Below are 47,504 nucleotides of genomic sequence, written 5' to 3' on the forward strand. Positions count from 1 at the left end.
CAGTTTTATGCAAATTGCCTCGTTTCTACCTCATTACCAATTAGTTTGCATATCTTTCGATATTTCTTCATTTTCCTTGATTAGTTACTATGTAAAACATTGTCCCTTATACAGCAAAAGGTGATATTTTAATCACTAAAACATCACCTTTTAAGGTGTAAAACATCACCTTTTACTCTATAAAAGGTCATCTTTCTTATCCACCTTCTGTGTTATCAAGATATTCAAAACAAACTTTTACCCCTTACACAAACATATACATACAAACATCTCTCCTCTCTAAAAGAGAACACCATAAAGCACTGACACTTTAAAAGACCTGAACATCATTTGCGAGATAACCTAAGCGATGCTTTATGGTAGATGCCAAAGTTAAGAAAAAACTTTTATATAAACAAGAAAAAACTTTCTTTTTTATTATTTTTCTTCTTTTCCTTTATAGACAACAAGAAAAACAGTACCTTTGCACACAAAGTAATTAAATAATAAGCATTTAGATAATAAAAAATGATTACATTATCAAATATCGCAATCCAATTTGGTAAAAGAGTATTATACAAAGACGTAAACATAAAGTTTACCCGTGGTAACATCTATGGAGTAATAGGAGCCAACGGAGCAGGAAAATCGACACTACTAAAAGCTATCTCTGGAGAATTAGAACCTAACAAAGGAACTATAGAGTTAGGAACAGGAGAAAGATTGTCGGTATTGGAACAAGACCACTTTAAATACGACAGCTTTAACGTTATGGACACCGTACTCATGGGACACAGCAAGCTCTGGGATAACATGAAAGAAAGAGAAGCACTATACGCTAAAGAAGAAATGAGCGAGGAAGACGGTAACAGAGCTGCCGACTTAGAACTCAAATTCGCAGAGATGAACGGCTGGGAAGCTGAAAGCGAAGCGGCACAGCTATTACAACACTTAGGCATAAACGAAGATTTGCACACCAAAGAAATGGCACAGCTTTCTAACAACGAAAAGGTTAGAGTAATGTTAGCTAAAGCACTCTTTGGCAAACCTGAAAACCTTTTACTCGATGAGCCTACAAACGACCTCGACTTAGATACCGTGGAATGGCTCGAAGATTATCTCGCTGATATTGACGATAACCAAACAGTACTCGTAGTTTCACACGACAGACATTTCCTTGACACTGTAAGCACACAGACCATAGACATCGACTTTGGGAAAGTAACCGTCTTCGCAGGAAACTACTCCTTCTGGTACGAAAGCTCACAACTCGCACTAAGACAAGCACAAAACCAAAAACTAAAAGCTGAAGAAAAAAAGAAACAGCTCGAAGAGTTTATAAGAAGATTCTCTGCCAATGTGGCTAAAAGCAAACAAACCACATCAAGAAAGAAAATGCTCGAAAGACTTAACGTAGAAGAAATAAGACCGTCAAGCAGAAAATACCCCGGAATAATATTCCAGATGGAAAGAGAACCAGGTAACCAAATTCTACAGGTAAACGACCTTAAAGCCGTAGAACCTGACGGGACTGTACTCTTCGACCACGTAGACCTCAACATAGAAAAAGGACAAAAAGTAGTCTTCATATCACACAACCCTAAAGCCATGACGGCTTTCTTCGAAATAATAAACGGTAACAGAACACCTGATGCTGGACAATATAACTGGGGAGTAACCATAACTACCGCATATCTACCTTTAGATAACACCGAATTCTTTTCTTCAGAACTTAACCTGGTAGACTGGCTTTCACAATACGGACCAGGCAACGAAGTGGTTATGAAAGGGTATCTTGGAAGAATGCTTTTCAGACAGGAAGAAGTGGAAAAACAAGTGAAAATACTCTCCGGAGGAGAAAAAATGAGGTGCATGATAGCAAGAATGCAGCTACAAAACGCTAACTGCCTTATCTTAGACACACCCACTAACCACCTCGACTTGGAAAGCATACAAGCCTTTAACAACAACCTCATCAGCTTTAAAGGAAATATCCTCTTTAGCTCACACGACCATGCTTTCATCGATTCTATTGCTAACAGAGTCATTGAGCTTACGCCTAAAGGGACCATTGACAAACTTATGCCATACGATGAATACATACACGATGACAAACTAAAAGAAAAAAGAAACGCAATGTACCAATAAGAAATGAGCTTTTATATATAAAACTATTCTTTTGGCACATAATTTGCTTTACTTACAAAAAAACAATTATATAAAATGAAAGCAAAAAAAAATAACAAAAACATAAACAACAATACTCAAGAGCAAGAAAAAAATGCTCAAAGTACTCTGGAAAATGAAGCTCAAGAAGATGTTAAGCAGCAGGATAATGAGCAGCAACATAGTCAAGAAGAAAGTAGTGAGCAAGAAGAAAAGGTAGACCCTACTGCTAAAGCACAGCAAGAGGCTGAACAGTGGAAAGATAAGTACATACGATTAGTAGCTGAATTTGATAACTACAAAAAACGTACTCTCAAAGAAAAAAGCGAACTTATCATAAATGGTAGCGAAAAGACTATCAATGCCGTACTGCCTATCTTAGACGATTTTGAACGAGCATTATCTGACAATACCGAGGACCCTAACTCGATAAAAGAAGGATTTAACCTTATATATAAGAAGTTTGTCGAAACTCTAAAGAAAATAGGTGTACAGAAAATAGATACCGATAATGCCGATTTTAACGTCGATTACCACGAAGCAATAGCTATGGTGCCAGGAATGGGAGACAAGAAAAAAGGTAAAATAATAGATTGTGTACAAACAGGATATACGCTTAACGATAAAGTTATACGCCACGCTAAAGTGGCTGTAGGGCAATAAAAAAAAGCTCGAAAGAGAAATAAAAGAAAATGGCAAAAAGAGATTACTACGAAGTACTTGGGGTAAGCAAAGACGCCTCAGAAGATGAAATAAAAAAGGCTTATAGAAAGTTAGCTATTAAATATCACCCTGATCGTAACCCTGATGATACTCAGGCTGAAGAAAAATTTAAAGAAGCTGCCGAAGCATACGATGTTTTACACGATCCACAAAAAAGGCAACAGTACGATCAGTTTGGGTTTAACTCACCTGGAGGATTCTCACCAGGTGGATTCTCATCAGGTGGATTCTCTGTAGACGACATCTTTTCTGCCTTTGGAGATATTTTTGGTGGGCATCAAGGCTTTAGCGGATTCTCCTCAGGTGGAGCTCAAAGGCGACAACATGGCACAGATATGCGCCTTAAGGTAAGGCTTACACTACAAGAAATAGCCACTGGCGTTAAAAAGAAGTTTAAAGTGCGCAAAGACGTAGTGTGCCAACACTGTCATGGTACAGGAGCAGAGGGAAATAGCAAGCCAATAACTTGCCCTAACTGCCATGGCTCGGGCATGGAAGTACGTACACAACAGTCTATGTTTGGCATAATACAGACACAAGGTCCTTGCCATGTTTGTGGAGGAGAAGGCACTATAATAAAAGACAAATGTAAATGTTGCAATGGAGAAGGCATCGTAAAAGGCGAAGAAGTGGTAGAAATTAACATACCAGCAGGAGTAGCTGAAGGCATGGTGCTCAACGTTGCAGGAAAAGGTAATGCCGGAAAACGAAATGGAGTAAATGGAGATATTCATGTATATATAGAAGAAGAGGAAAACGATACCTTCCTTAGAGATGGACAAAACATCATTTACAACCTTCTCTTAGATATTCCTACAGCTACCTTAGGAGGACAAGTAGAGATACCTACCATAGAGGGGAAAAACGTAAGGATAACCATAGAACCCGGAACACAACCCGGAAAAACTCTTCGCCTACGAGGAAAAGGGTTACCCGCAGTGCAAGGATACGGCTCTGGAATAGGAGACCTTATCGTACACACAAGCGTATATATACCAAAAGAACTAAGCAAGTCGGAGAAAAAAGCAATGGAAGAATTTGCTAAAAGCGACAATTTTAAAGGAGATAAAGCCACAAAACACTCTATCTTCGAAAGCTTTAAAAAATTATTTAGCTAAATAAGAGCTAGTTGTACTAGTTGTACTAGTTTTACTAGTTCTACTAGTTCTACTAGTTCCACTAGTTCCACTAGTTCTACTAGTTCTACTAGTTTTACTAGTTCTACTAGTTCTGCTAGTTCTACTAGTTCCACTAGTCCCACTAGCTCCACTAGCCCTACTACCCCCACCACTTATCATGAACTACCAAGAAACTATACAATATCTTTTTAACAGCACACCTGTCTTTGAGCATGTTGGTGCACAAGCATACAAAGAAGGACTATCTAACACACACCTGTTAGATAAACACTTTAACCACCCACACACCCGCTTTAAAACCATTCACATAGCAGGAACAAACGGGAAAGGCTCATGCTCACACACTCTTGCGGCTATACTGCAGGAAGAAGGATACAAGGTAGGGCTATATACAAGTCCGCATCTTATAGACTTTCGTGAACGCATACGCATAAACGGCAAAATGATACCAAAAGAATATGTTATAAATTTTGTTGCTAACGAACGCCATTTCTTCGAACCTCTACACCCTTCATTCTTCGAACTCACCACTGCACTTGCCTTTAAATACTTCGCCGAAGAACAAGTAGACATCGCTGTTATAGAAGTGGGATTAGGTGGAAGGCTCGATTGCACTAATATTATCACACCTATACTATCCATTATCACAAACATATCCTTAGATCACACACAGTTTCTTGGAAACACTTTAGAAAAAATAGCATTCGAAAAAGCTGGTATCATAAAGCATAACATACCTGTTATAATAGGTGAAACAGTAAAAGAAACTAAAGACGTCTTTCTACAAACTGCTGAAAAAATGGAAGCACCCATAACTTTTGCCCAATACAAAATACTCTTCCAACCCACACCTAAACACGATGAAAAAGGAATACATTACCACGACACACCTTTCGGAGATATTATAGGAGAACTAACAGGACTATATCAACAAAAAAACACCAACACACTGCTTTATGCATGCCTAAAACTACAACAATTAGGCATTCACCTTAACAAAGAAAACATCATCAAAGGTTTTGCTAACGTTACCACTAACACCTCACTCATGGGACGATGGCAAACAATATGCCTATCTCCACTAACCATCTGCGACACCGGACACAACATAGGGGGCTGGAAATATCTTGCAGAACAGATAAAAAACACACATGCAAAAGAAAAACACATCGTCTTTGGTATGGTAGATGATAAAGACCTGCACACTGTTTTAACATTATTACCTAAAGACGCACACTACTACTGGACACAACCTTCCACACACAGAGCATTCCCAGTAGAAAAAGTAGCATCAGAAGCACTGACCTTACGACTTAAAGGCACTGCCTTTCACGATGTCTTCACAGCATATAAAGCAGCTAAAAAAGCTGCACAGAACACCGATTTTATCTTTATAGGAGGCTCAAGCTACGTTGTTGCCGACCTCTTAAAACACCTACAACCACTCCCCCACCCTAAAAACACCTAACCAAAAACCTATATCTAAAACAAACTCTTTTCTAAACAAGACTTTTTATATCGTAAAAAATGTATATTCTACATACCAAAAGAACATTTTTTCTTACCTTTGCACCACAACTTTGAATGCTTTATAGCACATACAAAGGCAAAAACATATTATTTTTTATTATTTTTATACATTAATATTTTAGTTTTTATGAATAACAAGATTAAAAGATTTTCTGTGTTTTTATCTCTACTTATAGTAGTTTTGTGTAGCATCACCCTGCTTACTTCGTGTGATAAAGATATCGAGAAGACGATGAATGCTAAAGTAACCCTTAGAGAAAGTGAGGATAGATTTTTTGTAAAGTTTTATCCTGATAATACAAAATCTGAATTTATAGAGATTGATATACCTAAAAGGTTAAACGCACAGAATATAGATCTTACCCAGCAAGGCGATTGGAAAGTAATAGGTTTAGGATTCTATGGAGAAGATGGGCACGTTCCTTTCGAAAAAGGTAGCTACATATATATTAATAAAATAAGCGACAAACAGATAAAAGTAGCGTTCTCTATCAAGCAATATAATGATGGCAAACTCATAGAAAGATCACAGACTTACGAGGGACCTATCTCGTCTGACTAAAACAAAAAGCAGCAAGCAATAAAACAAAAAGCAGCAAGCAATAAAACAAAAATCAGCAAGCAATAAAACAAAAAGCAGCAAATAATAAAACAAAAAGCAACAAGCTCTCGCCCAGAAAGAAATGGGTGAGAGCTTTTTTTTTAGAAAAGCATCTTCGATAATGTAAGATGTAGTTAGCATTTTATAGCAAGTAGTGGTTAATTTAATATTGTTTAATACTTAAATGGATTGCAAATCTAAGAATAATTCTGTAACTTTGCATTGTTTCAGGAAAAGAAATACTCTTTTAGAGCGTAAAAGAAGATTTATAATATTCACTTTAATAAATAAAAGTTAAAAGACAATGATTAAAATTGGTATTAACGGTTTCGGTCGTATCGGTCGTTTCGTGTTCCGTGCTACTTGCGAAGCAGCAAATGCAAAAGAAGTTCAGGTTGTAGGTATTAACGACCTTTGCCCAGTAGACTACCTTGCTTATATGTTGAAATATGACACTATGCATGGTAAGTTTGAAGGTTCTATTGAAGCAGATGTAGAAAAGTCTGAGCTTATAGTAAATGGTCAGCACATCCGCGTAACAGCAGAGCGTAACCCAGCAGACTTGAAGTGGGACGCTGTAGGTGCTGAATACGTTGTAGAATCTACAGGTCTTTTCTTAACAAAGGAGAAGTCTCAGGGTCATATCGATGCTGGTGCCAAATATGTAGTAATGTCAGCTCCTTCTAAAGACGATACCCCTATGTTCGTTTGCGGTGTAAACTTTGACAAGTATGTAAAGGGTACACAGTTTGTTTCTAACGCATCTTGTACTACAAACTGTCTTGCTCCTATCGCTAAGGTGTTGAACGATAAGTTTGGTATTACAGATGGTTTGATGACTACTGTTCACTCTACTACTGCTACACAGAAGACTGTAGATGGTCCTTCTCTAAAGGATTGGCGTGGTGGTCGTGCTGCTTCTGGCAACATTATCCCTTCTTCTACTGGTGCTGCTAAGGCTGTAGGTAAGGTTATCCCTGAGCTAAACGGTAAGCTAACAGGTATGTCTATGCGTGTTCCTACATTAGATGTTTCTGTTGTTGACCTTACTGTAAACCTCGCAAAGGCTGCTACATACGCTGAAATATGCGACGCTATGAAGGCTGCTTCTGAAGGTGAGCTAAAGGGTGTATTAGGTTACACTGAAGACGCTGTAGTTTCTTCTGACTTCCTTGGCGACCCTCGCACATCTATCTTCGATGCTAAGGCTGGTATAGCTTTGACAGATACTTTTGTTAAGGTTGTTTCTTGGTACGACAACGAGATTGGTTACTCACACAAGGTAGTAGAGCTAATCAAGCACATGGCAAAGGTTAACGCTTAAAAATATATTTTATAAGCATTAAAAAAATATCCTTTTAGCTCATAAGAGCTATAAGATACTTTAGATAAGAAAGCCGCCACAGCAGCATAGCTGGGCGGCTCTTTTATTATAATAACATAATAACAAAAACAATACGAAAATCTCTTTTTAAGCATTGCTTAAACCGTGTTTTTTTAATATCTATCTATATGATAACTATAATAGGACCTACAGCATCAGGAAAGACTGCTCTTGCCACAACACTGGCATATACCTTAGGAAGCGAAATAATATCTGCCGACTCACGACAGGTATACCGAGGCATGACTATAGGCACTGGTAAAGACCTTAAAGAATATACCGTAAACGAAAAAAAAATACCATACCACCTCATAGATATATGTGATGCGGGAGAAAAATATAACCTCTTTGAATATCAAAGAGATTTCATTAAAACATACAACCTCATAACAAAACGACACATAGAACCTATTCTATGCGGAGGAACAGGACTATACATAGAAGCTGTACTGAAAGGCTACCAGCTCGCTGATGTACCACAAAACCCCACTTTAAGGAAAGAACTCGAAGGAAAATCGCTCAAAGAACTTACACTAATACTTACACAGCTGAAAGAAAAAAACCTATCTAACATGCACAATAATACCGATGTAGACTCCTGTAAACGCGCCATCAGAGCCATAGAAATAGAAACCTATAACCTTGAACACACCATAGAAAAACGCAAGCCAGCACCCATAAAATCGCTCATCATAGGTGTAGACATTGACAGAGAAGAAAGAAGAAAGAAAATAACCCTACGACTTAAACAACGCTTACAACAAGGAATGATAGAAGAAGTAGAAGGACTTCTACATAAAGGTATCAACCCTGAAGACCTTATATACTACGGTCTGGAATACAAATACATCACAGAATATATCATAGGAAAACGAAACTACGATGATATGTTTAAACACTTGGAAATAGCTATACACCAATTCGCTAAAAGACAAATGACTTGGTTCAGAGGAATGGAACGAAGAGGATTTGAAATACACTGGATAAAAGCATCATGGCAACGCAAAAAACAAATAGAAACAATACTGAAACTTAAAGAATCATCTATATAAACACCATATAAAAAACGCTAACCTTAAACACAAAAAATATTTCTCCGTGAGCATAAACACACGGAGAAAACTTTTTTTTCTACACTAAAAAACTAAAAACTAAAGAACTATAAACCCCCTACCCTATACTTTTCTTACAACAGACTCTCACCAAAAATGGCATTCTTTATGTCCTGCTCGTGGTCGAAAACAAAACGAGCAACAATAGCACTCAACAGAGCTGTGGAAGGCATCTTTATGCTACTTGCCGACTTTAAACGGTCCAGAACACTCTTTAAATCGCTATCTATATATACTGTAGCTAACTTTGAGTCGCGCTGCTTATAATCCTTTGCAAGGTCTAAAAACAGCTGCCAGCTATCCTCACCACTATCACGGGCTATCGTATACTCACGAGCTAACTGCTTGCCCTCTGCCTTAGGCAGCTTCTTTGCTGCAGGAGCAGTACGATCCTTAACTATCTCGCCATGCTCATTACGCACTGCTGTACGAGTAAAAGAACTCGCTACGTCGCCAGGAACCATAGCTGCCTGCCCTTCAGCACCTTGAGAAGACTCTACTTCTTGCTTTACATTACCATTATTAAACTCCGTCTTAACCGAAGACTCCTGACCACTCTGAGCCGTATGCACTAAGCCCTGCAAACCTCCAGGAATTATTACCTTTGTCTTTTTCTTTACCATAATATTCCGTCTTTATTGTTTCCTATCTCTTATAACTTTACTCTAAATAACACCACAGGCTTATTTCATCTTCTTTAGCATATAGTCGAAAGCCATCTTAACTGCCTCACGCTGCTGACCAAAAAGCTCAAAAGTGTTTGTGCGCTTAAGACAAGCACGACTGTTTATAGTAGGAGTTACCTTGCCAAACTGCTGAAATATCTCGTCCGTTTCTGCCCACATACGCTGCTCATCACTCGTACCTATACGGGGATCTATACGGTTAGGAACAAAGAATAACTTAGCATGCATCTCCGGATTATGCTCCCTTAAAGCATTGATAACCTGAACGAAAACACCTGTAGAATCGAGAGTCTTATCCTCGTACTCGTAAGGACAAATAATAAAATCGGCACCTACAAAAAGCGGAGCCAAACCGTCTTGAGATATGTTACCCGGAGAATCGAACAACACAAAGCCATCTACATCGCTCGCACTCTCCACTAACTGCTGCATAAGCTCCGGAGAATCTACATCAAAATCCTGTATTGTATAAGGCTCCTCCTCACCCTCATACACCTCCATGTCTTTCTTACGCTGCATAAGAATAGTCTTCTGAAGGTCAGTATCTATTAAGCAAACGTCCTTGCCCTTGTAAGACAAATAGTTAGCAAAAAGTATGCAAAGCGTGCTCTTACCTACACCACCCTTTTGATTAGCAAATACTACTTTTACGTTTTTCATTATTTATATATTTATATATTCATATTAAAATATTCTTATATTATAACGTTTATATATTCTTACGTTGATATATATCTTTATTATTATATTAAAATATTATTACTTTTTTATATTATTACGTTTATTTATTTTTATATTCATATTTCGCTGCAATTATGCTTACAAACCATCAGCAAGATGATTAAAACACCAAGCAGACAAGTTTTTTTATCTCTTTCGCTACAAAAGTAAGCATTGCGGAGAACCATTAAATATTATATTCAATAATCATTCCAACCGTTTTTACCTCCAATTCTGCTCTTTTAACGCACTTATTCTAACGTTTTAATACATTTGCGCTACTTTTATAGCTCTCATTTTTCGGATATTTTCCTTTCCTCCTACCACCCGGGTGATATTCTAAAATTTTCCAGACCCTCATAAGCCTTTTTCTTACTCACACCTGTTTCTTTCAGTATGCTATCACCCAAAATTAGCTTTAAGCAAATAGTGCGCTGCTCGTTTCTGCGCTCTGAAAAATTCATCTCTGCGGTCTTACCCTAAAGTTCGCCCCTATTTTTGCCCCCTGCCTGCGGCGATGTGGTGGAGTGGGGTGAGTTATGCGCTGCCTATCTCTGCGCTCTTACCCTACAAATCCACTCCCTGTTTTTGCCCCGTGCGTGTAGTTGTGGGGTAGGGTAGTGGGGGTAAATATCCTCTTTCCCAAACTCTAAGCCTCTGGTATGAATATTCATTACACCAAAGGCGCACCCACTAATAAGCTCTCTCTAAAGCCCTGCGAAGCAAAGCCATAGGAAGCACCGTCAAAACCAAACCTGCAATGCTACCCATATTAACATAGGTGGCTATCTCCGATAAGGTAAGCCCACTTGCAACATTATATAAATAATAGTTTAACAGGCTCACACCGCCCAACAACACAGGCGACAAAGCAAGCCACAGACCATAGATGCGCATCTTGCCCACATAGCTACATGATATTACTATGCCTAAAAACACCATTGCCAAAGCTGCAAAACTCCCAGCATAACCGCAACACAACGCTGAAACGTTTACAAACCCTCTGCCTAAAAAGCCCCACACAGGCAAGCCTAACACCACCTTTACAAAGCTAAGCACCATTATCACCGTCAGCAGCACAAAGCTCAACACTCTGCCACGCTTAAAAAAACACCTACTTAAAATGCCCCACATCGTAAGCGAAGCCGCCAAACTTATAACGCCTTCTGCGATTGTTACCGGAGAAACTCCCTGAGAAGCATCAAGCATAGCTCCCGATCCTTGAAAAGCCTCCATAGCTCCTTGCAAGACACCCCCAACGTGAGCACTCTCACCCTCGCTCACCCAGCCATCTAATACGCCCAATATCTTAGACGCACCATACAGCCCCAAGCTCCAAGAGAAAGCCTCACTCTGTAAACCATTAACTAAAAATGTATTTATCTTCATATATATTTATATAAAAACATATCTTTATATTTACGCTTACATGTAGCATAAATACTTTTTTATATATGCAAATATACACTTATTTATCTAAATAACAAAATATACTTTTATCTTTTTAAGCATTACTATAAAAACATATTACCATAAAAAAATATTTAAGCATATATACAATTATACATTCATCTATACACGTACATATATATTTATATATTTATTAATAGATACTCCGCATCGAAATATATTATATATTTATATAAAACATACAAGAAAAGCAGGGCATGAGGAATAAATATAAATATATAAAAACGTGTTTATATAATAAAAGCTACACAGAATATATAAAAGTATTAATATATAAAAACATAATAACCTATAAGACAGCTATATATAACAAACAAAATGGTGATAAAATAAGGGTTATAAAAAAAGAAGCAGGGTAGAGAAGAAGAATATATATTTATATAAAAGTTTATGTAAATATATATACTATCAAAACAAAACCATCTATATATAAACATATAAATATGTAAAAGCAAAACACCTGCACGCGCCCTACACCAAAAACTGCTCCCGTCAAAACCACTATCCACACTAAAAGGCAAACCTGACTAAAACCTCACACCTTCTAAATAATCTCAATCTTCAAAAAAAAACTACGCCAACAACGCTCTAAACATAACTATTTAAATAGAAATATATACGCCATAAAACATAAAAACATAAATATATAAATAAATATTAATGCAAAATAAAACAGATACAACTATATTTCTATATTCATACATAATTATATATTTTTATAAAAACAGATATATATAAATCCATAAAACGCAGACAAAAGAACTCTCTAAGCTACCAAAAACACCCTAAAAAGCACCTTTATGCCCCCTTAAAAACGCCTTAAAAGACCCCAAAAAGCCCCATTTTCCCCAAAAAAACAAAGAAAACACCACCTAAACCCCATAAAAACTATAAGAGAAAACCTAAAAAACATTGCTGCGACATTTTGGGAGCATCGCCTAAAAAAGCCCTTTTTTAAAAGTCATCATTGCCCACTTTCTTAAATAAAAAATAAAAGAAAAAGCTCTCGTCTTCATTACTTTGATATCATTAGTATATATCATTTATATAGACTTATATAAAGCCTTGATAATATCCTTATTCTAAGAAAGTTACATAAAGGTCTTGCGACATAAAGGGAACTTACCCGCGACATAAAAGGAACTTGCCTGCGACATAAAAGGAACTATCTTACGACAAAAACGGAGCAAATCCTTTAACACTGCGACTTTTAGGGAACTATGCCCCGACAAATATGGAAGAAATATGTTTTTTTATGTAATTATTCCGACAAAATAGGGCTATTTTTCCTTTTTTTGTCGCCGATGAACTTTGGAGAGTATGAAAAGGGCTAAAAATTTCATTACTCCGCATCAGGTTCTTGCACTTTCTTATAAGCGCGTAAAACACTATTATACCGATTTTTATTTAATTCTATATTTTTACAACGCGACAAATTAGGAGGATTTATTGTACAATAAAATTCCACAATGTGCGACAAATTGGTAGGTTTTGATATTTTTTTTACAAACAATACTTTATCCCACTTTTTTAATCTATTTTTGGCTGTTGACCTATGTATTATTGCTTTTAGAGTGGGGGCTTGTCGCTTCCTTTTTCGATGCTCTTTCTTGTCGGGTTTTTGTTTTGTTTATGAGGTTACACCAAAGTGGGGTTTATCATTGCAAGGAGCAGGGGTGGGAGCAGGGAAGTGTAGGGAGTGATAGTTGCAAGGTAGTGGGGCGAGGTTGTGATGGCAGGGGTGGGAGCAGGGAAGTGTTAGGAGTGAAGGCTGTAGGGGGTGGGGGTAAAGCTGCAAGGTAGTGGGCGGGGTTGCAAGGAGCAGGGGTAGGAGCAGTAAAGTGGTGGGAGTGATAGTTGCAAGGTGGTGGGGCGGGGTTGTGAGGTGTCGGGAGTGAGTGCTGTGAAGTGCAGGCTGTTAGGGCTGCGAAGTAGTGTGGAGAGTAGTAAAGTGTAGGGAGTTAGGGTTGCAAGGTAGTGGGTGGAAGTTGCGATGAGCAGGGGTGGGAGCAGGGAAGTGTAGGGAGTTAGGGCTGTAGGTAGTGGGTGAGAGTTGTGATGAGCAGGGGCGGGAGCAGTAAAGTGGTGTGGGGCGGGGTTGTGAGGAGCAGGGGTAAAGCTGCGAGGGGGTGGGTTATGAGCAGGAATAAGAAGGAGTGTATGGTGTGGTGTGATAAAAAAGGAGAGTGTAAAAATGTTCGGTTTCATCGTTGCTGGCATCTTTTTTCTGTTTGCCGATATTGTATGGCGGGGTAATCTTAGGCGTGGAAAGTGCGTAGGCATGGTTTCGCGTAGCAGAAGGCTGATAGATGATATGAAATAGAAATGGCATAGTGTAGTAGATATGTATCGCATCTCGTGAGCAGCGGCGACAAAAAGGGAAGAGATTAATAACAATATTGATGACAATTCGTTATTATACCACAAAAAAAATAGTGCAGAATAAAAGGACTGACGAAAATTTTCCAGTCCTCTTGTTCTTACAAAATGGTACAACACTCATGCGCCTGTCAGCGTGTAACCGCTGGTTTTATAATCATAGGTATGCTAACTCTCGTAAACTTTTGTAATGAGGCGTTCTGCGTCAATAGTTAATTGCTACCTTTATGGTAACATCAGCGAAATGGCTGTATATGGGAATTATCATCACGAAGAGGTTAAGCAGTATGGTAGCAAAGTGAAGAAAAAAGTATTTGTTAGTTAAGCAAAAAATTATAACCTTTGCAGAAAAATAAAGCTACAACGATATATGGAGGTACAAAAAATAAAACCGTCTCAAGATGCGCTCTACAGGTTTTTATTGGAGCATGACGTAAAAATTTCACGCTTAGCGGAATTAATGTGCCTACAATTAAGGGAATAAAGTTTTTATTATTTGTATTTTTGTAGGTGTGAAGAAAACATTTTTCTTTTCTCTTCTTGTGTTTCTGTGCAGGAAGTGTAATGCTTTTTCCAGTGTGAGAATGCAAGAGTGGAAAGACTTTTTTTTAAATTAAAAATATTGGTATGGCTATAATACGTAAGGTGTTGGGTAAGAGTCCGCGTTGGGGTAAAGGTTGTTTTTTAGCGGAGAATGCGGCGTTGCTGGGCGATGTTGTTATTGGCGATGACGTGTCGGTGTGGTATGGTGCTGTGTTGCGTGCCGATGTTGATGGCATACGTATAGGCAATAGGGTAAATATTCAGGACGTGGCTTGTGTGCATCAGAGTGGTGGCTGTGTGGCAGTGTTAGACGATGATGTCAGCATAGGGCATGGTGCAATAGTGCATGGTGCTCATGTGTGTTCAGGAGCTCTTATAGGTATGAATGCTGTGGTGCTGGATAGGGCTATAGTGGGTCAGGGCAGTATAGTGGCAGCAGGTGCTGTGGTCTTGGAGGGCACGCAGATAGGTCAGGGAGAGCTGTGGGGCGGCGTTCCTGCCCGTAAACTAAAAGATGTACCACAGGAGAAGGCAGCAGCGTATGCAGCCCATTATATGGAGGCAAAAAGCTGGTATGAGGACGAGTAAAGTAATGGCGGAAAGGTAGGAAAGTTCCTTTTTTGTCGCAGCTTTAGGTGTGCTTTTATGGTTGCTGATTTTAGGGCTTGTGTAAAAGTTCTGAATATTAAGTTGTTAGGTAGCTGTGTGGCGGCAGCATAAAAGGTGATGTATTGCAGCAGAAAAGTTGATGTATTACAGCATAAAAGCTGATGTTTTACAGGGTAAAAGCTGATGTTTTAGAAAGGTTGTTTTTTGGAGGATAGTTCTTTTTTTATTTTTTATGCGTGTTTCCCTTTTGGGGAACTTTCCCCTTGCCTGCCACGTGCCTGCTCTCTGCCTGCCATGTCCCTACGCCCTGTGCGCCTTGTGCCTGCATATAAATAGAACGATAGGGCAGCTGTGGTGGGTTTTCCCTTTTTGCGCGCCTTGCCTTTCTTTTCGGGGCATTACCTTTTTTTTATTCCCCTGCCTGACTTGTGCCTGCTCTCTACTTGCCTTGTCCCTGCTCTCTGCCTGCCATGTGCTTTCATTATGCCTGCCTTGTCCCTACGCCCTGCTTGCCTTATCCCTGCACCCTGTGTGCCTTATTTTTGCGAATGGTGGGGGACGGTATAGCGAGGTTGGTGGTTAATGGGCGTTATAGGGCGATGTGTTGCAGTGAGGAGGGTGTAGGATAAGGGGGAGAGGGAATAGGCTACGGCTAAAGTTGTGTGGGGTGGTTAGGGGGAGATGTTTTGTTTTCTGTTTTGGAGCAGTAAAGGGGCGAGGGGCAGGGAGGTGCGACAAAAAACTGTAAAGTTTAATTATTTTCAAAAAACTACTTATTTGTCGCAGAACGTGATGTATGAGATGCTGCTGTAAGTTCCCTTTTTGTCGCTCGCGTCTGTAGATGTGTGGCTTATAATGTTTTATGTAGTTATTGTTGTCTGTTTAAAGTGTTCTTTTTAGCCGTCTTTTGTTTTTCAGGAAAAGGAAAAAGCGTTAAAAATGTGCAGTTTTGTAAAGAAAAAGTAAAAGTTATGTGTTCTACTTCCCTTTTTGTCGCTGTTATTCTCCCTATTTGTCGCTGTTAGGGTGTAGGAAGCTACGTGTTTGTCGTGGTTAGGTTACGTGTTTGTCGGTGGTAGGTTACGTGTTTGTCGGTGGTAAGTTCCCCTTTTGTCGTGGTGTGTGGGTGCTAAAGGTTGTGTGTTAGTGTGTTATGAGTGCTTATAAAATCTATTATAATAGGATAAATAATGATAGTCTAAGTTTTTCGATGTTTTCTTTCTCGCTCTTGTTCTTTTCTTCTTTCTTTTCTTGACTTTGCCCGCAATAGAGGCGGTGCATGGCTTGGCGGCGGAATGGATAGGCTGACGCCTTCTAAGAGTTTGCATGAATAGAGGCAAGGGGGCAGACTTGGCGGCGAAATGGTTGGCTGACGTCTTCTAAGAGCTTACAGAAAGAGCGGAAAGAGGGGCGGAGTTTAGGGGCGAAAAATGAGGCATTACATGTTTATTAACGTTTAAAAGTGCCAAAATTGAACATATTTTGCACACTGTTTTTTACCAAAAAAAGAGGTAGAGGTAAAAGAAGGGAAATTTTTCGAAAATTTTTCATCGCTGTATCATTCTCATTTATAATAAGATACGAAGATTTTTGGAAAGCCCAGAAAAAAATAATTTGCAAAAAACTTGCAATCGCTTTCTTCTCGTATTATATTTGCATTGTTGTCCGACAAGGGATATTTAATCTGAAATCTTTCATTCTGGGGTACTCATTCTCTGGTGTGAAAACTATAGAAAGAGATTAGTCTACGGTGATGGGTTTTAGAAAATTAAAGAGACAAATAACATATAAATCAAATTAAACAAAACGACTAAAACGATGAATTTGTTAGAGCAATTATCACCGCATTTTTCTTTAGGTGAGATGTTACAGTCTGGCGTTGCAATACGCTTTGGTATAAATAACGAGCCAGAGGACGTAGAAAACACTAATGTTACTGCTGCTGATGTGAGGCGTAACCTTAGGAATCTTTGCAAAATGGTGTTGGAGCCTTTGCGCCAGCGTGTGGGCAGGATAATAATAACGAGCGGTTACCGCAATAAGGAGCTTAACGCTCTGGTAAACGGTGTGCCAGACTCTCAGCACGTTTTTGGCGAGGCTGCCGACATATATGTGTCCGATGCAGCACAATGTGCTAAATATGCCGACATCATTATGCGCTATACCGACTTCGACCAGCTTATCTTTGAGCCGCTAAACTCTAAGACAAAACATTGGCTTCATGTAAGCTTTTCGCGCCGACATAAAAACCGCCGTGAGGTAATAGGGCTGTAAGGCAAGGCAAAGGTGCTGATGAATAAAAACACAAAGGCGTAAAAATATAAAGATATAAGCAAGCAAAGATATAAGAATATATAAAGATAAATATATAAAAATATAAAAACACAACTTTAATATCTAAGTATAACCTAAGGCGTATGATGTTATTGTTTCGTTTCTTCTACGACAGGTTGTTATGGCTGCGTTCTGCTCCGTGGTATATATATATATAAGGTGTAGGAGCATCTGTAAAGGTCTACTATGAAAAACACATATCTTCTTTTGCTTTTATAGCGTTAGAAGAAAAAAGGTCTAAACCATTAAAGGGCTATATAGGGTGCACACTTGAGGCTTTCTTTTTATGGTGTAGAGAAGTATTATTATTAATTTTTAAAAGCTATTCCTCGCAAAAGACCATGGGCTTTACTGCTCTTGGAGAGGTAATTTAACACTATGATTAACTTTAAAATGTATCAAGACAATCGTAAAAAGAGTCCTAAAAAGGGTTATTGGTATGCTCGAGCTCACGTTCAGGGCTTAGCCGACATTAAGTATTTGGCAGGCAGGATAAGTAACACTTGCACTGTTACCGAGAGCGACATCTTAGCAGTTATAAGTGCGTTAGTAACCGAGATGAGCTATGCTTTAAAAGATGGCAAGCGTGTTCTTATAAACGGCTTAGGCTCTTTCAAGGCAAGTTTCCGTTCGAAGGGTGTAGAAAAGCTTAAAGACTTTAAGCCAGCCACTCATATATATAATCCTCGCATCATCTTTTTGCCCGAGACAGCTCGTGCAGGTGATAACAGTCGATACAAAACCATGCTGTTGGGCTGGAAGGTGTCAGAGCTTTCCACTTATAAGCAGGACAGTGCAGATGCACCGGGTCTTAAGCCAAAAGCTGCAGAAGGTGGCCATTCGGCAGGTGTAGTGTCTGATGGCGGGACGTTATAAAAAAAGTGAGTTTAATATAAAGAAAAAATGTTGTTACTATGAAGAAAGATACTTGGAAAACAATTTTTCAGATAGTGATATCTGTTCTTACTGCTTTAGCTACTACTCTTGGTGTAGCATCTTGCAGATGAGCTTAGATAGGTGTTCAGGTAGAGTTATTACCAATATATCTTTTTTAAGGTTATGCCTTTTCTCAGGTGGTTAATGTCTGTCCAGTTCCATATTCCGTGCACTCTTGCGTGCTTAGAAGATTGCCATATATCGTATTGTGCGTCTTTCAAGGAGGGTTCTTTGGTGTAATTGGCTATGAAGAGGTGGTATTTATTAAATTCTGGGTATAGGTTTTTAAGGTAATACTTTTCGCTGGTGTATATGATAGGAGCCTTGCCAGTTTTCTTCTTTATAATGGAGATAAACTTGGCAAGGTTTTTTTGTATAGTATTTCTTTTCCACTGTTTAGTGCCGTCTTCTTCTATGTCTACCATAGGCAGCAAGTCTTGCCACTGTGTGTCTATGGTGTTAAGGAAGAGAGTGGCTTGTCTTTCCATGGTGGTGTATGATGTAAGGAAATGGTACGATCCCACTTTCAGTCCTTGTCTTCTGGCTTTTTTTATGTTTTCGTTGTAGTATGGGTCTTTTATGCTGCTTCCTTCAGTGGCTTTTACGTAGACGAAGGTTAAGGAGGTGTTGTCTTTTATCTCTTGCCAGTGTATTTTTCCTTGATGCCTTGATATGTCTATTCCGTCAAAGCAGGTAGCATATTCTCCAGAGGTAAGGTCTTTAAAGGGCCAGCTACTACTTTTAGTGGGGTAAGAATATTTTTGCCATGTTTTTTTAGATATTATAAAGAATAAAGCTGTTATTGCTATCCAGAAAGCTATTATAGAAGTGGTGCGTATGGAGTTTTTCTTTTTTTTTCTTTTCATTTTAAAGTTTGTTACGTTGTGTTAAGCCTATTATATATAATGCAAAGATAATAAATTTTATGTAAGTTATAGTTTTGAAACAATACCGATTTTTTGATTCTTGTAAATAAAATCAAACATTTTAGCTAAAAAATATCTATTTTATTTTGTTTTTATTAAAATAATACATACTTTTGCAGATGTAAGAGGAGGATAAGTATTATTTTTAACCCAATTATTAGTTACAGATTGTTTAATAACATTATGATTTTATCACGGATTAACATTACAAAAGTGCCGTTATAGTGTGTTATCGGCATTAAAAGGCTTTTTCTTATAAAAGAAACGGGCTAATAGAGTATTTATTTTTATAACAATTATATTTTTTATTATTAAAAAAGATTCTATGGAGAAAAGATTTTCTTTATTATTAGTCTCACTGTTCTTTTTTGTGGGTGCAGTGTTGGCTCAAGCCCCTTTAGTACGGGGTACCGTAGTATCGCAGGACGATGGAGAGCCTATAATAGGTGCTTCAGTTGTCGTGCAGGGAACAAAAACAGGGACTCAGACCGACATTGACGGTAAGTTTTCTATTAATGTGCCTTCAGGCAAGAAGATAGTAGTGAGCTATGTTGGTATGCAGAGTAAGACTTTGATAGCTAAAGACGGCATGAAGGTTACTTTGTCTGGCGACGAAACTAATCTTCAGGAGGTGGTTGTAACAGGTTTGCAAAAGATGGATAAGCGTCTTTTCACTGGTGCAACAACAAAGGTTTCAGGCGAAAAGTCAAAGCTCGACGGTGTAGCCGACGTGAGTCGTTCTTTAGAGGGTCGTGTAGCAGGTGTTAGTGTGCAGAACGTTTCAGGAACGTTTGGTACTGCTCCAAAGATCCGTGTCCGTGGTGCTACTTCTATTTATGGTAGTTCTAAGCCATTATGGGTAGTAGACGGTGTTATCATGGAGGACGTTACCGAGGTAGACGCCGATCGTCTTTCTTCAGGTGATGCAGCCACATTAATCTCTTCTGCCATAGCAGGTTTGAATGCAGACGACATAGAGAGCTTTCAGGTGTTGAAAGACGGTTCTGCTACCTCTATATATGGTGCTCGTGCCATGGCAGGTGTGATCGTTGTTACTACAAAGAAGGGTAAGGCAGGTTCTACCCGTGTTAATTATACGGGTGAGTTTACCATGCGTCTTCGCCCAAGCTATAGCACGTTTAACATTATGAACTCTCAGGAGCAGATGTCTGTTTACCGTGAGATGGAGAAGGCAGGTCTGTTTAGTTTCAGTCGTACCTTCCGTGCTTCAAGTAGTGGTGTTTATGGTAAGATGTATCAGCTTATGAACACTTACGATGCTAAGACGGGTAAGTTTTTGCTTGCTAACACCCCTAAAGACAGGGCAGATTACTTAAAAGCAGCAGAGTATCGTAATACAGACTGGTTTAAGGAGCTTTTCAGCACAGCCATCTCGGCAAACCACTCTATAAGTTTGTCTACGGGTAATGAGAAGGCACAGCTCTATACTTCTTTTAGCTTTATGAACGATCCGGGCTGGACGGAGGCATCTAAGGTAAATCGTTATACTGCAAGTATTAACGGTTTGGTAAACCTTTCCAAGAAGTTGTCTTTAAACATGATCTCTAATGCTTCTTACCGTAAGCAGAAAGCTCCCGGCACAACAAGCCAGAGTGTAGACGCAGTAACAGGTACTGTAAGTAGAGATTTCGACATCAACCCTTACTCTTACGCTATAAACAGCTCCAGAACGTTAGATCCTAACGTGTTCTATACACGCAACTATGCTCCTTTTAACATTCATAACGAGCTTGCTAATAACTTTATCGACTTTGACGTTATGGACTTAAAGCTCCAGGCAGAGCTAAAATATAAGCCCGTACGCACTGTAGAGCTGGCTCTTTTAGGTGCTTATAAGGTGTCTGCTACTACACAGGCTTCACAGATAAGGGAAAATTCTAACATGGCTCAGGCTTTCCGTGCTATGGACGATGCTACCATACGTAATAACAACCCATGGCTATATACCGACCCAGACAAACCTAACTCTTTGCCTTTCTCGGTGCTTCCTAAGGGTGGTTTCTACCGTGAGACAAAATATAAGATGAACTCTTGGGACGTTCGTGCTACAGTAAGCTATAACGATGTGTATAACGATGATCATATAGTAAACCTTTTTGGAGGTATGGAGATAAACTCTACCGACCGTTCGCAGAGCTATTTTAACGGTGTAGGTATGCAGTACGAGATGGGCTTCTTAGGAGCTTACGACTATAACTACTTTAAGCAGGCTTCAGAGCAAAACGATGTGTACTATTACCTTGCTAATGGTTACAGCCGTGAGGCATCGTTCTTTGGTACAGCCACTTACTCTTGGAAGGGTCGTTACACCCTTAACGGTACTGTGCGTTACGAGGGTAGCAACCGCTTAGGTAAGGCAAGAAAAGCACGCTGGCTTCCTACATGGAACATCTCTGGTGCTTGGAATGCTCATGAAGAGCCTTGGTTCCATAAGGTGTTTAAAGATTACTTCACTCACGCTACCTTAAAGGCTTCTTACTCGCTTACAGGAGATAAGCCTGCCGTTACTAATGCTTTGGTAATCATTCAGAGCGTTAACCCTTGGCGTCCTTTCACAGTAGATAAGGAGTCGGCTTTGGAAGTGGCAGACTTTGCTAACCCTGACCTTACTTATGAGAAGAAGCATGAGTTTAACTTAGGTTTCGACCTTGGCTTCTTAAAGAATCGTCTTAACCTTACCTTCGATATTTATTGGCGTAACAACTTCGACCTTATAGGTCCTAAGGTTACCAATGGTACATCGGGTAGCATAACAAGATATATGAATATTGCTTCTATGAAATCTCACGGAGAGGAGTTTGCTATATCTTCTAAGAACATAGATGGTAAGGACTTTAAGTGGAGTACAGACTTTGTCTTCTCACACGTCAACACAAAGGTTACCGATCTTGATAGCCGTGCTAACATCATGCGTATGATCTCTGGTTCTGGTTTCACTATGAAGGGCTATGCTTACCGCTCACTGTTCTCTTTAGACTTCCAAGGGCTCAACTCTCAGGGTATACCTACATTTATCAATGAGAAAGGCGAAAAGACAGTTAGCGAAATCAACTTCCAGTCTACCGATGTTTCACATCTAAAGTATGAAGGCCCAGTAGATCCTACCATAACAGGTTCGCTTGGTAACACCTTTACATATAAGAACTGGCACTTAAACCTTTTCGCTACCTATGCCTTTGGCAATAAGGTGCGTCTTAACCCTGCCTTCTCTTCTTATTATTCCGACTTAGACGCTATGCCTAAGGAGTTTGCTAACCGTTGGGAAAAAGGTGGTGATGAAGCCTTTACAAATGTTCCTGCTATAGCCGACTTGCGTTCTCTTCAGAACTATGGTAAATTAGGAATAGCTTACAATGCTTATAATATGTCTTCAGAGCGTGTAGCAAAAGGCGACTTTATACGTATGAAAGAGATTTCTTTAGCTTACGACTTACCACGCACATGGGTAAGAGCGGTATCGCTAAGCTCTGCAAGCTTAAAGCTTCAGGCTACAAACCTCTTCTTGATCTATTCCGACTCTAAGCTCAACGGACAAGATCCTGAGTTCTTTAACGTAGGTGGTGTGGCAGTGCCTATGGCTCGCCAGTTTACTCTTACCTTACGTCTTGGATTATAAATTTTAAAGGAGAAAGACAATTATGAAGATAACAAAATTAACAACAATATGTATGTTTGCATTAGGTACGCTATCACTGTCTACCTCTTGCGATAGCTATCTCGATACGCTTCCTGACGATCGTGCTAACCTTAACAGCTTAGACAAGATACAGTCTTTGCTTACTACAGGTTTGAGCAATAAGCTACCATGTATGCTTATGTACATGAGTTCTGACAATGTTACCGATAATGGTAAGGCGTATAACTACACACCTGCTATGCAGGACATGTATTGCTTTAAAGACGACAACCGTCGTGGTAACGACGACCCTGCTCTTCTTTGGAACTCTACCTATGAGGCTGTGGGTACTGCTAACCAAGCTCTAAAGGCTTTAGAAAAGAAAACAGGCAAGCAGGCAGATGCTTTGCGTGCTGAAGCGTTGTTAGAACGTGCTTATGGCGTGTTCTCTATATCGAATGCTTTTTGTATGGCATACGATCCTACAAAGGCAGATAAATATCTTGGCTTGCCTTATCCTAAGGTGGCTGATAAGGAGGTAAGCAGTCGTGGCACATTAAAAGAGCTTTACGAAAACATCAATGCCGACATAGAGGCTGCTCTGCCTATGGTAGACGATGGCTATCTGGCTGTGCCTAAGTATCACTTTAACCGTAAGGCTGCATACGCTTTTGCTGCTCGGTTTAACCTTTACTATGGCAATTATGATAAAGCTATAAAGTACGCCACAGAGGCTATTGGTGTAGACCCTTCTGCATCACTACGACAGATGGACAATTATAAAAGCTTAGCAGGTCTTAAGGATATATCTAATATGTATATCAACTCTGGCGAGAAGGCTAACCTCATGCTTCAGACGGCTTACTCTTTCATGGGACGTATATCTCTTTACGATCGCTATGCTCATAACTTGGAAATATTAAAATATGAAACTTTCTGGGCTTTAGCTCCTTGGGAAGAAGGTAAAATGCCTAACGACCAGAAAAGTACTCTTTACGAGTCGAGAAGAATCTTTGGTGCTGCACCAAACACTAATTTCCCTAAGATGCAGGAAATCTTTGAGGTAACTGATAAGATTAACCAGACGGGTTTTCCTCATATAGTAAACGTAGCTTTCTCTACCGACGAAACGTTATTAGTGCGTGCAGAGGCAGAGATAATGAAAAAAGACTATGCTGCTGCTGTGCGTGATATGAACTATTGGATAGGTGCCCACTGTGCCGAGTCGGCAAAGGTGTTTGGCGGTAGTGCTTTAATAAAGCGTCCTGTGCTTACAGAGGAGAGCGTAGTAGAGTTTATGGATAAACTTCCAGAATCGGCTGTTACACCAGAAACACCTCTTGAGCGCAACTTAAAGAAGCACTTAAACCCACAAGGCTTTACCGTAGAGGCTGGTAAGCAGACAAGCTTCATACAGCTCGTGCTACACATGCGCCGTATAGAAACGTGGAAGACAGGTCTTCGCTTTATGGACTTGAAGCGTTACGGCATAGAGTACACCCACAAGCGCGACGGCGAGGACCCTATAGTTATTAAGGCTGGTGATAAGCGTTTGGCTCTTCAGCTTCCTGAAGACGTTCTAAAAGCTACTACGGGAGCATTGGAAGCTAATCCAAGATAATTTAGTTACATATTAAGATAAGATAAATTATGAAATTTCCAAAGATATTATTATTCGCAGGTCTCTTATCACTTACGTATGCTTGTAGTGAGGAAACTCTTAGCGAACAGTCGGTGGTTACTACCGACACGGATGTGGATAGTTCCGAGTTTGGACAATGGTTGCAAAAAAACTATACAGAGCCTTATAACATTAGGTTTAACTATAGGTATGTAGACAAGTTAGCACACTCTGTGTATAACGTTGTGCCAGCCGATGAAGAGAAGTCGAAGGCTCTTGCCATCTTAATAAAGAAGGTATGGATGGACGCTTATGAAGAGGTAGCAGGAAAGGATTTCCTTAAGCAGAAGTGTTTCCGCGAGTTCCATCTCATAGGTTCGCCACAGGTAAAAGAGAACGGCTCTATTACCTTAGGTACTGCCGAGGGTGGTATTATGGTAACGCTGTATCGTGTAAACGAGCTCGACCCTAAGAAGGTTTACATTAATCAGGACAACCATTACGAGCCTAAAGAACGTACTCCGCTCGACCTTAACTTCTGGTATTTCCACACCATGCATCACGAGTTTATGCACATTCTTAACCAGACTAAGAATTACTCTACCGACTTTCAGACTATTTCTGCCGGTAAGTATCATAATCAAGACTGGGTAAACGTAAAGGACGAGGACTCTCCTAAAGAAGGTTTCGTTACCGGATATGCTTCTATGGAGCCTCGAGAGGATATTGCCGAGATATACTCTACCTACGTTACCCTTACCGAAAAGGCATGGCAAGACGTTCTTAATCATGGTGTAGTGGTTAAGAGGGACGAAGCCAATCAGCCTGTTTATCAGCGCGATAAGAATGGCAACTTTGTATATGCTAAGGACGAAAAGGGTAATAAGATTTATGCTACCGATAAATACACAGGAGATCTTATTCCTGTAAGAGATGCTAAGGGTAATATCATTTACGAGAAAAACTCTGACGGCAGCTATAAATACTTTGAGACAGAAGGTGGCAAGAAGATACCTGTATACAAGGACCAGGGCAAGGTAGTGTACGGATATATGAACGGCAAGGTAGTGGCTGCTTATTTCGACAAGAATGGCGAACCTAAGCTTATCACAGAGCCTACCGACGGCGATTTGGAATATGAAAAGAACGAAGCTGGTAAAACTGTTTACGACGAGCATGGCAAGCCTGTTTATGCTTATTATAAGATTCCAGTGTTTGAATATGAGAAGTTGCCTGTAGTAGATGCTTCTGGTAAGGAGGCTATACTAAAGAAGCTCAATATTATCCGTTCTTATCTAAAGGATAGCTGGGGCTTAGACCTTGACAAGATACGTGAGGCAGTGTTAAGAAAGTCGAAAGAAGCAGAGACGATGGATTTAACCAAATTACCATAAAGATAGGGAGGATAAGTAATATGAAAAAATTATATAGTTTAGGCTTTGCGCTTGTAGCGTTTCTTGCTGTTACCTCTTCTTGTAAGAACGAGGAGGATAATGTTTTCGGTAAGTCGGCAACCGAGCGTATTAATGAAGAGATAAAACACACTAAAGACGTGCTTACCTCAGCTAAAAACGGCTGGTGTCTGGAGTTCTTTGGTAAGAGTGCTCTTGGTGGATATAACGTGTTGTTAAAGTTTGGCGATGACAATAAGGTTACTGCCTCAAGCGAGCTCGAGGAGAGCGTAGAGGAGAGTGCCACTTCCCATTACGCTGTAACACAGAGTAAGGGTGTGCTTTTGTCGTTCGATACTTATAATAAGGTGTTCCATAAGTTTTCTGCACCTGTTCCTGATAACGACGGAATGCTTGGTGAGGTGGAGTATCGTGTAATGCGTGTAACCCCAGACAGCATCTTCCTTGCAGGTAAGAAGCACGAGGTAGAGGTAGTTATGGTGCGCATGGACGAGAAGACTTCTTGGAAAGACTATCTTACCCAAGTGCATAAGGTAGCTGATGATATGATAACCGAATGGTATGAATATGCTGCAGGTAAAGATACGCAGCGTGCAAAGGGCTTAAATCATACCATAACCCTTGTTGAGAAGACTCAGGACGGTAATCATAAAGACGTATTAATGCCTTACATCGTTAAGCCCGACGGCATACACTTTTACAAGCCTTACACCGTTAATGGTAAGGTGCTTACAGGCTTTAAATATCCTGAAAACAGCGAAGGCGAGTATGCCGAGTTTAAGGATAAGGGCGTTACCTTAAAGCAGTTTATATTGCCTTTAAACGAGCAGTTTACAGAGGGCGAGTGGTATATAGACCCTTCAAAGTGTGGTGGCTTACCTCAGAAGTTTGCAAGCTTGTTACCAAAGTCGAAAGCCGATTTAGGTGGTGAAGCATTAAAATTTATTGGTGTTACGAGAGATTCTAAGAATAATAAGTTTGCTATATGCTTCAGATCAGGTAAGTATGGTGGCTTTATGTATATGAACTATGATTATGTAGGTAAAGATGGCATTAAGCTCACCTATGCTAATGACGGTGATGGTAACGGTAAGTGGTATTTTAATAACACAAAATCTTATATGTTCATGCCATATATCTTTGCAGGTACTGTAGAGATGACAGGTGGTAAGCCAACTCCAAAGCTGCTTACTAAGGAATGGGTTATCACAGCAGATAATGTTAAGAAGCCTACTGTGCTAACGTTTACCGAGAAAGATAATACAAAGAATGTAGTGGTATTAAGTGCCAAAGCAGTGGAATTTCCTTTTGGGAAGTAACTAAGAAGAGGCAGTTTAGATAAATTCTTTTTTAAAAGGTGCATATAAAGCTAAAGGCTTATATATGCGCCTTTTTTAATGTGTTTTTTTTGTAGTAGTGGAAAATAATTTTTATATTTGCATTTAAGAGAAAAGGTTAATAAGAAATATTTTATTTTTAAGATATGAAAAGAATAGTGCTCTTTGCTTTTAGTGCTTTTGTAAGTATGTCGTTAGCAGCTCAAAGTGGTGTAGTATCTATGCGTGAGGCAGCGCGTATCTTTAAGCAGAAAAGCAGTGTGGCTGTAAGAGGTAGCTTGCTAAAGTTGGGCTATGTATATAAGGGTGTTTCTTCTGATAGTTATGGTAAGTGTTATAACTATGTGCGTAATATGGACCTTACGGCAAGTTTTCTTCCCACAAGGTTTTCTAAGGGTACTTCCTCTTATGTTATGTTTTCAGTAGACGGCTCTGCCCTATATATATATGTGTTTAACAAGGCAGTCTTTAAAGAGCTTGCCTCTGAGGTAAAGGCGTTGGGCTATGATATGGGCAGTGGTGTAAAGAGCGGTGCAGGCCCTATGGTTTGCACTTTAGACGGCGAGCCTACCTTTACCTTTCTCACCCTTCATCAGCCATTACCTTATTGTGTACAGATAACAGAATAGAGAGATATATATAAAGCAGTGGAAAAGAAAAGTAACAAGCCCCGCCCATCGTATAAGTATGTAGTTTCTACTTGTGCTTTGGCGTTAGCTTTAGGTGCGGTTTTGCTGGGTTATCTTATGGAAACACGTCCTAAGATGCCTCCCAGGAAATATGTTGTTAATACCAGTGGCGACATTATAGGTATAGCTAAGCCCGTAAGGAAAGCCGATGTTACCGATGCCGACACTATAAAGATAAAGCAGCAGGTGGAAAGGCGTGTAGAGAAAGCTAAGCGCGAGGAAGCTATAAGGAAGCAGGAAGAGGGCGAGCGTGCGCAAGATCTTATAGTGCCGAGCGTGCCTGATGAGGATAAGGGCGAGGTAAAGCCTTCACAGCAGTCGGCGTCTAAGGCTGACATGGTAGTGCCAGATATTAGTGTGCCTAAGGTAGAGAAGGTGGAATGAAAAGCGCGATGGGTAGTGTTATATATAAAGGAGTAAAAGCTTTAGTAGGTAGAAGGATATGAGAAAGATGTTGTTAGTGGTAGATCCTCAGGTAGATTTTGTGTCAGGGTCGTTACCCGTTCCCGGTGCTGTAGAGGCTATGAATAGTCTTGCGAGCTATATCCGTGAGCAAGAGGATAGCTATGTCTTGCGCGTAGTAACAGCCGACTGGCACCCTTATCATCATTCTTCCTTTAAGCCTGAGGGTGGTGAGTGGCCAAGACACTGTGTGCAACATTCTGTAGGTGCTGCCCTTTATGAGCCTATCCTTGAGGCTCTTAACGAGGTGCGTGGTGGCTTTACATTGTTATATAAGGGCGATAGCATAGAGAGGGACGAATATTCTATAATGCGAAACGTGAGGGGCGCTGCTGTTTTAAGTAGGCTTATAATGGCATTAAAGATAGATAAGATAGATGTGTGTGGCTTAGCAGGTGATGTTTGTGTATATAACACTGCTAAGGACTTAAGCTCTTTGCTTGGCAAAGATATGATAAACGTGTTAGAAAAGTATTCTCCAAAGATAGCATAGAGCAGTGGAGAGGGGCTGTATGATGCTTTGAGAATAAAAGGTTTTTTAGCATAACAGAGTGCTGTTTTTGGTAAAAAGCCCACTTATAGTGTTCGTTATTTCGGTTTTTGTACACAAAAGGGTTAAAAGTGTGCAAAAAACTAAATAAAAAAGAATAAACATTTAATCATTGTTGTAATAAAAACAAAATAACTACTTTTGCGCCGCAATTAGATTTAGAGGTTCCGCAGAAGTGTGCTGCAAGCAAGCTCCCTAAGTAAAGAGAAAGGGAACTTTTATCGGAATATAACAAGCTATTATCAATTTTTTTTTAAACATTAATAAGCGAAATGAAAGCAATCAATTTACCAAAGTTAGTATTAATCCTATTATGTGGGTCTTTTCTTCTTTTTACTTCATGTGGTAAATCGGAAATAGAGAATATCCCAAGTAACAATAAAGAGCAGCAAGAGCAGCAAGAAGCTCAGAAGAAGAAAGCTCAAGAGGAGGCAGATAAGAAGAAGAAAGAACAAGAGCAGCAGGAGGCTGAAAAGAAAAAGCAGCAGGAGGAAAAGCAGAAAGAAGAGCAAAGAAAGAAAGAAGAAGCTGAAAAGAAGCAGAAAGAAGCTGAAGAGGCTGCAAGAAAGAAGAAAGAGCAGGAGGAAGAAGCAAAGAGAAAGAAAGAGGAGGAAGAAAAGAAAAAGCAGCAAGAAAAGCAAGAAGAGCTTAAATTAAGTCAGGAAACTCTGACAGTGAAAATAAACGAGATAAAAACTGTAAACATCTTAAATGGTGATGCTCCTTATAAGGTATTTGAGAATATGACTCCAGTAGTTGCAAGAATTTATGGAGATGATAAATTTTTCACAGTAGAAGGAAAATTTAAAGGCTCTGGTAATATAAGGGTAGAAGATAGTAAAGGTAGGAAAAAATTATTATTTGTAACAATAACAGAGAAAAATCCAAGCCCTTTACAGGTGGATAAAAACAAGATAACAGTGCCTTATAAAGACATTGCTGAAGTAAGAATCCTTAACGGTAAGGGTCCTTATAAGCATAAGATAATTGGGGCACAGATTTTACAAGTAAGTTTTAGTAACGATAACATATTAATAGCAGGTTCTACAAAAGGAAGCACTAAGGTAGAGGTTACTGATGGTGAGGGTAAAGTAGCAGTAATAGAGGTTACTGTGCAATAAAAGAGGGTTTGCTATATATAAGTATTAATATACAATTAAAAAAAAATTAAACAAGATGAAGACAATCAATTTTTCAAAATTAGCATTATTATTATTATGTGGATCTTTTCTTCTTTTTACCTCGTGTGGTAAATCGGAAATAGAAAATATTCCAGGCAACGATAAAGAGCAGCAGGAGCAAGCTGATGCAGATAAGAAGAAGAAAGAGCAGGAGCAGGCTGACGCAGATAAGAAGAAGAAAGAGCAGGAGCAAGCTGACGCAGAGAAGAAAAAGAAAGAGCAGGAGCAAGCAGACGCTGAAAAGAAGAAGAAAGAGCAGGAGCAAGCAGACGCTGAAAAGAAGAAGAAGGAGCAGGAGCAAGCTGACGCAGAGAAGAAGAAGAAGGAGCAGGAGCAAGCTGATGCAGAGAAGAAAAAGCAGCAAGAGGAAGCTGAGAAGAAAAAGGCTCAAGAGGAAGCTGAAAAGCAAAAGCAGTTAGAAAAGCAGAAAGAAGAGCAAAGAAAGAAAGAGGAAGCAGCAAGAAAGAAGAAAGAAGCTGAGGAGGCTGCAAAGAGAAAGCAGCAGCAAGAAGAGGCTGCAAGAAAGAAGAAAGAGCAGGAGGAAGCAGCAAGAAGAAAGCAGGAAGAGCTAAAGAGAAAGCAGCAACAGGAAGAAGCTGCAAGAAGACAGAAGCAGCAACAGGAAGAAGCTGCAAGAAGACAGAAGCAGAAAGAAGCTGAAGAGGCTGCAAGAAAGAAGAAAGAGCAGGAGGAAGCAGCAAAGAAATTGACATTATCTTCGTCTACGCTAACGCTGAAACCAATTGTAACAAAAAATGTAACTATAGGAAACGGTGTAGCTCCTTATACAGTAGTTCCAGAGGATAGAACTAAAGCTGCTGTAAAAGTTTATAATGATAAAAATGAATTTGCTGTTACAGGTTTAAATAAAGGCAAAACCAAAATAAGAGTAACCGATGCGAAAGGTAAGACAGGAGTAGTAGAGGTAACAGTAGAATAAAGGAGGGAAATGAATATGAAAGCAATAAAATTATCAAAGTTGGCTTTAAGCCTATTATGCGGGTCTTTTATTCTTTTTACCTCGTGTGGTAAATCGGAAATAGAAAATATTCCGGGAAGCGACAAAGAGCAGCAGGAACCAGAAAAGAAGAAACCTGAAGGTAGTCAAGAACCAGAAAAGAAAAAACCTGAAGGCAGTCAGGAACCAGAGAAGAAAAAGCCTGAAGGCAATCAGGAACCTGAAAAGAAGAAGCCTGAAGGCAATCAGGAACCTGAGAAGAAGAAGCCTATGATGCTAAACCGAGTATCGTTAAAGCTGAAATCTATGGAAACTGTAAATGTAACTATAGAAAACGGTGAAGCTCCTTACGATATAAATGTTGTAGATAAGGAAGTAGCTCAAACAAAATTACTTGAAGATAAAAAATCGTTTGCTGTTACAGGTCTTAAAGAGGGTAAAACAGAAATTATAGTAACCGATAAGAATAAAAGCGAGGCAAGGGTTACTGTAGTGGTAGATAATGGTAAGCCTAAGCTTCAGCCCTTGAGGTTAAGCAAGTCTAAGGTAGAGCTAACAATGGGCAGCGCGAAGGCAAAAGAGTCGTTAAACGTGCAGTCGGGCAAGTTCCCTTATCATGCATCTAACTATGATACTGAAATAGTACAGGTATCTATATGGGATTCGAGCATAACGCTAATAGCTCGTAAGCAAGGTACTACTACTGTAACTATAAATGACAGCGAAGGCAGAACAGGTAAAATAACGGTAGTGGTGAAATAAGACTGAGAAAGACGGGAAAAAGGAAATCCCCTTTTTAAGAGAAGGTTACCATATATATATAAGGTAAGGCACTTCTTTTAAAAAGGGGGTTTTTATTATACTTTTCTTTATTTAAGAAAGTTTTCTTTCTTTTCAGGCTAATCCTTCTATCTCGCCGTTAATAAGGTCTATGTGCTGTGCTTGTGGCACTTTAGGCAATCCCGGCATTCGCATAATATCTCCTGCTATGGCAACAATCATTTCAGAAGCGCCGTTTATAACAAGGTCGCGTATGTTTATTTCAAAGTCTTTTGCCACGCCATAGCGTGTAGGGTCTTCGCTAAAGGAGTATTGTGTCTTTGCTATGCACACAGGTAGGCTCTCCATGCCCCACGACTTGATGCGTTCGAGCTTCTTTTTGGCGTTCTTCCCCATAACTATAGCCTTAGCACCATATATGTTTTTACATACCTTTTCTATCTTTTCGGTAATGGTGTCGTTGTCGTCATATACAAAGTTTACCTTCTTAGCCCCTTGCCTTTCTATGGTGTCTACGAGTACTTGTGCAAGCTCCTTAGCTCCATTGCCACCTTTGGCAAACACGTCGTTGGCAGCAAAGCCCACGCCTAACTCCTTACAATGTTCGGCTAAGAGGGATATGTCTTCCTGAGAGTCGTCGCCATAGCGGTTAAGGGTTACTATTACGGGCTGACCAAAGGCTTGCATGTTCTTTACATGCTTATCGAGGTTTTCAAACCCTTTTATCATAGCTTGTGTAGTCTCTTGAGGTGTAGCTCCCTCTTTTATGCCTCCATGTAGTCGTAGCCCACGAAGAGTAGCTACAAGCACTGTTGCCGAGGGGTGAAGACCTGCCTTTCTACACTTAATGTCCATAAACTTCTCTGCTCCGAGGTCAGCACCAAAGCCTGCTTCTGTAATAGCATAATCGCTCACCGTCATTGCCATCTTAGTAGCTAAAACGCTGTTGCAGCCATGTGCAATGTTAGCAAAGGGACCACCATGTATAAAAGCAGCCGTACCCTCTAAGGTCTGCACAAGGTTAGGCTTGATGGCATCGAGCAGTAACACTGTTATAGCTCCGGCTACTCCGAGCTGCTTCACTGTAAAGGGTTTGTCGTCGAAGGTAATGCCTAAGACGATGTTTTCTATACGGCGTCGCAAGTCGTCCAAGCTGTCTGCCAAACATAGGGCTGCCATTATTTCGCTTGCAGGTGTAATGTCGAACCCTGTCTGTTCAGGAATGCCATCTACAGAGCTTCCCAAGCCCGAGACAATGCTGCGCAAGCTCCTGTCATTAACGTCAATGACTCTACGCCATAATATCTGTTTTAGGCGAAATCCCTCTTTACGACGTTGAAAGATGTAGTTGTCGAGTAATGCCGCAATGGTGTTGTTAGCACTTGTAATGGCATGGAAGTCGCCAGTAAAGTGGAGGTTAATCTTCTCCATAGGCACTACCTGTGAGTAGCCACCGCCAGCAGCTCCTCCCTTCATGCCAAAGCATGGGCCAAGGCTGGGCTCGCGTAAAGCCAAGACGGACTTCTTCCCCATACTGTTCAGAGCCATCGAAAGCCCAATGCTTACCGTTGTTTTGCCTATTCCTGCCTTAGTAGGCGAGATGGAACTTACTAACACCAAATGGCTCTTAGCCACTTTCTTTTCATCAATAACATCGAGCTTTACCTTTGCAATGTGCTTACCATATTGCTCTATACTGTCGTTATCAATACCTATCGAAGAGGCTACCTCCTCGATACGATGCAGCTTACATGAGCGTGCAATTTCAATGTCAGATTTCATAATAGTTTGTTATACAAAATTATACTTTAGTAGCAGCAAAGATAGTTATAAATATTATATCAATCAACATTTAACAGAGCTTTTTTTTTATATATTTATATACTTATAATTAGGTATAAATATGCCTTTATGTAAATGTGTTTTTTACCAAGATTTAAGTATTGTGATGTGGAAAATAACATTTTACCTTTGCATGTTAAGAAAAGATATCAAGTAGGTTATAAAATTTCTAATAATTAAAGTTATGAGTAGATTTTTTCTTTTTATTTTCTCATCATTATTATCTATAGCAGCAATGGCTCAAAACCTTTACGATGCTTTAGAGGGTTTACTGGGCATTAGGGTAGAGCAGCAATGCCAGTTCTGCAACTTCTCTGAGGTGCGATGCAGGGTTTAGGTGCAGAGCATACACAGGTGTTGTTAGATGGTGAGCCTATATATTCTGGTTTGGCTGGTGTGTATGGTTTGCAGCAGCTTTATACTAACAATGTCGATTGTATGGAGATTAGGAGGTGTGCAAGGATACTTTACTCGCTTGCATGAGACGGGTCTTTACATTGTTTCTGATGAGGACTCTAAGCAGGCCCCTCTTTATGGTAAGGAATATTTCTCTACAAGTAAGAAGCACGCTAATGAGTGGGGATTGTTTGTACAAGACGAATGGAACATAACACCAAAACTTACCGTAGTGCCTGGTCTGCGTTTAGACAGCCACTCTTCTGGTGAGAAGTATGATATAGACAAGGATCTATCTGATAAATCTTTTGAAAAGCAAAATAGTGCTTTCCCTTCAACTTCTTTCTCTGCTACAACGTTCAATCCTCGTTTTGCTGTTAAGTACGAAGTTGCTAAGAACTCTAAGATAAAGACCACCTCACCATTTGTTTTAGTTAATTGCCGCGCTTCCAAGCGTTTAGGTGTATTCACTATCTATGCAGGTGGTAAGAATATCTTTAGCTACATTCAGGATGAAAAACACCTTGATGATGCAGCCTTTATGTATGCTCCTGTTTATGGTGCTACATGGTATGCTGGTGTTAGTATAAAATTATAAACACACACACGTTATAATCAACAAAAGTTTTTTAAAGTTCTCTCTGATAATTGTTGATTACAGAAGGGTGATGCTTTAGTGATTAAAGCATCACCTTTTGCTATAGTAAGGGGGAGATATGTTTCTTTTGTTTTTCTTTTTATTATCATTTGTTTCTTTTTCCTTACCTTTGCATTATGGTAAAGCAGGTAAAAACATATATGCAAGATAAATACGACCATCTGATGGTAAAAGCCCCCATGGGCTTGTTAGAATGGTTGGAAGCTAATGGTGGAAGGACAAAGACAAAGATAAAGTCTACACTTAAGCATCGAGGCATTAAGGTAAATGGTAAGATTGTTACCCAGTACGATTATCAGCTCAAGGCTGGCGACAAAATATCTATTAGCAAGAGCAAGAAGAACGATCAGTTTAAAAGCAGGTATGTAAAGCTGGTCTATGAGGATAAGTATCTTGTAGTAATAGAAAAGAATGTAGGTATTTTGTCTATGGCAGCAGGCCATTCGTCTTTGAATGTTAAGAGTGTTTTAGACGATTATTTTCAAAAGAGCAAGCAGCATTGCAGGGCTCATGTGGTGCATCGTTTAGATCGTGATACATCTGGACTGATGGTTTATGCTAAGGATATGCAGACCGAGCAGCTTTTAGAGCACGATTGGCACAACATAGTGTACGACCGCCGTTATGTAGCTGTGTTGAGTGGTGAGCTGATGCAGCAGCAGGGTACGGTGGCAAACTGGTTAAAAGACAATAAGTCGTATGTTACTTATAGCAGTGCTGTGGATAATGGTGGAAAGTATGCCGTAACCCATTTTTTTACTATAGACACAACGGCAAGCTATTCTTTAGTGGAGTTTAAGTTAGAGACGGGTCGTAAGAATCAGATTCGTGTGCATGCTGCCGATATGGGCTATCCTGTGTGTGGCGATACAAAGTATGGTAACGGCGACGATCCTATAGGAAGGCTTTGTCTTCATGCTTTTATGCTTTGTTTTTATCATCCGGTAACACATGAGCGCATGGAGTTTGAAACGCCTATTCCGCCATTATTCCGTCATTTGTTAAAGTAAAGAGGTCTTTCTCTATATTGTTAGATTATGGAAAGTATAGAAACTTTTATTGCCTTACTTATAGCCTTAGTGGTAGGCATTATCTTAATAAAGAAGATAACAGGGTGTATCTTTCGTCTTATAGTAGGGCTTATAATGCTTGGTATGGGCTATTGGGCTATACACTTTTTAGGAGTGGTATAACAAAAAACAAAAGAGGTGGGGGAACTCTATATGGAAGCAGACAATAACAGGCAGAAGGTGTTTTATGATGGTATAGACTGGAAGAAGCTACGTTTTTATCAGAAGGCGGACACACTCTATCAGATGACTTTTGTGTTTTGTAAGCGATTTCTTCCTCCTTATGGCGACCGTACTGTAGACCAGATGGTGCAAGCTGCTCGCTCTGGCAAGCAGAACATTGTAGAGGGTTCTGAAGACGGCAAGACTTCTACAGAGATGGAACTTCGCCTTTTGAATGTGGCTCGTAGCAGCTTGCAAGAGCTGCGTCAAGACTATGAAGACTATCTTAACACACGTAGGCTTGTTACATGGGGTTCTGCTCACCCACGCTATGATGCTCTTTTAAGTTTTTGTCGTTTGCATAACGCTTATGCTGACTATGCTCCTATCGTTGAGAAGTGTACAGATGAAGAGTTTTGTAACATAGCTCTTTCGGTGTGTCATATCACAGATAAGATGATGTGTAGTTATTTAGATTATCTTCAGAAGCGTTTTATAGAGCAAGGAGGGCTTAAAGAGCGTATGTATGCTGCCCGCACAGGCTATAGACAAAAGATAGATAGCCAGATGAAAGCTCTAAAAAGCGAAAATGCTGCTTTAAAGGAAGAAATAAAAAGGCTAAAAGAGCTTTTGAAAGAGAAAAAGGGTTAGTAGTGGGGGCTGGGGGTACTAGTAGTGCTAGTAGTGCTAGTTGTCCTAGTAGTACTAGTTGTCCTATAGCTACTAGGAAACCTAGTAGCTATAGGAAAAGGAAAATTTTATCTGATAGCTATTTTTTCTACTCTTCTTAGATGCCTACCACCCTCGAAGGTAGCTTTTAAGAAAGCATCAAGTATCTTTTCGGCAGTTTTATTATCTATAAAGCGGCCAGGTAATACTATGGCATTAGCATCATTATGCTGTCGTATAAGTTCTGCTATGTCTTTGTTCCAAGCTAAGCCAGCGCGGACACCCTGATGCTTATTCATAGTGATAGCCATACCTTCGCCGCTACCGCAGATAGCAATGGCTGGGTAAACCTCGCCTTTCTCTAATGCTTCTGCCAGTGGGTGTGCGTAGTCGGGATAGTCGCAGCTTAGGTCGCTGTTGCAACCAAAGTCTTTATAAGCATATTTATGTTCTTCTAAATACTGAATAACAAACTCCTTCAATGGGAAACCTGCATGGTCGCAAGCTACTCCGATAGTCTTTATTTCCATAAGCTGTTAGGTATTATGAGCTTTCTTTAAAAGGTTAGAGGTTAGTCTGCCTTAAAAAGAAAAGCTCAGGTTTATAAAAATATTATTTAGAAATATATTTTTTCACTTCTTTAAAGATATTGTCAGGGGTGAATCCAAGTTTCTCTTCAAGCACTTTAAATGGTGCCGAAAAGCCAAAGCTCTTTAGTCCATATACCTTTCCTTGTGCGCCTACTAATGCCTCTAAGGTTACTGGTAAGCCTGCCGTGAGACCAAATATTTTAGCATCAGAAGGTAACACCTCTTGCTGATACTCCTTGCTTTGTCTACGGAAAAGCCCTTCTGAAGGAACACTTACTACACGCACCTTATAGCCTTCCTTGCGTAGCAGGGTGGCAGCATCTACAAGGGTAGATACTTCAGAGCCATTTGCCAAGAGTATAACATCAAACTTTTCATCAGATCCTTTCACTATATAAGCTCCTTTGCGCACATCGTCATAGTTGTTACCTTGTGGCAAGCTCTTAACGTTTTGTCGTGAGAAGATCAGGGCTGTAGGTGTTTCCATGTTCTCCATAGCCATCTGCCAGCATACGGTGGTAGCATCGCTATCCTCAGGACGGAACACCCTAAGGCTGTCTTTGCCCTTGTGGTTCTGAAGCTTTTCCATAAGGCGTATTTGTGCTTCCTGCTCCACAGGCTCATGTGTAGGACCATCTTCGCCAACGCGGAAGGTATCATGACTCCACACAAACTTTACTGCTACTTGCATTAAGGCTGCCATACGCACTGCGGGCTTCATATAGTCTGAGAAAACAAAGAAAGTACCCATTGCCGATATCACACCACCGTGAAGCATCATTCCTATACACATACAGCCCATAGCAAGCTCCGATACCCCTGCTTGGAAGAAAGCACCACTGAAATCGCCTTTTACAAGGGAGTGAGTTTTGTTAAGGAACCCATCTGTCTTATCAGAGTTGCTAAGATCGGCAGAGGCTACTATCATGTTAGGCACTTGCTGGGCAAGTATCCCAAGGCAAGCTGCCGATGCGTTTCGGGTAGGAATGTCGCGCTTTTGCTCTAAAGAGCTCCAGTCTATCTTAGGGGCTTTCTTAGAGAACCACTCGTCCATCTGTGCCGATAGCTCTGGGTTTTGTTTCCGCCATTCTTCCTCCTGCTTATGACGTAAGGCTACTATGCGGCGCAGCTCTTCCTTGCGATCGTCGTATAGCTTTTTCACCTCTGGGAATATCTGGAAAGCATCTTCGGGGTTACCACCTAAGTGTTTTACCGTGTTAAGGTATGCTTCCCCGCCCAAGGGCGCTCCATGTGTCTTCACACTTCCCTCATAGCTTGTGCCGTCTGCCTTAATGCCTCCCTTAGCCATTATGGTATTGCCAATTATCAGTGTGGGGCGTTCTGGCTCGTTAATAGCATTATTGAGAGCCTGCCGTATCTCTTGCACATCGTTACCGTCGATGGTTATTACGTTCCAGTTCCATGACCTGTAACGCATTGCTGTATCTTCGCACGACACTGCACCGCAAGCCGTAGATAGCTGCACGTCGTTAGCGTCGTAGAACATTATAAGGTTGTTTAGCCCAAGGTTGCCTGCAAGCCTGCCTACTTCAGAGCTTATACCCTCCTGTATACCACCGTCAGAGATGTAGGTATATATCTTATGCTGCATCATAGCCTTTGAAAGACGTGCTTCTAAAAACTTTTCTGCCACAGCGGCACCGGCAGCATAGGCATGACCCTGACCAAGAGGGCCGGAAGAGTTTTCTATCCCATGAATTAAGTCGCGCTCTGGGTGTCCCGGAGTAACAGAACCCCATTGACGAAAGTTTTTAATATCGTCAATGGTAAACTTGCCTTGTAGGGTAAGGGCAGAGTAAAGCATTGGCGACATATGACCAGGGTCTAAATAAAAACGATCTCTACCTGCCCATAATGGCTGGTCGGGATCGTAGACAAGAAATTCCGAGAAGAGCACATTGATAAAGTCGGCACCACCCATAGCACCTCCTGGGTGCCCAGAGTTAGCTTTCTCTACCATTGATACTGATAAGATTCTGATGTTGTCCGCTGCACGGTTCATCAACTCTTTGCAATTCATAATAGGCTTGATTTAAATTTTTATTTAGTGCAAATATATAGAAAAAAAAGATAACACAGAAACGAAATATCTGTTTTATTTAAAAAAAACATTTCTTTCCTCGTAGCTTATTCCACCTCTTCTGCCTCTACGTCTTGTATGTCGTCTTCTATAGGAGTGGCAGTATAAGTGGGGTTTTGGCTCTCAAAGGCGCGCTTTACACTCAGGCTGCGAAGCAAGATTACTATCTCTATAATGCCATAGAACACAGCCAAATACCCTATTATCATAAGGGGCAGAGCAGCCTCTGTGATGGGCTTGAAAAGTATAAAGCCAGCCACTACCAATGTAACCGTAGGAAAGAGCCAGTAAAAGAAAGGCACGTGGCCATAGCGGCGAGTGGTAGATATGTTTATAAACTGGTTAATAGCACCTATGAGTAGTAGCACTGCTAATATGTAGGCTATCCACTTTATAAAGGTGTTAGGTATTAGGGCTAAGGCTAAGCCTATACACATACTCCCAAAGGCGGTTAGCGGCACCGATGCATTCCATGAGGCTTTTTGCTTAACAACCCCCTCTACGTCTATACGCCTCTCTTTATCCTTGGCATGATAGAAGCTTAGGCACGAGATAAGACCAGAGATAAAAAACAACACCCCGATGGTTATGGTTAACCATGTCATCATTTGCTCACGATAAGTTATAAGCAGTATGCCGATAACGAGCACGGCAATGGCTCTGATAGCCGAAATATAAGATACCTTCATAATGTGCAAAAATACAAAATATTATTTATCGCAAAGGATTTTAACATAAATATTTTTGTACTTTTGTAAAAAACAATATTATATGTCTACAGTGTTATACCTCCTTAGGCATGGCGAAACCTTCGACAATGCCTCACACATCATGCAGGGACAAACGCAGGGACAGCTTAACGAAAAAGGCATCTCGCAAGCATTAGAGATGGCTCAAAGCATAGCCTCTGAGCATATAGACGTCTTCCTTTCGAGCGACTTGCTTAGAAGTCTGCACACATGCAAGATTATTGCAGCTGCATGCGGTGAGCAGCGAGTAGTTACCACTGCCTTACTTCGCGAAAGAGACTGGGGCAGCTTTACCTCTATGTATATACCCTCTTTAGCTCATCTCAGCGATCCCGACCTTTGGCCTAAAGATATAGAATCCCTTGAAGAGCTAAAGCTAAGGGCTTCCGCTTTCCTTTCTTGGGTAAGGCAGCAATATCCACAAAAGAAGGTGCTTGCCGTGGGGCATGGCATAATAAACAAGGCTGTGCAGAGCGTATATTATAAAAAGCCTATGACAGAGATAGCCCCTATGAAGAACGTAGAGCTTAGAAAGCTCATTTTATAACCTTTCGCTCTTTAGAAATGTTTCGCTCTTTAGAGATGTTTTTGTAAAAGAAAAGATATAGATGAAATGGCGTAAGATAATACATATCGATATGGACGCGTTCTTTGCATCGGTAGAGCAGAGAGACGATGCCTTCTTAAGGGGCAAGCCCGTGGCAGTGGGCTTTGATGGTCCGCGCGGTGTGGTGTCTACAGCCAGTTACGAGGCGCGCCGTTATGGGGTACACTCGGCTCAGCCTATAGCAAAGGCAAAGCGGCTGTGTCCGGAGCTACATATTGTTAGTCCGCGCATGGAGGTATATAAAGCCGTATCGGCACAGATACACGACATCTTCCATGAATATACTGACCTTGTAGAGCCTATATCCTTAGATGAGGCTTTCCTCGACGTTACCCATAACAAGAAAGGTATGCTCTATGCCACTGATATAGCCGAAGAGATACGCCAAGCCATCTTCCAGCAGACACACCTCACAGCCTCTGCAGGGGTTAGCTATAATAAGTTTTTAGCAAAGATAGCCTCAGACGTGCGAAAGCCTAATGGCTTCTTCCTCGTACACCCCGACAAGGCACAAGACTTTATAGACTGTCTTCAGGTGGAAAAGTTTTGGGGCGTAGGCAAGAAGACTGCCCAGAAGATGCATTTCATGGGTATCTTCACAGGGGCGCAGCTACGCAAAGTGTCTCGGGCGCACCTTGTAGAGGTCTTCGGAAAGGCAGGCAATACTTATTACGACTTCTCTCGCGGAGAGGATAGCCGCGAGGTGGTGGCAGATAAAGAACGTAAGTCGGTGGGGTGTGAGCAAACCTTTTTAGAGGATATACATATAGGGTCGAAGATTATTATAGAGCTTTATCACATCATTCTTGAGCTTGTCAGCCGCATAGAGCGCACACAGTTTCAGGGCAGAACCTTAACCCTTAAGATAAAGTGGGACGCCACTACGCAGGTTACCCGTAGCCTTACCCAGCCGACTGCCATTCTCTCTAAAGACGACATTCTCCCACTTGCCAAACACCTCCTTCACCAGACCGACTATGAAGCCCGACCCATTCGGCTCATGGGGCTTACCGTGTCTTCCCCCATAGAGCCTAAGCCTAAGGATAAACACCTATGGAAAGAGGGCTGGTTACCCTTTGAGGGCGAATGGGGATAAAATAGAGCGTAAGGAATGTGCTTTTTGTTTTCTAATCTGAAAGAAAATCATTAAATTTGCAAGAAAAAGCAAGGCTATGCAGTATCAGGTAACTTGTAATAAATGCGAAAAGTCTTTCCTTATCAATGGCGAGGGCGGTAAGGAGATGCATTGCACCTGCCCTTATTGCTCGCAAGAGCTCTTTGTAAGCTTGCCCATTGTGGCGCGCCCTGCCCAGCATGAAGCCCCTTTGCAGGGAGGTATACCCACAGAGCAGCCCATAGCTAAGAAGCAGGGGTCAAAGGCGTCAAAGGTGCTTTTAGTGGTGCTCATCATAATAGTAGCACTCGGAGCAGGCAGCTTTGCCTTCTTACAGTGGAGAGCACATGAAGAGCTTGCTATAAAAGAGCTACAAGAAAGCCGCAAGGCACATCAGGACTCCCTTTTCCGGGCGCGAGAGCAGCAGGAAGCTGCCAAAAGGGCTGAACAGCAAAAGCAGGAGCAGCAGCAAAGGGTATGCAGGTTTTTAGCCGACTTCTATAAAAAAGCCGTCATTCCTTATGGCGACCCTACCTTTTACACTAAGTATCTCACGCGTTATTGCCAGCAGCTCATCTCTTCGGGTGAGGTGGCTAACGACGGCGATGCATGGCAGATGTGGTGGGGGCTGTTTGGCATGATGAACTCTTCGCCTAACGATGAGGAGCTTATACGCAACCTTAGGGTAACCCCTATTAACGACACATGGTACAAGGTGCGCCTATCTGAGGGAGGGCAGACGGAGTTCAGGCACGTAAAGGTGGTCATAGATCATGGCGAGGTGCTTATAGACGATGTAAGGTAAAAGGTTAATGTAAGAGTGAGCTAAGATGCAATATGAGGTAGTTTGCAAGCAATGCGGCAGAAGTTTTACCCTTTCCTTAGACAAAGGCTCTAAGACGAGGTGTAAGTGTCCTTACTGTGCTAAGGATCTTATAGTGGTAACGCCATATAGCTTTGCGGGCGAAGCAGATACCCGTAAGTGGGCAGAGGGGCAAGCCTTTAAAGAGGCACCCGTGCAGCCTTTAGTAGATAATTTAGGCACCTTCCAAGAGCCACTTATTATAGGAAAGCCTGAAAAAAGGTCGTTGAGATTAAAGGTTATCATAGTCTTCGTTATTGTTTTGGTGGCGATACTGCTATGTGATACATTGTTATATATAATATTTTCGGCAATTTCTAAATAATAAAATAATATTTTCACGATATGAAACAAACAAAGATAGTATGTTCTATTAGCGACCGTCGTTGCGAAGTGGACTTCCTTCGTAAGCTGTTTTTTGCAGGAATGAACGTAGTAAGAATGAACACTGCCCACGCCAGTAAGGAGGGTATACGTAAGATTATACGCAACACCCGTGCCGTATCGGATAAGCTGGCTCTGCTCATAGATACCAAAGGTCCCGAGGTACGCACAACGGGCTGCCCTTCACCCATTAAGTATCTTACCGGCGAAGAGGTAACCATCATGGGCTGCCCGGAGAAAGATACCTGCCATGATGTTATAGACCTGTCGTACCCTAACTTTGCTGCCGATGTCAAAGTGGGCAACCATGTGCTCTTCGACGATGGTGCTCTCGACATGCTTATAACAGGCATCGAAGGCAATAAGGTAGTGGCTAAGGTGCAGAACGAGGGTTTTTTAGGTGCGCATAAGAGCGTTAATGTGCCGGGAGCACATATAGAGCTGCCTGCCCTAACCGAGAAAGATAAAGCTAACATAGAGCTTGCCATAGAGGAGGATATCGACTTTATTGCTCATTCCTTCGTGCGCTCGGCTGCCGATGTACACGCCGTGCAAGACATCTTAAATGCACACAACTCTAAGATAAAGATTATCTCAAAGATAGAAAACCAAGAAGGAGTAGATAACATCGACGAGATTATAGACGCTTCCTATGGCATCATGATAGCACGAGGCGACCTTGGCATAGAGGTGCCAATAGAGCAGATACCGGGCATTCAGCGCGACATAATATCTAAATGTCTTCTTAAACAGAAACCCGTTATCGTAGCCACACAGATGCTACACACCATGATAGAAAACCCACGACCTACACGCGCCGAGGTTACTGACATTGCTAACGCCATATATAGCAGCACAGACGCACTCATGCTGAGCGGCGAAACGGCAAGCGGTAAGTATCCCCTTGAGGCTGTGCAGACTATGGCACGCATCGCCGAGACTGCCGAGCAAGACAACCACCGCCGAGGATACATAGACGTGCCAGTGAGCAACACCAAGAGCCAAAGAGAGTTTCTTGCTAAAAGTGCTATAGAAGCCACCGAGCAGGTAGGTGTGAAATGTATCATTACAGACAGTGCCACAGGAGCCACTGCGCGCCACCTTGCCTCTTTCCGTGGTCCTAACCCCGTGCTTGCTATGTGCTATAACGATAAGGTGCAGCGACTCTTAAACCTTAGCTACGGTGTCTTACCGGTACACTTAGCTAACCACACCGATAACGAACACATGTTTATGGCTGCCGTGCGTATGCTACGACAGAAAGGATATATAAAGCTCGACGACAAGATAGCTTACTTAGGAGGCTACCTCACACACGAAGGAGGTACTAACTATCTTGAGATAAACACACTTAAGCAGGTATTCGACCCAAGGTATAAGTTCCATAAAGCAAAAGATAAAAAATAAAAACTCTCTACCTCCCTTTAGAAAGAGCGTAACACAAATTTTCTTCCTTACGCATAAAGCGTACTTATCTCTTTCCTTGAGGGAGGTCTTCTTATTCTTTCATAATGCAACACACACTACACAAATACTTATCACGCTTGCTCAACGGTGCCGCCGTAGAGTGGAAACCACTCGGGGAAGTGTGCAAAGATTATTAGAGGAGTTCGACACTTTATGCACTTCTATTAGCGAGGGGCTACCTAAGGAGATAGAGCTGCGCAGGAAGCAATATGAGTATTATCGCGATGAGCTATTGTCGTTTTAAGGGATAGAAAAGAAAAAGGGTCTCCTACACTCACGTGCAAGCGACCCTTGGTCATCAATTTAAATTTTTATGAAATCATGGAAAAATACTATGTTTTTTCTTTACTAAAAGGCTTTAGCAGCCTTTTTTTTTATATTACCAATTTCTAATTTTCCTTGCTCTAAACCTTACGGGGTAGTAGATGCCAAATAATTTTATCTTACCCTCTAAGATGTTGCTATACAAAGCTGAAAACCTAAGGTAAAATTCTTTGTAAAAAGCTCCTCCTACATAGGTAGTTATAATGCCACGGTCTATGTCCCACGTGCCTCTTACGAAGCCTAAAGAGCCTCTTGCCATGAAAGTGCCATCGCTAAAGAAAGTCAGGCTGCCGCCATACTTCGAGTAAAGGCTTACATCCTGCCATTGGTAGGCGTATTGCTCCACAGAGGTTATAGCCCATGTGCCTATTACAGCACGATCATCTATATCATTTATATAGTCGTCTTTCTCGCATGCACTAAAGGTTACCATCATGGTAAGGGCAACGAGCATAAGAGATAAAATATTTTTCCTTTCCACTATATATATAATATTGTTTTTAATTAGATCTCTTCTTCTTTTGTAGCTTTATATGCTTGCAAAGATAATAATTTAATTGATATTGGAAAACAAAAGCACCAAAATTTTTTATATGCAGTGTTTTTTACCAGTTGTCGTTCTCATTACCCACTAAGCCGTGTTTGGCAGCCTCTTCTATCTTGTCGAGCAAAACGTTAGAGTAAGCGTAAGACATCACAAACGCCTTGCTCGAGGTTATCTTAGCCTGGTGCGTATCTTTCTTGGCAAAGGGATAGCACTGGTCGAGCAGCCATTTCTGTTCTATCCTTTCTGGTATAACTGTAAAGAGAGCTGCTATGATGCCGCCTCCTTCAAGCATCGTAACGTCGTAATGGTCTATAGAGTAAGTTACCCTTATCTTGCCATCTTTGATGTCCACTCTTATAACGGGTCTTATGCTTACGTTGTAAGAGTTCATGCCCCCAAGATGCTCCGCAATGTTTGCCATGTAGCCCGAGGCAATGATGACACCGTTTTCTTTGTCGTTCAGCTTTATTACCGAGTTGGCATCGATGAAAGTAGCGGTAAACCAGTAGTTAAGGTTTATGTAAAGCTGCTTTGCCGTCTGCCCGCCACAAGGTATTATCTGGACGAAGGTCATGGCTTTGTTTTTGTCGAGCTCAACATTCTTTGAGATCTTTTCTGCGGCTCCTGTCCACTCCACATAGCCATCCAATGTCCATTCCCCGCCATACCTCTCTATAGCATATTTCTCAAGTTCGTCTAAACGTATTATCTGTGCATTTGCGCATACTGTTGCCATGACAAAGGCAATCATCAATAACAATTTCTTCATAACCCGATTAGTATTAAAAAAAAAGAAATTTGAGGTTTACTTATATCTGCAAAGTTAATACATATTAATGTGAAGTCTCAATATTTTTTAAAAAAACATTACCTTTGTATTGTAAATCATTTCAACTACTAAACAATATGGAAGAAAAAGATTATTTGAATTGTTTGGAAGATATTGTTAGGGACAAGTGGTCTTTTTTACAGAAATAAGCAAGAGTCACGTTAAAAACAAAGGACGAGGTTCATAATAACATCAAGGTAAAGGGACGAATAAACGCATTTAATGATGCTCTAAGCGTTCACTACACAGACACGCTTTGACAGATAGCTTTTGATAAGTAGTTTTTTGAATGTTAAAAATCAGTAACACGGAGCAAAAACAAACCTAAATGTTTCATATTATGTAAACATATCACGATCTTTGTACCAACAAATAAAGTCTTATATGGCAAAAGGATTTGAGTTAGTAATGCTTGAGGAAGCAAAGAAGTTTGTTCTTGGTCTTCCTCAATCGCCAATGAAGAAGGTACTCTACAATGCTCACAGAATAGCATCGGGAGAGCAGAACGCAGAGTTGTTCAAGAAATTGGAAGGCTCTGACATTTGGGAGTTCCGAACTCTTTACAATGGCATACAATACCGCCTGTTTGCCTTTTGGGACACGAAAGATGAAACGTTGGTGATAGCAACTCACGGTATCGTCAAAAAGACACAGAAGACGCCACCAAAGGAAATTGTCAAGGCGGAGAGAATAAGAATAGAGTATTTCAATGAAAAAGGAGAATAGATATGGAAAAAGTAGGAAAATTCAAAGTGTATTCAATGGGTGAAGTGCTCGATGAGGCATTGGGGACTATCGGTACTCCAGACCGGGACGAGCATGAAAGGAACGTTACCGATGCAGTCCACGCTTTCCAAATAGGCGAGATCATCAAGAAAGCAAGAATCGAGCAAAACCTCACACAAGAGGAATTGGGAGAGCGCATCGGTGTGAAGCGTGCCCAAATCTCACGATTGGAGAAAGGGTACAGCATAAGCATTCCCACTATGAGTAGGGTGTTCAAGGCTCTTGGAGTATCAACGGCATCACTTGATTTAGGAAAAATAGGCAAGGTGGCTCTTTGGTAAATATTGATGCCCCCCCCTCTTTCGGGTCAGTCCTAAAACCCAGTTGCAAGCCCTCTCCTCTCAGGCACATAATTTCATAAGTATTTGTTATCTTTGCATCATGAAGAATCACCAATTATTACGTTGCATCTTTCCAGATGTACTTGCCGACTACTTTGATGTTGTCGATATTCAAGAGAGTGTTTCGCAGATTGACTTTTGG

The 47,504-nt window shown here is 40.7% G+C and carries 45 protein-coding genes and 1 pseudogene; 35 read left to right on the forward strand and 11 right to left on the reverse strand.

What is annotated here, in order from left to right:
* Positions 1-507 precede the first annotated feature (507 nt).
* From F596_RS0103910 to miaA, 7 genes are all read left to right on the forward strand, one after another.
* Positions 508-2,127 carry an ABC-F family ATP-binding cassette domain-containing protein gene (locus F596_RS0103910; protein WP_019035933.1) on the forward strand — a complete coding sequence of 540 codons (1,620 nt, stop codon included), beginning with the start codon at positions 508-510 and terminating at the stop codon, positions 2,125-2,127.
* A gap of 75 nt (positions 2,128-2,202) precedes the next feature.
* The gene (locus F596_RS0103915; protein WP_019035934.1) at positions 2,203-2,808 is read left to right on the forward strand and encodes a nucleotide exchange factor GrpE; all 606 of its coding nucleotides are present in this window, start codon (positions 2,203-2,205) and stop codon (positions 2,806-2,808) included.
* Positions 2,809-2,837: 29 nt separating this feature from the next.
* Complete coding sequence (gene dnaJ, locus F596_RS0103920) at positions 2,838-3,986, forward strand: molecular chaperone DnaJ (RefSeq protein WP_019035935.1); 1,149 nt, start codon at positions 2,838-2,840, stop codon at positions 3,984-3,986.
* A 178-nt stretch (positions 3,987-4,164) separates the two neighbouring features.
* Positions 4,165-5,475 (forward strand): bifunctional folylpolyglutamate synthase/dihydrofolate synthase, encoded by a 1,311-nt coding sequence (locus F596_RS0103930; RefSeq protein WP_019035937.1) that lies wholly within the window; start codon positions 4,165-4,167, stop codon positions 5,473-5,475.
* Positions 5,476-5,664: 189 nt separating this feature from the next.
* On the forward strand, positions 5,665-6,099 hold the full coding sequence (locus tag F596_RS0103935) for a hypothetical protein (RefSeq protein ID WP_019035938.1): 435 nt from the start codon (positions 5,665-5,667) through the stop codon (positions 6,097-6,099).
* A 343-nt stretch (positions 6,100-6,442) separates the two neighbouring features.
* Positions 6,443-7,462: a type I glyceraldehyde-3-phosphate dehydrogenase gene (gene gap / locus F596_RS0103940; RefSeq protein WP_008450450.1), complete on the forward strand. Its 1,020-nt coding sequence runs from the start codon at positions 6,443-6,445 to the stop codon at positions 7,460-7,462.
* A gap of 188 nt (positions 7,463-7,650) precedes the next feature.
* A complete protein-coding gene (miaA, locus tag F596_RS0103950) occupies positions 7,651-8,574 on the forward strand; it encodes a tRNA (adenosine(37)-N6)-dimethylallyltransferase MiaA (RefSeq protein WP_019035940.1) in 924 nt (307 codons plus the stop codon).
* Between the two features lie 134 nt (positions 8,575-8,708).
* Here the strand turns inward: miaA and F596_RS0103955 are convergent, their stop codons facing one another.
* From F596_RS0103955 to F596_RS0103965, 3 genes are all read right to left on the reverse strand, one after another.
* Positions 8,709-9,257 (reverse strand): hypothetical protein, encoded by a 549-nt coding sequence (locus F596_RS0103955; RefSeq protein WP_019035941.1) that lies wholly within the window; start codon positions 9,255-9,257, stop codon positions 8,709-8,711.
* A 60-nt stretch (positions 9,258-9,317) separates the two neighbouring features.
* Positions 9,318-9,980: a ParA family protein gene (locus F596_RS0103960; protein WP_008450449.1), complete on the reverse strand. Its 663-nt coding sequence runs from the start codon at positions 9,978-9,980 to the stop codon at positions 9,318-9,320.
* A 753-nt stretch (positions 9,981-10,733) separates the two neighbouring features.
* Positions 10,734-11,429 carry a hypothetical protein gene (locus F596_RS0103965; protein WP_008450500.1) on the reverse strand — a complete coding sequence of 232 codons (696 nt, stop codon included), beginning with the start codon at positions 11,427-11,429 and terminating at the stop codon, positions 10,734-10,736.
* 1,713 nt (positions 11,430-13,142) lie between these two features.
* On the opposite strand from F596_RS0103965, the gene F596_RS11780 reads away from it, so the two are divergent.
* Complete coding sequence (locus F596_RS11780; RefSeq protein ID WP_019035943.1) at positions 13,143-13,313, forward strand: hypothetical protein; 171 nt, start codon at positions 13,143-13,145, stop codon at positions 13,311-13,313.
* Between the two features lie 331 nt (positions 13,314-13,644).
* On the opposite strand, the gene F596_RS11785 is transcribed toward F596_RS11780, so the two are convergent.
* Positions 13,645-13,842 carry a hypothetical protein gene (locus F596_RS11785; RefSeq protein ID WP_154648173.1) on the reverse strand — a complete coding sequence of 66 codons (198 nt, stop codon included), beginning with the start codon at positions 13,840-13,842 and terminating at the stop codon, positions 13,645-13,647.
* 237 nt (positions 13,843-14,079) lie between these two features.
* Here F596_RS11785 and F596_RS12220 point away from each other — a divergent pair, with 237 nt between their 5' ends.
* The 5 genes from F596_RS12220 to F596_RS11790 all read left to right on the forward strand — a co-directional run bounded on the left by F596_RS12220 (position 14,080) and on the right by F596_RS11790 (position 18,382).
* Positions 14,080-14,214, forward strand: coding sequence for a hypothetical protein (locus F596_RS12220; protein WP_262499138.1), 135 nt, complete (start codon positions 14,080-14,082; stop codon positions 14,212-14,214).
* A gap of 302 nt (positions 14,215-14,516) precedes the next feature.
* On the forward strand, positions 14,517-15,020 hold the full coding sequence (locus F596_RS0103980) for a gamma carbonic anhydrase family protein (RefSeq protein WP_019035944.1): 504 nt from the start codon (positions 14,517-14,519) through the stop codon (positions 15,018-15,020).
* A gap of 1,839 nt (positions 15,021-16,859) precedes the next feature.
* Entirely contained in the window at positions 16,860-17,315 is a 456-nt protein-coding gene (locus F596_RS0103990) for a D-Ala-D-Ala carboxypeptidase family metallohydrolase (RefSeq protein WP_019035946.1), read from the forward strand.
* A gap of 438 nt (positions 17,316-17,753) precedes the next feature.
* Positions 17,754-18,251 (forward strand): HU family DNA-binding protein, encoded by a 498-nt coding sequence (locus tag F596_RS0103995; RefSeq protein ID WP_019035947.1) that lies wholly within the window; start codon positions 17,754-17,756, stop codon positions 18,249-18,251.
* Between the two features lie 38 nt (positions 18,252-18,289).
* Positions 18,290-18,382, forward strand: a complete 93-nt coding sequence (locus tag F596_RS11790; RefSeq protein ID WP_154648174.1) for a smalltalk protein — start codon at positions 18,290-18,292, stop codon at positions 18,380-18,382.
* A gap of 27 nt (positions 18,383-18,409) precedes the next feature.
* Here F596_RS11790 and F596_RS0104000 read toward each other — a convergent pair whose 3' ends face one another.
* Positions 18,410-19,177, reverse strand: a complete 768-nt coding sequence (locus F596_RS0104000) for a glycoside hydrolase family 25 protein (RefSeq protein ID WP_019035948.1) — start codon at positions 19,175-19,177, stop codon at positions 18,410-18,412.
* A gap of 385 nt (positions 19,178-19,562) precedes the next feature.
* On the opposite strand from F596_RS0104000, the gene F596_RS0104005 reads away from it, so the two are divergent.
* The 10 genes from F596_RS0104005 to F596_RS0104050 all read left to right on the forward strand — a co-directional run bounded on the left by F596_RS0104005 (position 19,563) and on the right by F596_RS0104050 (position 31,846).
* Positions 19,563-22,874: a SusC/RagA family TonB-linked outer membrane protein gene (locus tag F596_RS0104005; RefSeq protein ID WP_019035949.1), complete on the forward strand. Its 3,312-nt coding sequence runs from the start codon at positions 19,563-19,565 to the stop codon at positions 22,872-22,874.
* A 22-nt stretch (positions 22,875-22,896) separates the two neighbouring features.
* Positions 22,897-24,495: a RagB/SusD family nutrient uptake outer membrane protein gene (locus F596_RS0104010; protein WP_019035950.1), complete on the forward strand. Its 1,599-nt coding sequence runs from the start codon at positions 22,897-22,899 to the stop codon at positions 24,493-24,495.
* A 29-nt stretch (positions 24,496-24,524) separates the two neighbouring features.
* Positions 24,525-25,889, forward strand: a complete 1,365-nt coding sequence (locus tag F596_RS0104015) for a substrate import-associated zinc metallohydrolase lipoprotein (RefSeq protein ID WP_019035951.1) — start codon at positions 24,525-24,527, stop codon at positions 25,887-25,889.
* Between the two features lie 20 nt (positions 25,890-25,909).
* Complete coding sequence (locus F596_RS0104020) at positions 25,910-27,226, forward strand: DUF4302 domain-containing protein (RefSeq protein ID WP_019035952.1); 1,317 nt, start codon at positions 25,910-25,912, stop codon at positions 27,224-27,226.
* 164 nt (positions 27,227-27,390) lie between these two features.
* Positions 27,391-27,873, forward strand: a complete 483-nt coding sequence (locus tag F596_RS0104025; RefSeq protein WP_019035953.1) for a hypothetical protein — start codon at positions 27,391-27,393, stop codon at positions 27,871-27,873.
* 18 nt (positions 27,874-27,891) lie between these two features.
* Positions 27,892-28,317 (forward strand): hypothetical protein, encoded by a 426-nt coding sequence (locus F596_RS0104030; RefSeq protein ID WP_019035954.1) that lies wholly within the window; start codon positions 27,892-27,894, stop codon positions 28,315-28,317.
* Between the two features lie 58 nt (positions 28,318-28,375).
* On the forward strand, positions 28,376-28,888 hold the full coding sequence (locus tag F596_RS0104035; protein WP_008450420.1) for an isochorismatase family protein: 513 nt from the start codon (positions 28,376-28,378) through the stop codon (positions 28,886-28,888).
* Between the two features lie 329 nt (positions 28,889-29,217).
* Entirely contained in the window at positions 29,218-30,066 is an 849-nt protein-coding gene (locus F596_RS0104040; protein ID WP_020621403.1) for a hypothetical protein, read from the forward strand.
* 55 nt (positions 30,067-30,121) lie between these two features.
* Positions 30,122-31,066, forward strand: a complete 945-nt coding sequence (locus tag F596_RS0104045; RefSeq protein WP_019035958.1) for a coiled-coil domain-containing protein — start codon at positions 30,122-30,124, stop codon at positions 31,064-31,066.
* A 15-nt stretch (positions 31,067-31,081) separates the two neighbouring features.
* On the forward strand, positions 31,082-31,846 hold the full coding sequence (locus F596_RS0104050; protein WP_019035959.1) for a pilus assembly protein N-terminal domain-containing protein: 765 nt from the start codon (positions 31,082-31,084) through the stop codon (positions 31,844-31,846).
* Between the two features lie 132 nt (positions 31,847-31,978).
* Here the strand turns inward: F596_RS0104050 and F596_RS0104055 are convergent, their stop codons facing one another.
* Complete coding sequence (locus tag F596_RS0104055; protein WP_019035960.1) at positions 31,979-33,646, reverse strand: formate--tetrahydrofolate ligase; 1,668 nt, start codon at positions 33,644-33,646, stop codon at positions 31,979-31,981.
* Positions 33,647-33,944: 298 nt separating this feature from the next.
* Between F596_RS0104055 and F596_RS0104060 the strand changes: the two are divergent.
* From F596_RS0104060 to F596_RS0104080, 4 genes and pseudogenes are all read left to right on the forward strand, one after another.
* Positions 33,945-34,700, forward strand: a pseudogene (locus tag F596_RS0104060) (TonB-dependent receptor domain-containing protein); the annotation flags it as partial.
* A gap of 176 nt (positions 34,701-34,876) precedes the next feature.
* Positions 34,877-35,770 (forward strand): RluA family pseudouridine synthase, encoded by an 894-nt coding sequence (locus F596_RS0104070; RefSeq protein WP_008450324.1) that lies wholly within the window; start codon positions 34,877-34,879, stop codon positions 35,768-35,770.
* A 27-nt stretch (positions 35,771-35,797) separates the two neighbouring features.
* Positions 35,798-35,953: a hypothetical protein gene (locus F596_RS11995; RefSeq protein WP_019035962.1), complete on the forward strand. Its 156-nt coding sequence runs from the start codon at positions 35,798-35,800 to the stop codon at positions 35,951-35,953.
* 30 nt (positions 35,954-35,983) lie between these two features.
* Positions 35,984-36,643 carry a four helix bundle suffix domain-containing protein gene (locus tag F596_RS0104080; protein WP_008450369.1) on the forward strand — a complete coding sequence of 220 codons (660 nt, stop codon included), beginning with the start codon at positions 35,984-35,986 and terminating at the stop codon, positions 36,641-36,643.
* A 107-nt stretch (positions 36,644-36,750) separates the two neighbouring features.
* Here the strand turns inward: F596_RS0104080 and F596_RS0104085 are convergent, their stop codons facing one another.
* From F596_RS0104085 to F596_RS0104095, 3 genes are all read right to left on the reverse strand, one after another.
* The gene (locus F596_RS0104085) at positions 36,751-37,191 is read right to left on the reverse strand and encodes an RpiB/LacA/LacB family sugar-phosphate isomerase (RefSeq protein ID WP_008450458.1); all 441 of its coding nucleotides are present in this window, start codon (positions 37,189-37,191) and stop codon (positions 36,751-36,753) included.
* An 82-nt stretch (positions 37,192-37,273) separates the two neighbouring features.
* Positions 37,274-39,292 (reverse strand): transketolase family protein, encoded by a 2,019-nt coding sequence (locus F596_RS0104090; RefSeq protein WP_019035963.1) that lies wholly within the window; start codon positions 39,290-39,292, stop codon positions 37,274-37,276.
* A 107-nt stretch (positions 39,293-39,399) separates the two neighbouring features.
* Positions 39,400-40,041 carry a DUF308 domain-containing protein gene (locus F596_RS0104095; RefSeq protein WP_019035964.1) on the reverse strand — a complete coding sequence of 214 codons (642 nt, stop codon included), beginning with the start codon at positions 40,039-40,041 and terminating at the stop codon, positions 39,400-39,402.
* Between the two features lie 82 nt (positions 40,042-40,123).
* Here F596_RS0104095 and F596_RS0104100 point away from each other — a divergent pair, with 82 nt between their 5' ends.
* The 6 genes from F596_RS0104100 to F596_RS12225 all read left to right on the forward strand — a co-directional run bounded on the left by F596_RS0104100 (position 40,124) and on the right by F596_RS12225 (position 44,779).
* Positions 40,124-40,648, forward strand: coding sequence for a histidine phosphatase family protein (locus tag F596_RS0104100; RefSeq protein WP_019035965.1), 525 nt, complete (start codon positions 40,124-40,126; stop codon positions 40,646-40,648).
* A gap of 61 nt (positions 40,649-40,709) precedes the next feature.
* Entirely contained in the window at positions 40,710-41,804 is a 1,095-nt protein-coding gene (dinB, locus tag F596_RS0104105) for a DNA polymerase IV (protein ID WP_019035966.1), read from the forward strand.
* A 76-nt stretch (positions 41,805-41,880) separates the two neighbouring features.
* Positions 41,881-42,627, forward strand: coding sequence for a hypothetical protein (locus F596_RS0104110; RefSeq protein ID WP_019035967.1), 747 nt, complete (start codon positions 41,881-41,883; stop codon positions 42,625-42,627).
* A 25-nt stretch (positions 42,628-42,652) separates the two neighbouring features.
* Positions 42,653-43,009 carry a hypothetical protein gene (locus tag F596_RS0104115; protein ID WP_019035968.1) on the forward strand — a complete coding sequence of 119 codons (357 nt, stop codon included), beginning with the start codon at positions 42,653-42,655 and terminating at the stop codon, positions 43,007-43,009.
* A gap of 20 nt (positions 43,010-43,029) precedes the next feature.
* A complete protein-coding gene (gene pyk / locus F596_RS0104120; RefSeq protein WP_008450246.1) occupies positions 43,030-44,475 on the forward strand; it encodes a pyruvate kinase in 1,446 nt (481 codons plus the stop codon).
* A gap of 181 nt (positions 44,476-44,656) precedes the next feature.
* Complete coding sequence (locus F596_RS12225) at positions 44,657-44,779, forward strand: restriction endonuclease subunit S domain-containing protein (protein ID WP_262499662.1); 123 nt, start codon at positions 44,657-44,659, stop codon at positions 44,777-44,779.
* Between the two features lie 135 nt (positions 44,780-44,914).
* Here F596_RS12225 and F596_RS0104125 read toward each other — a convergent pair whose 3' ends face one another.
* Together F596_RS0104125 and F596_RS0104130 are read right to left on the reverse strand one after the other, a co-directional pair.
* Positions 44,915-45,340 carry a hypothetical protein gene (locus F596_RS0104125; RefSeq protein WP_154648176.1) on the reverse strand — a complete coding sequence of 142 codons (426 nt, stop codon included), beginning with the start codon at positions 45,338-45,340 and terminating at the stop codon, positions 44,915-44,917.
* 124 nt (positions 45,341-45,464) lie between these two features.
* Positions 45,465-46,142 carry a DUF4468 domain-containing protein gene (locus F596_RS0104130; protein WP_019035970.1) on the reverse strand — a complete coding sequence of 226 codons (678 nt, stop codon included), beginning with the start codon at positions 46,140-46,142 and terminating at the stop codon, positions 45,465-45,467.
* 477 nt (positions 46,143-46,619) lie between these two features.
* Here F596_RS0104130 and F596_RS0104135 point away from each other — a divergent pair, with 477 nt between their 5' ends.
* Both F596_RS0104135 and F596_RS0104140 read left to right on the forward strand, forming a co-directional pair.
* Positions 46,620-46,961: a type II toxin-antitoxin system RelE/ParE family toxin gene (locus F596_RS0104135; protein ID WP_008450391.1), complete on the forward strand. Its 342-nt coding sequence runs from the start codon at positions 46,620-46,622 to the stop codon at positions 46,959-46,961.
* Between the two features lie 2 nt (positions 46,962-46,963).
* The gene (locus F596_RS0104140) at positions 46,964-47,302 is read left to right on the forward strand and encodes a helix-turn-helix domain-containing protein (RefSeq protein WP_019035971.1); all 339 of its coding nucleotides are present in this window, start codon (positions 46,964-46,966) and stop codon (positions 47,300-47,302) included.
* The last annotated feature ends 202 nt before the right edge of the window (positions 47,303-47,504 follow it).

This window comes from Prevotella amnii DSM 23384 = JCM 14753 (assembly GCF_000378745.1).
Taxonomy (GTDB): domain Bacteria; phylum Bacteroidota; class Bacteroidia; order Bacteroidales; family Bacteroidaceae; genus Prevotella; species Prevotella amnii.

What these genes read in the sequence shown, in the direction of transcription:
- dinB (WP_019035966.1), top strand. Translation starts at nt 40,710, where the DNA reads ATGAAATGGCGTAAGATAATACATATCGATATGGACGCGTTCTTTGCA.
- F596_RS0104010 (WP_019035950.1), top strand. Translation starts at nt 22,897, where the DNA reads ATGAAGATAACAAAATTAACAACAATATGTATGTTTGCATTAGGTACG.
- F596_RS0104070 (WP_008450324.1), top strand. Translation starts at nt 34,877, where the DNA reads ATGGTAAAGCAGGTAAAAACATATATGCAAGATAAATACGACCATCTG.
- F596_RS11790 (WP_154648174.1), top strand. Translation starts at nt 18,290, where the DNA reads ATGAAGAAAGATACTTGGAAAACAATTTTTCAGATAGTGATATCTGTT.
- F596_RS0104110 (WP_019035967.1), top strand. Translation starts at nt 41,881, where the DNA reads ATGCAGTATCAGGTAACTTGTAATAAATGCGAAAAGTCTTTCCTTATC.
- F596_RS0104055 (WP_019035960.1), bottom strand. Translation starts at nt 33,646, where the DNA reads ATGAAATCTGACATTGAAATTGCACGCTCATGTAAGCTGCATCGTATC.
- dnaJ (WP_019035935.1), top strand. Translation starts at nt 2,838, where the DNA reads ATGGCAAAAAGAGATTACTACGAAGTACTTGGGGTAAGCAAAGACGCC.
- F596_RS0104035 (WP_008450420.1), top strand. Translation starts at nt 28,376, where the DNA reads ATGAGAAAGATGTTGTTAGTGGTAGATCCTCAGGTAGATTTTGTGTCA.
- F596_RS0104090 (WP_019035963.1), bottom strand. Translation starts at nt 39,292, where the DNA reads ATGAATTGCAAAGAGTTGATGAACCGTGCAGCGGACAACATCAGAATC.
- F596_RS0104080 (WP_008450369.1), top strand. Translation starts at nt 35,984, where the DNA reads ATGGAAGCAGACAATAACAGGCAGAAGGTGTTTTATGATGGTATAGAC.
- miaA (WP_019035940.1), top strand. Translation starts at nt 7,651, where the DNA reads ATGATAACTATAATAGGACCTACAGCATCAGGAAAGACTGCTCTTGCC.
- F596_RS11785 (WP_154648173.1), bottom strand. Translation starts at nt 13,842, where the DNA reads ATGCCATTTCTATTTCATATCATCTATCAGCCTTCTGCTACGCGAAAC.
- F596_RS0104020 (WP_019035952.1), top strand. Translation starts at nt 25,910, where the DNA reads ATGAAAAAATTATATAGTTTAGGCTTTGCGCTTGTAGCGTTTCTTGCT.
- F596_RS0103965 (WP_008450500.1), bottom strand. Translation starts at nt 11,429, where the DNA reads ATGAAGATAAATACATTTTTAGTTAATGGTTTACAGAGTGAGGCTTTC.
- F596_RS0104095 (WP_019035964.1), bottom strand. Translation starts at nt 40,041, where the DNA reads ATGAAGGTATCTTATATTTCGGCTATCAGAGCCATTGCCGTGCTCGTT.
- F596_RS0104115 (WP_019035968.1), top strand. Translation starts at nt 42,653, where the DNA reads ATGCAATATGAGGTAGTTTGCAAGCAATGCGGCAGAAGTTTTACCCTT.
- F596_RS0104100 (WP_019035965.1), top strand. Translation starts at nt 40,124, where the DNA reads ATGTCTACAGTGTTATACCTCCTTAGGCATGGCGAAACCTTCGACAAT.
- F596_RS11995 (WP_019035962.1), top strand. Translation starts at nt 35,798, where the DNA reads ATGGAAAGTATAGAAACTTTTATTGCCTTACTTATAGCCTTAGTGGTA.
- F596_RS0103990 (WP_019035946.1), top strand. Translation starts at nt 16,860, where the DNA reads ATGAATTTGTTAGAGCAATTATCACCGCATTTTTCTTTAGGTGAGATG.
- F596_RS0104015 (WP_019035951.1), top strand. Translation starts at nt 24,525, where the DNA reads ATGAAATTTCCAAAGATATTATTATTCGCAGGTCTCTTATCACTTACG.
- F596_RS0103995 (WP_019035947.1), top strand. Translation starts at nt 17,754, where the DNA reads ATGATTAACTTTAAAATGTATCAAGACAATCGTAAAAAGAGTCCTAAA.
- F596_RS0104085 (WP_008450458.1), bottom strand. Translation starts at nt 37,191, where the DNA reads ATGGAAATAAAGACTATCGGAGTAGCTTGCGACCATGCAGGTTTCCCA.
- F596_RS12220 (WP_262499138.1), top strand. Translation starts at nt 14,080, where the DNA reads ATGAGGCGTTCTGCGTCAATAGTTAATTGCTACCTTTATGGTAACATC.
- F596_RS0103955 (WP_019035941.1), bottom strand. Translation starts at nt 9,257, where the DNA reads ATGGTAAAGAAAAAGACAAAGGTAATAATTCCTGGAGGTTTGCAGGGC.
- F596_RS0103960 (WP_008450449.1), bottom strand. Translation starts at nt 9,980, where the DNA reads ATGAAAAACGTAAAAGTAGTATTTGCTAATCAAAAGGGTGGTGTAGGT.
- F596_RS0104025 (WP_019035953.1), top strand. Translation starts at nt 27,391, where the DNA reads ATGAAAAGAATAGTGCTCTTTGCTTTTAGTGCTTTTGTAAGTATGTCG.
- F596_RS0103980 (WP_019035944.1), top strand. Translation starts at nt 14,517, where the DNA reads ATGGCTATAATACGTAAGGTGTTGGGTAAGAGTCCGCGTTGGGGTAAA.
- F596_RS0103935 (WP_019035938.1), top strand. Translation starts at nt 5,665, where the DNA reads ATGAATAACAAGATTAAAAGATTTTCTGTGTTTTTATCTCTACTTATA.
- F596_RS0104005 (WP_019035949.1), top strand. Translation starts at nt 19,563, where the DNA reads ATGGAGAAAAGATTTTCTTTATTATTAGTCTCACTGTTCTTTTTTGTG.
- F596_RS11780 (WP_019035943.1), top strand. Translation starts at nt 13,143, where the DNA reads ATGAGGTTACACCAAAGTGGGGTTTATCATTGCAAGGAGCAGGGGTGG.
- pyk (WP_008450246.1), top strand. Translation starts at nt 43,030, where the DNA reads ATGAAACAAACAAAGATAGTATGTTCTATTAGCGACCGTCGTTGCGAA.
- F596_RS0104040 (WP_020621403.1), top strand. Translation starts at nt 29,218, where the DNA reads ATGAAAGCAATCAATTTACCAAAGTTAGTATTAATCCTATTATGTGGG.
- gap (WP_008450450.1), top strand. Translation starts at nt 6,443, where the DNA reads ATGATTAAAATTGGTATTAACGGTTTCGGTCGTATCGGTCGTTTCGTG.
- F596_RS0104130 (WP_019035970.1), bottom strand. Translation starts at nt 46,142, where the DNA reads ATGGCAACAGTATGCGCAAATGCACAGATAATACGTTTAGACGAACTT.
- F596_RS0103910 (WP_019035933.1), top strand. Translation starts at nt 508, where the DNA reads ATGATTACATTATCAAATATCGCAATCCAATTTGGTAAAAGAGTATTA.
- F596_RS0103915 (WP_019035934.1), top strand. Translation starts at nt 2,203, where the DNA reads ATGAAAGCAAAAAAAAATAACAAAAACATAAACAACAATACTCAAGAG.
- F596_RS0104000 (WP_019035948.1), bottom strand. Translation starts at nt 19,177, where the DNA reads ATGAAAAGAAAAAAAAAGAAAAACTCCATACGCACCACTTCTATAATA.
- F596_RS0104050 (WP_019035959.1), top strand. Translation starts at nt 31,082, where the DNA reads ATGAAAGCAATAAAATTATCAAAGTTGGCTTTAAGCCTATTATGCGGG.
- F596_RS0104045 (WP_019035958.1), top strand. Translation starts at nt 30,122, where the DNA reads ATGAAGACAATCAATTTTTCAAAATTAGCATTATTATTATTATGTGGA.
- F596_RS0103930 (WP_019035937.1), top strand. Translation starts at nt 4,165, where the DNA reads ATGAACTACCAAGAAACTATACAATATCTTTTTAACAGCACACCTGTC.
- F596_RS0104140 (WP_019035971.1), top strand. Translation starts at nt 46,964, where the DNA reads ATGGAAAAAGTAGGAAAATTCAAAGTGTATTCAATGGGTGAAGTGCTC.
- F596_RS0104135 (WP_008450391.1), top strand. Translation starts at nt 46,620, where the DNA reads ATGGCAAAAGGATTTGAGTTAGTAATGCTTGAGGAAGCAAAGAAGTTT.